This is a genomic window from Lederbergia citrisecunda (assembly GCF_018343695.1).
In the GTDB taxonomy this organism is placed as follows: domain Bacteria; phylum Bacillota; class Bacilli; order Bacillales; family Bacillaceae_C; genus Lederbergia; species Lederbergia citrisecunda.
On sequence record NZ_JAGYPJ010000001.1, the window covers coordinates 2,914,916 to 2,972,586 of the forward strand.

General features: G+C 37.2%; 57 protein-coding genes (1 of these 57 cut by a window edge). 10 read left to right on the forward strand and 47 right to left on the reverse strand.

Features of this window, described 5'->3' with window-relative positions; genetic code table 11:
- The 5 genes from mraY to KHA93_RS14305 form a co-directional block, all read right to left on the reverse strand.
- A protein-coding gene (gene mraY, locus KHA93_RS14285; RefSeq protein ID WP_213112945.1) for a phospho-N-acetylmuramoyl-pentapeptide-transferase crosses the window boundary here: on the reverse strand, window positions 1-234 show its 5' portion. 699 nt of this gene lie to the left of the window's left edge; only the first 234 of its 933 coding nucleotides appear in the window; the start codon lies at window positions 232-234; the stop codon falls past the left edge of the window.
- A 521-nt stretch (window positions 235-755) separates the two neighbouring features.
- Window positions 756-1,301 carry a ribonuclease FAU-1 family protein gene (locus KHA93_RS14290; protein ID WP_213111338.1) on the reverse strand — a complete coding sequence of 182 codons (546 nt, stop codon included), beginning with the start codon at window positions 1,299-1,301 and terminating at the stop codon, window positions 756-758.
- Window positions 1,302-1,479: 178 nt separating this feature from the next.
- Complete coding sequence (locus tag KHA93_RS14295) at window positions 1,480-1,866, reverse strand: HIT family protein (RefSeq protein WP_349772301.1); 387 nt, start codon at window positions 1,864-1,866, stop codon at window positions 1,480-1,482.
- Window positions 1,867-1,960: 94 nt separating this feature from the next.
- Window positions 1,961-2,197, reverse strand: coding sequence for a DUF3977 family protein (locus KHA93_RS14300; RefSeq protein WP_213111340.1), 237 nt, complete (start codon window positions 2,195-2,197; stop codon window positions 1,961-1,963).
- 86 nt (window positions 2,198-2,283) lie between these two features.
- Window positions 2,284-2,991 (reverse strand): class I SAM-dependent methyltransferase, encoded by a 708-nt coding sequence (locus KHA93_RS14305; RefSeq protein WP_213111341.1) that lies wholly within the window; start codon window positions 2,989-2,991, stop codon window positions 2,284-2,286.
- Between the two features lie 79 nt (window positions 2,992-3,070).
- Between KHA93_RS14305 and KHA93_RS14310 the strand changes: the two genes are divergently transcribed.
- Window positions 3,071-4,027, forward strand: coding sequence for an HD domain-containing protein (locus KHA93_RS14310; protein ID WP_213111342.1), 957 nt, complete (start codon window positions 3,071-3,073; stop codon window positions 4,025-4,027).
- A gap of 84 nt (window positions 4,028-4,111) precedes the next feature.
- Here KHA93_RS14310 and KHA93_RS14315 read toward each other — a convergent pair whose 3' ends face one another.
- From KHA93_RS14315 to recQ, 7 genes are all read right to left on the reverse strand, one after another.
- Window positions 4,112-4,567 (reverse strand): GNAT family N-acetyltransferase, encoded by a 456-nt coding sequence (locus KHA93_RS14315; RefSeq protein WP_213111343.1) that lies wholly within the window; start codon window positions 4,565-4,567, stop codon window positions 4,112-4,114.
- A 45-nt stretch (window positions 4,568-4,612) separates the two neighbouring features.
- Complete coding sequence (locus KHA93_RS14320; RefSeq protein WP_213111344.1) at window positions 4,613-5,059, reverse strand: NUDIX domain-containing protein; 447 nt, start codon at window positions 5,057-5,059, stop codon at window positions 4,613-4,615.
- A 323-nt stretch (window positions 5,060-5,382) separates the two neighbouring features.
- Complete coding sequence (locus KHA93_RS14325) at window positions 5,383-5,751, reverse strand: VOC family protein (protein WP_213111345.1); 369 nt, start codon at window positions 5,749-5,751, stop codon at window positions 5,383-5,385.
- A complete protein-coding gene (locus tag KHA93_RS14330; RefSeq protein WP_213111346.1) occupies window positions 5,748-6,782 on the reverse strand; it encodes an S-adenosylmethionine:tRNA ribosyltransferase-isomerase in 1,035 nt (344 codons plus the stop codon). The genes KHA93_RS14325 and KHA93_RS14330 overlap by 4 nt, the downstream gene beginning before the upstream one ends.
- A gap of 9 nt (window positions 6,783-6,791) precedes the next feature.
- Window positions 6,792-7,508 carry an SDR family oxidoreductase gene (locus tag KHA93_RS14335; RefSeq protein ID WP_213111347.1) on the reverse strand — a complete coding sequence of 239 codons (717 nt, stop codon included), beginning with the start codon at window positions 7,506-7,508 and terminating at the stop codon, window positions 6,792-6,794.
- Between the two features lie 215 nt (window positions 7,509-7,723).
- The gene (locus KHA93_RS14340) at window positions 7,724-8,308 is read right to left on the reverse strand and encodes a histidine phosphatase family protein (RefSeq protein WP_213112946.1); all 585 of its coding nucleotides are present in this window, start codon (window positions 8,306-8,308) and stop codon (window positions 7,724-7,726) included.
- A gap of 1 nt (window position 8,309) precedes the next feature.
- On the reverse strand, window positions 8,310-10,457 hold the full coding sequence (gene recQ / locus KHA93_RS14345) for a DNA helicase RecQ (protein WP_213111348.1): 2,148 nt from the start codon (window positions 10,455-10,457) through the stop codon (window positions 8,310-8,312).
- Between the two features lie 210 nt (window positions 10,458-10,667).
- Here recQ and KHA93_RS14350 point away from each other — a divergent pair, with 210 nt between their 5' ends.
- A complete protein-coding gene (locus KHA93_RS14350; protein ID WP_213111349.1) occupies window positions 10,668-11,642 on the forward strand; it encodes a methyltransferase in 975 nt (324 codons plus the stop codon).
- 77 nt (window positions 11,643-11,719) lie between these two features.
- Entirely contained in the window at window positions 11,720-12,472 is a 753-nt protein-coding gene (locus KHA93_RS14355) for a hypothetical protein (protein ID WP_213111350.1), read from the forward strand.
- 110 nt (window positions 12,473-12,582) lie between these two features.
- On the opposite strand, the gene KHA93_RS14360 is transcribed toward KHA93_RS14355, so the two are convergent.
- The 21 genes from KHA93_RS14360 to KHA93_RS14460 form a co-directional block, all read right to left on the reverse strand.
- Window positions 12,583-13,551 (reverse strand): L-threonine 3-dehydrogenase, encoded by a 969-nt coding sequence (locus tag KHA93_RS14360; protein ID WP_213111351.1) that lies wholly within the window; start codon window positions 13,549-13,551, stop codon window positions 12,583-12,585.
- A gap of 22 nt (window positions 13,552-13,573) precedes the next feature.
- Window positions 13,574-14,764, reverse strand: a complete 1,191-nt coding sequence (locus KHA93_RS14365) for a glycine C-acetyltransferase (RefSeq protein ID WP_213111352.1) — start codon at window positions 14,762-14,764, stop codon at window positions 13,574-13,576.
- A gap of 398 nt (window positions 14,765-15,162) precedes the next feature.
- Window positions 15,163-16,014: a tagatose-bisphosphate aldolase subunit GatY gene (gene gatY, locus KHA93_RS14370; RefSeq protein ID WP_213111353.1), complete on the reverse strand. Its 852-nt coding sequence runs from the start codon at window positions 16,012-16,014 to the stop codon at window positions 15,163-15,165.
- 1 nt (window position 16,015) lies between these two features.
- Window positions 16,016-17,161 (reverse strand): SIS domain-containing protein, encoded by a 1,146-nt coding sequence (locus KHA93_RS14375; protein WP_213111354.1) that lies wholly within the window; start codon window positions 17,159-17,161, stop codon window positions 16,016-16,018.
- Window positions 17,162-17,179: 18 nt separating this feature from the next.
- Window positions 17,180-17,899, reverse strand: a complete 720-nt coding sequence (locus tag KHA93_RS14380; protein ID WP_213111355.1) for a GntR family transcriptional regulator — start codon at window positions 17,897-17,899, stop codon at window positions 17,180-17,182.
- A 331-nt stretch (window positions 17,900-18,230) separates the two neighbouring features.
- Entirely contained in the window at window positions 18,231-19,334 is a 1,104-nt protein-coding gene (locus tag KHA93_RS14385) for a hypothetical protein (protein ID WP_213111356.1), read from the reverse strand.
- Between the two features lie 316 nt (window positions 19,335-19,650).
- On the reverse strand, window positions 19,651-20,595 hold the full coding sequence (locus KHA93_RS14390; protein ID WP_213111357.1) for a carbohydrate kinase family protein: 945 nt from the start codon (window positions 20,593-20,595) through the stop codon (window positions 19,651-19,653).
- 299 nt (window positions 20,596-20,894) lie between these two features.
- Complete coding sequence (locus KHA93_RS14395; RefSeq protein WP_213111358.1) at window positions 20,895-21,767, reverse strand: MurR/RpiR family transcriptional regulator; 873 nt, start codon at window positions 21,765-21,767, stop codon at window positions 20,895-20,897.
- 12 nt (window positions 21,768-21,779) lie between these two features.
- Complete coding sequence (locus KHA93_RS14400; protein ID WP_213111359.1) at window positions 21,780-22,733, reverse strand: GNAT family N-acetyltransferase; 954 nt, start codon at window positions 22,731-22,733, stop codon at window positions 21,780-21,782.
- 22 nt (window positions 22,734-22,755) lie between these two features.
- A complete protein-coding gene (locus tag KHA93_RS14405) occupies window positions 22,756-23,904 on the reverse strand; it encodes an exo-beta-N-acetylmuramidase NamZ family protein (protein WP_213111360.1) in 1,149 nt (382 codons plus the stop codon).
- A 71-nt stretch (window positions 23,905-23,975) separates the two neighbouring features.
- Window positions 23,976-24,677 (reverse strand): PIG-L deacetylase family protein, encoded by a 702-nt coding sequence (locus KHA93_RS14410; protein ID WP_213111361.1) that lies wholly within the window; start codon window positions 24,675-24,677, stop codon window positions 23,976-23,978.
- 94 nt (window positions 24,678-24,771) lie between these two features.
- On the reverse strand, window positions 24,772-25,698 hold the full coding sequence (gene murQ, locus KHA93_RS14415) for an N-acetylmuramic acid 6-phosphate etherase (RefSeq protein ID WP_213111362.1): 927 nt from the start codon (window positions 25,696-25,698) through the stop codon (window positions 24,772-24,774).
- A gap of 169 nt (window positions 25,699-25,867) precedes the next feature.
- Complete coding sequence (locus KHA93_RS14420) at window positions 25,868-27,088, reverse strand: MFS transporter (protein ID WP_233711171.1); 1,221 nt, start codon at window positions 27,086-27,088, stop codon at window positions 25,868-25,870.
- An 80-nt stretch (window positions 27,089-27,168) separates the two neighbouring features.
- Window positions 27,169-28,293, reverse strand: a complete 1,125-nt coding sequence (locus tag KHA93_RS14425) for a Gfo/Idh/MocA family protein (protein ID WP_213111363.1) — start codon at window positions 28,291-28,293, stop codon at window positions 27,169-27,171.
- A 191-nt stretch (window positions 28,294-28,484) separates the two neighbouring features.
- Window positions 28,485-29,291 carry a sugar phosphate isomerase/epimerase family protein gene (locus KHA93_RS14430; RefSeq protein ID WP_213111364.1) on the reverse strand — a complete coding sequence of 269 codons (807 nt, stop codon included), beginning with the start codon at window positions 29,289-29,291 and terminating at the stop codon, window positions 28,485-28,487.
- 235 nt (window positions 29,292-29,526) lie between these two features.
- On the reverse strand, window positions 29,527-30,651 hold the full coding sequence (locus tag KHA93_RS14435; RefSeq protein ID WP_213111365.1) for an ROK family transcriptional regulator: 1,125 nt from the start codon (window positions 30,649-30,651) through the stop codon (window positions 29,527-29,529).
- 211 nt (window positions 30,652-30,862) lie between these two features.
- Window positions 30,863-31,906, reverse strand: a complete 1,044-nt coding sequence (locus KHA93_RS14440; RefSeq protein WP_213111366.1) for a serine hydrolase domain-containing protein — start codon at window positions 31,904-31,906, stop codon at window positions 30,863-30,865.
- A 12-nt stretch (window positions 31,907-31,918) separates the two neighbouring features.
- Window positions 31,919-32,872, reverse strand: coding sequence for a GNAT family N-acetyltransferase (locus KHA93_RS14445; RefSeq protein WP_213111367.1), 954 nt, complete (start codon window positions 32,870-32,872; stop codon window positions 31,919-31,921).
- The gene (anmK, locus tag KHA93_RS14450) at window positions 32,869-34,044 is read right to left on the reverse strand and encodes an anhydro-N-acetylmuramic acid kinase AnmK (protein WP_213111368.1); all 1,176 of its coding nucleotides are present in this window, start codon (window positions 34,042-34,044) and stop codon (window positions 32,869-32,871) included. The genes KHA93_RS14445 and anmK overlap by 4 nt, the downstream gene beginning before the upstream one ends.
- Before the next feature lies 1 nt (window position 34,045).
- Window positions 34,046-34,951 carry a BadF/BadG/BcrA/BcrD ATPase family protein gene (locus tag KHA93_RS14455; protein WP_213111369.1) on the reverse strand — a complete coding sequence of 302 codons (906 nt, stop codon included), beginning with the start codon at window positions 34,949-34,951 and terminating at the stop codon, window positions 34,046-34,048.
- A gap of 140 nt (window positions 34,952-35,091) precedes the next feature.
- Window positions 35,092-35,280 carry an SE1832 family protein gene (locus KHA93_RS14460; RefSeq protein WP_213111370.1) on the reverse strand — a complete coding sequence of 63 codons (189 nt, stop codon included), beginning with the start codon at window positions 35,278-35,280 and terminating at the stop codon, window positions 35,092-35,094.
- 64 nt (window positions 35,281-35,344) lie between these two features.
- Between KHA93_RS14460 and KHA93_RS14465 the strand changes: the two genes are divergently transcribed.
- The 3 genes from KHA93_RS14465 to KHA93_RS14475 are packed head-to-tail and all read left to right on the forward strand — an operon-like array spanning window position 35,345 to window position 38,183.
- Window positions 35,345-36,370 carry a phosphotransferase gene (locus tag KHA93_RS14465; RefSeq protein WP_213111371.1) on the forward strand — a complete coding sequence of 342 codons (1,026 nt, stop codon included), beginning with the start codon at window positions 35,345-35,347 and terminating at the stop codon, window positions 36,368-36,370.
- The gene (locus tag KHA93_RS14470; protein ID WP_233711172.1) at window positions 36,367-37,347 is read left to right on the forward strand and encodes an NAD(P)H-quinone oxidoreductase; all 981 of its coding nucleotides are present in this window, start codon (window positions 36,367-36,369) and stop codon (window positions 37,345-37,347) included. Before KHA93_RS14465 ends, KHA93_RS14470 begins: the two co-directional genes overlap by 4 nt.
- Window positions 37,348-37,370: 23 nt before the next feature.
- Window positions 37,371-38,183, forward strand: coding sequence for a YihY/virulence factor BrkB family protein (locus tag KHA93_RS14475; protein WP_213111372.1), 813 nt, complete (start codon window positions 37,371-37,373; stop codon window positions 38,181-38,183).
- Between the two features lie 365 nt (window positions 38,184-38,548).
- On the opposite strand, the gene KHA93_RS14480 is transcribed toward KHA93_RS14475, so the two are convergent.
- Entirely contained in the window at window positions 38,549-39,934 is a 1,386-nt protein-coding gene (locus tag KHA93_RS14480; RefSeq protein ID WP_213111373.1) for an L-cystine transporter, read from the reverse strand.
- A 166-nt stretch (window positions 39,935-40,100) separates the two neighbouring features.
- Here KHA93_RS14480 and KHA93_RS23565 point away from each other — a divergent pair, with 166 nt between their 5' ends.
- Window positions 40,101-40,235 carry a hypothetical protein gene (locus KHA93_RS23565; RefSeq protein ID WP_267917427.1) on the forward strand — a complete coding sequence of 45 codons (135 nt, stop codon included), beginning with the start codon at window positions 40,101-40,103 and terminating at the stop codon, window positions 40,233-40,235.
- A 49-nt stretch (window positions 40,236-40,284) separates the two neighbouring features.
- On the opposite strand, the gene KHA93_RS14485 is transcribed toward KHA93_RS23565, so the two are convergent.
- From KHA93_RS14485 to KHA93_RS14495, 3 genes are all read right to left on the reverse strand, one after another.
- Entirely contained in the window at window positions 40,285-41,961 is a 1,677-nt protein-coding gene (locus tag KHA93_RS14485; protein WP_213111374.1) for a methyl-accepting chemotaxis protein, read from the reverse strand.
- A gap of 118 nt (window positions 41,962-42,079) precedes the next feature.
- Window positions 42,080-43,000 carry a S66 peptidase family protein gene (locus tag KHA93_RS14490; RefSeq protein ID WP_213111375.1) on the reverse strand — a complete coding sequence of 307 codons (921 nt, stop codon included), beginning with the start codon at window positions 42,998-43,000 and terminating at the stop codon, window positions 42,080-42,082.
- A 54-nt stretch (window positions 43,001-43,054) separates the two neighbouring features.
- On the reverse strand, window positions 43,055-44,857 hold the full coding sequence (locus tag KHA93_RS14495) for an ABC transporter substrate-binding protein (protein WP_213111376.1): 1,803 nt from the start codon (window positions 44,855-44,857) through the stop codon (window positions 43,055-43,057).
- Between the two features lie 224 nt (window positions 44,858-45,081).
- On the opposite strand from KHA93_RS14495, the gene KHA93_RS14500 reads away from it, so the two are divergent.
- Together KHA93_RS14500 and KHA93_RS14505 are read left to right on the forward strand one after the other, a co-directional pair.
- Window positions 45,082-45,267: a hypothetical protein gene (locus KHA93_RS14500; RefSeq protein ID WP_213111377.1), complete on the forward strand. Its 186-nt coding sequence runs from the start codon at window positions 45,082-45,084 to the stop codon at window positions 45,265-45,267.
- Between the two features lie 156 nt (window positions 45,268-45,423).
- Window positions 45,424-47,013, forward strand: a complete 1,590-nt coding sequence (locus KHA93_RS14505) for an acetolactate synthase large subunit (protein ID WP_213111378.1) — start codon at window positions 45,424-45,426, stop codon at window positions 47,011-47,013.
- 166 nt (window positions 47,014-47,179) lie between these two features.
- Here the strand turns inward: KHA93_RS14505 and KHA93_RS14510 are convergent, their stop codons facing one another.
- Window positions 47,180-47,740: a YybS family protein gene (locus KHA93_RS14510; RefSeq protein ID WP_213111379.1), complete on the reverse strand. Its 561-nt coding sequence runs from the start codon at window positions 47,738-47,740 to the stop codon at window positions 47,180-47,182.
- 129 nt (window positions 47,741-47,869) lie between these two features.
- On the opposite strand from KHA93_RS14510, the gene KHA93_RS14515 reads away from it, so the two are divergent.
- Window positions 47,870-48,886, forward strand: coding sequence for a DUF1646 family protein (locus KHA93_RS14515; RefSeq protein WP_213112949.1), 1,017 nt, complete (start codon window positions 47,870-47,872; stop codon window positions 48,884-48,886).
- Between the two features lie 78 nt (window positions 48,887-48,964).
- Here KHA93_RS14515 and KHA93_RS14520 read toward each other — a convergent pair whose 3' ends face one another.
- The 9 genes from KHA93_RS14520 to gltC form a co-directional block, all read right to left on the reverse strand.
- The gene (locus tag KHA93_RS14520) at window positions 48,965-49,273 is read right to left on the reverse strand and encodes a hypothetical protein (RefSeq protein ID WP_213111380.1); all 309 of its coding nucleotides are present in this window, start codon (window positions 49,271-49,273) and stop codon (window positions 48,965-48,967) included.
- Window positions 49,274-50,662: a leucyl aminopeptidase family protein gene (locus KHA93_RS14525; protein WP_213111381.1), complete on the reverse strand. Its 1,389-nt coding sequence runs from the start codon at window positions 50,660-50,662 to the stop codon at window positions 49,274-49,276.
- A 19-nt stretch (window positions 50,663-50,681) separates the two neighbouring features.
- A complete protein-coding gene (locus tag KHA93_RS14530) occupies window positions 50,682-51,854 on the reverse strand; it encodes an acyl-CoA dehydrogenase family protein (RefSeq protein WP_213111382.1) in 1,173 nt (390 codons plus the stop codon).
- Window positions 51,855-51,879: 25 nt separating this feature from the next.
- Window positions 51,880-52,959, reverse strand: a complete 1,080-nt coding sequence (locus KHA93_RS14535; RefSeq protein ID WP_213111383.1) for an NAD(P)-dependent alcohol dehydrogenase — start codon at window positions 52,957-52,959, stop codon at window positions 51,880-51,882.
- An 87-nt stretch (window positions 52,960-53,046) separates the two neighbouring features.
- Window positions 53,047-53,958, reverse strand: a complete 912-nt coding sequence (locus KHA93_RS14540) for a DUF1002 domain-containing protein (RefSeq protein ID WP_213111384.1) — start codon at window positions 53,956-53,958, stop codon at window positions 53,047-53,049.
- The gene (locus KHA93_RS14545; protein ID WP_213111385.1) at window positions 53,959-54,996 is read right to left on the reverse strand and encodes a SepM family pheromone-processing serine protease; all 1,038 of its coding nucleotides are present in this window, start codon (window positions 54,994-54,996) and stop codon (window positions 53,959-53,961) included.
- Window positions 54,997-55,304: 308 nt separating this feature from the next.
- Entirely contained in the window at window positions 55,305-55,754 is a 450-nt protein-coding gene (locus KHA93_RS14550) for a nucleoside deaminase (protein WP_213111386.1), read from the reverse strand.
- Window positions 55,755-55,779: 25 nt separating this feature from the next.
- On the reverse strand, window positions 55,780-56,469 hold the full coding sequence (locus KHA93_RS14555) for a phosphoribosylaminoimidazolesuccinocarboxamide synthase (RefSeq protein ID WP_213111387.1): 690 nt from the start codon (window positions 56,467-56,469) through the stop codon (window positions 55,780-55,782).
- 178 nt (window positions 56,470-56,647) lie between these two features.
- Window positions 56,648-57,550 (reverse strand): glutamate biosynthesis transcriptional regulator GltC, encoded by a 903-nt coding sequence (gltC, locus tag KHA93_RS14560; protein WP_213111388.1) that lies wholly within the window; start codon window positions 57,548-57,550, stop codon window positions 56,648-56,650.
- Window positions 57,551-57,671: the final 121 nt, after the last annotated feature.

Genomic DNA, 57,671 nt, shown 5'->3' on the forward strand with positions numbered 1-57,671 from the left:
AACAAAACTAAACAGGATATATGTAATTGCTAAGAAAAACATTAATGGGGTCGGGGAATAAAGAGTGGCCATTATGACACCGACAAAAAGAATCATTCCGAACATTAATGGAGTACCTTTTTTTAACTGATGATCGGAAGGAAGTTCTTTTCTTATCGGTTGAATAAGTCTAAATTTCTTTAAAACAGCAATCAGTATTGGGGATAAAGCCGCGACGACTACAAAAGAAATCATCGCTGGTATTATTTGATCACTCACTATTTAGTAACTCCTTTTCTAGTAATCTTCACGTTTAATTTTTTTATTCATTACTCTTTTTAGCCAAATACAATTATTAATATTACGTATAAAGGATGTTGGTATGCCCCCCAAATAGGAAGGACCAAGAAAAAATCATGTCAGTCTCTAACAACCTTCTGTGAATAATGTGGATAATTCCCTAATTGTTTTGTACAACTAAAAAGAGTACAGTCCTATTTATATTCAACATTTTTAAGAATAGTTACAGTTGATGTTTGATTGCAGCAAGTATGTCTCTCCACCAAGAATGAGTTAAAAGAATAATTTGTAACGATAATTTTAACGCCTCTGTGAAACGTATTTATCCATCATGAATTCACATAATATAAATTCCCTTTAATAAACGACTTATAATAGTGATTAAAAAGTTACAAAATAATGCCTTACATTTGTTAACTATGTATTGCACACTAAATCATTAATAAGAATCTTGAAATCTACAAATAAGATGTTACTTATCGATTTAGTTTATTAAGTAAAATCTCCTTATGAGCTTTAGAAAGTTTCATCAACTCAAAGTGATCATTTGAAATCAACGTATATAATTTATTTGCTTCTCTCCAAGCAATGTTGTATTGTAACGCATCAATAATTCCCCTCGATAATGCCTCTTCCAGTTCATCTGCATCTTTCTTTATTACTTCACCCGTTGGCAATATAATAATATCTAAAAATAGATCGTCCATCCAAGGGACATTATTTTCAATCCCACATTCTAAACATATATCAACATACCATTGGACAATGTTCCCTTGAGAATCAAACATCGTCGTTAAAGAATGATGTGCTTCAATAGGAAAATGCTGAAGCCATATGTACCCATCATCGGCTATACATACTTTTTTTCCGTCATAGTTAACATACAATGGATCTCTAACCTCTTGAATTTCTAGTAAAGTAACATACCCTTTAAACTTATCTGTATCAAGAAATGTATGAATATATCTCCTTTTACGCACTCGCCTCCATTCTGAACGATCACCATATTTCCGTTTTAACAATTCGATCCTCCTTATTGTTTTAAATTAACAATCCATTATTTTATCGGTAAATAATTTATAGTTATCCGTTTATTACTATTCAAAATGTATTATTACGACTTCGATTCAATAAAGTTTGCTTCTATCTTTATGAAAACCTCTATAGAAGTCTTTTAATAAACGAATAACCCAGCATGAATTAGATTACTTCCTGTGTGTATATTCTTTTATGAGGGATTACACCTCTTACACCGCCAGTTGGTTCATCCATATCATTTCTATATCTAGGAATTATATGAATATGACAATGGAAAATGGTTTGCCCTGCCACTTCTCCACAATTAACCCCAATGTTATATCCTTCTGGCCTATATATTGAATCTATCAACATTTTACTCCTCATAATCAGTTCATCTATTGAATGTTTTTCTTCGGACTTTAAACTAAAATAATCATTACAATGTCTCTTTGGAACTATTAATATATGCCCCTGATTAACAGGAAATTTATCATAAAAACATTTTGCTAACTCATTTTCAAAAATCACATTCTCTATTTCGCAAAAAATACACGGCAAATAAAACACCCCAAATCTATTAATTGAAATTACCTAATTTCCGATGATTCTCTTCAATTAATATAACCTACACTCCTAAAAATTGGTATTTAAACCATATTAATCATAGGCTCTTAATTCCAAATACTAATTTGATTTTGATGCGGTTCTTTTTTGCCTTTTTGAACCCATCTTTTGTGTCTAAGATAAAAACAGTTTTTCCTATCCAGACCCTTATATAAAAAGATTGTATTTTAATAGGCCTTACTATTCCTTTTTCTTCTAATTCAGTACCATCACTTAATTCTGTTTCCGTCCTTATTAACCACTTATTTCCCACTCCAAATTCAATAAATTTCAAATCTGTATCCCCTTACAATTAGACCTACACTGTTTATTTTTTTATTTTTGACTAGCTGAAATAAGTAATCAATTGTAGTTATATGTTCATTTAACTTTTTTCACTGCAAATGTAATCGCATTCGTTTTTAATAAGACGGGGCGTTGCTTACGCTTTATTGTATATTTCAATGGTTTTACTAGAACCTTTATGACTTCCCAGCCCTTATATGCTTCGTTTAATTTATTCATCATCTCTTCCGTTGATAAGTTTATTTCCATGAGCGGGAATAAGCTCTCGTTCGTATCTAAATCAATTTCTTCCACCTCTGAATTTACGATAATGCAATTTATCCCCTTGTCCTTTGTTCCTTCTACCATTTGATGGATCACTTTTTCAAAAACAGACTCGGAATCAACATGTTCCAAACTTGATACAGCAACGATGAAATCATAATTATTGGGAGTTATTGAAAAGGTTCCTATATCTGCTTGTTCACTTTGAATCATTTCGTCTACATCATGTTCTTCACTATATTGTTTTAGTTTTTGTAAAGCAGACTCAAGCAAATCCACACAAACTATTTTGCCTCCTTTTTCTTTTAATAACTGGGCGATTGGAATGCTATTTCTTCCAACCTCCGATCCCAAATCAAGGATATTAAGATTGTTTTTTTCCTCTAATAACGGGATCATTTCCATGACTGTCATCACAGGTTTATGCAACCAAGAGCCTTCCTCAAACAATTTATAATTATCATAACAATAGTCATGATATTCTTTTTCCTCTTTTCGTATATAGTCGATTCTGTTCATGACTATCACCTTTCAGCATTTTGAGATCAACCTAGATATCTATGTTATGATTACATAATAGGATATGGAGTTGATAAAAATGGCATTCTTTTATTTAAATGAACCTTTATACCCTCAAATGCAAATGACTGATATAGAATATGAATTATTCCATACAAGTTATGTGCGGAGACTAAAATATCTAGCCCATTTTGGTGCTGCCTTCCTTGTCACTCCTGTTGTCCATTCAAGATTTGAGCATACATTAGGAGTATGGAAGCTGGCTTGTTATTTTTTTCCTGAAGACTACATACTAAGAATTGCTGCTATATTACATGACATCGGGCATCTACCTTTTTCGCATGCAGTGGAAGAAAATCTTGGATTTAACCATCATCATTTTACTGAAAAGTATATTAGCAGCTTTGAAATCAAAAATATCTTATCCAAATATGGATATTATACAGATGAGATTATTGCATACTTAGACAGCTCCTCGCCTTTAACAGGATATGATAATGTACTTGGTCTTGATCATTTAGATAGTTTCTTTCGAGATACTTATATGGCAGGTTTTGCACGCAACTTACCGCGTGATGTATTAGAAAAGTTATCGTGTTGCGAAAAAGGAATTGTAACTGATGAAGAAACGGCTATGTATCTTCTAGAATTAATTACTGTGGATCATGAACTCTTCCTATCTCCTCATTTATTGGCAGTGGATAAGATACTTTCAGAAGCAATCCGACTTCATTCAAAAGAAATGGGAACTCCACTTTCAGATTTTGTTTTGTTAACTGACCATGAGATAATAACCATGCTACGTCAATCATCATCAGAAAGAGCGAAAAAATTAATTGAGCTTCTTTTATTTAGACCACAAAATATAAAAGTTGAAGAAACTTTCTCAGAACATACTGCCCTGAAACTAGAGGTACGAAAGGTTTACCAAAAAAGCCCATTAGTTAATGGAAAACCGATACTTGAATCATCAAAGTGTAATGATATTAGGAAGCGGTTGCAAGCTTTGAAAAAGGTATATTATATTTATGAATAGCTTATTAACATACAATTTTAATACTAGTATAAAATAATGCTATTCATTTTTTTCTACTTATTTACCAATTTCGTGGTTCTACGATCAATCTAAATTTATACAATAATAAAGGTCTGATCCTACTCTTTCTATGAGAGAAAAGCTGTTCTTTTCATAAAGCTTGATCGCCGACTTTTGCTTCACTGTCGTATCTAAAATAACTTTCTTGTATCCTTTCGTTTTTGCGTCCAATATTGCCAAGTCTAATAACCTTTGTCCTAAACCCTTTCCGCGATATTCTGGATATAAGTACATTCTTTTTATTTCTGCCACTTTATCACCCTTTGTTTTCCTAATAGCAATGCACCCTATCACGTTTCTATTATGTAATGCTACCCAAAAACCTCCACCCTCAAGAAAATACTCTTGTTGAATTTCATCTAAATCATAGTCCAATCTTGTATCATATGAAAATCCGAATTCTGTATGTACCGTAAGAACCATTTCTTTTACTGCTGCTGCATGCTCATCCCTAAAGTGTACTATCTCGATTTCCTCCATACAAAAGTCCCCCTGAATTTAAAAAAGCCAAGTCAAAAACGTTCATCATACATAATCAAATATATGGATATCAACTCCATCTATGTAGCCTATTTCTTCCTTATCATCCCATAGCTTTATTTCAGATGTTTCTTCATTGTTTTTAAAAGATTGAAGTTTATCTACCTCCGCGAAGTAGATTGGGTTATATTTTATATGACCGAACTTAGTGTCCTGGACTTTCAATAAACCCTTAAATTCCATATCTCTAACTAGTTGCCCAGTTTCTTCATACAGTTCTCTTATTGCACATTCTTTTGGTGACTCGTTACCCTCTCTTTTACCAGCAGGTACTTCCCATTGTTTTCTCCAAACGTTGTAACAAAGAAGGTGCTTTCCTTCACATTTAATAACGGCAAACGAGCCGGCTAGTGGCTGATACTTATGTACATCATTTTCTTTGGCATGTATAAATTCTAGAAACTGAAAACCATTATTTTTAAGGGATATCACATGAAGCACCTCACAATTTAAGGTCGCTATAAACTATATTTCTGTTTGCTATTGAAGAATACCTTCTATTTTTTGAAAACGTAATATGATTCTCGTTGGAATAGAATATGAATGAGTCGGTAGTTTTTAAAGAAGGCTCGTAGATTGGTATGCCAGTAGGGAAAAACATATGGGGTCGCTCTGATTTGGAAGGAAAGTATTATTATCCTTTTCAACATTGTAAACAAACCCCACCGATTTCAATTTCAACTGTGGGGTTTATGTTTCTCTCCGAAATAGTGTAAATACAATTATTCGCATTGGTGTCAGGCACCATTCCCATTCTAGGTATCATTTGCTATTTCGATTAATTCGATAAGTTCTTGATCTGGGCCTTCATAAAAGACCGTTGACCAGCCATTTTGTAGTTTAATGGGGCCTTCAGTTGGAATAATCCCATATCCTTGAGTATGAATTATCCAATCGTTAAGATCATTAATTTCCCATGACATATGGATGTTATCTTTGTGATATTCTTCTGTCTCTTCCGATAGGATTAATTCTATTCTTATAGAATCTCGTATTAAAAATGTGATCTTTTCACCAACAAGCTCTAAGCGTTGCTCAATTAAAAAACCAAATACCTCTCTGTAAAATTTCTCCGATTTTTTTAAGTCTTGTACTTGTATGCCAACATGGTGCCATTTCATCATTCATTCTCCATTGGCAAGATTAGGTTCATATCCCCAAATTCATGCCATAAATACTCATGTCCGAGTGCTTCATGATAAGATTTTAGTAAATAATCCTTTTTAATGAATGCCGTTAACAAATGCAGATGGCTAGCTTCGGGCTCGTGGAACCCAGTCAATAGACCATCCACCACCTTCAAAGGGTATCCTTCTTTGATGTATAAGTCTGTAAGTCGATCTTGTGGTGTCACTTGACCTTTATGATCCGATGCTGATTCTAGAGCTCGTACGACAGTCGTCCCAACTGCTATTACTCGGCCACCATCCTTTCGCGTCCTGTTCACTATTTCCGTTGTTTGTTCTGATATATGAAATTGTTCTGGATGCTTACTAGGAGTTGGCCAATGATCATCTCCATAATAGCTAAGTCCTGCATGTAGTTGTAAAAAAGTAGTTTGAACTCCCTTTTTCTTTAAATGATTTATAAGACGCCAGGAAAACGCCCTACCCGCAGAAGCCATTTCAACTGAACCTGGGATTGTAGCATACACGGTTTGATATGTTTCTAGTGGCCATGTGGTATCGATATATTCGTAGCGAATTGGTTCGCCAAATTGAAAAATCATGTTAAATAATTCGACTCCGCCCTTTGAGAATAAAAGTCTAACTAATGGACGCTCACTCCCATTACCAATAATTGTAGCTGTAATACCATTTTCAAGTATAAGCATCTCTCCAATTTTACAAAGTCCATTTAACACAAGTGCATCCCATTGTCGATCAGAAAGTTGTCTTGAAAGCCGAATCTCGACGTTACACGTTCCTTGTTTTCCTCTTAGTACCGAAGGAATTGTCCGACTATTGTTCATAACGAGTAAATCGCCGGGTTTTAGATACGAAGCAAGATCTGTAAATTGTCCGTGAATCGTTTTTCCTGTAGTGCGATCCATAACCATAAGTCTTACTCTATCGCGTGAAGCACCTCTTTTTTCAGGTGGAGTTGATGCATTTAAATTCGAAGGAATTTGAAACTCTTTAGCGTCTGCGTTCATCGTCCTCCCTCACTCTTCCTTAAAAGATTGTGCTTCAAAACGCTGTCCATTTATCGATTTGGAATCCTTTGATGCAAGGTAGAGAAAAACATCTACAACATCATCTGGTTTTGCAAGATCATAATCACAGTCGGGAACGGCTTTGTCATGCATGTCGGTATCCATTTCACCAGGATCCACCATGTTTATACGGACCCCTGTTTCCTGTAATTCATCTGCCCATGTTTGTGTTAATCCTTCAAGTGCAAATTTTGATATACCGTAAGCTCCCCATTCAGCAAAACCAGTACAACCCGCTTCAGATGTAACATTTATAATCGATCCTTCATTCCGCTCTAGCATTCCAGGTAACACCCGTTTTGTTAGTAAAAATGGATTCATAATGTTTACTTTTAGCACTTCTGCAAAATCATCATTTGGATAATCAAGCAGCAAAGTTGGTCCTGGTCCAAATATGGATGCATTATTTATTAAAACATCAACCCGTCCGTATACATTTTCAACAATCGAGACAAACCTTTCTACATCTCTGTCTAGTGACACATCAGCAGCCACAGCCAGCACCTCCGCTCCAAGGCTCTCCACTTCTTCTTTTACCTTTAGTAATTCCTCTTCACCTCTAGAACAAATTGCGAGTCTTACTCCAGCTTTTGCAAACGCATGCGTAAGTGCTTTTCCTAACCCCTTTGATGCACCTGTAATCATAACAACTCGTTTATTACCCATTTGATAATCCCCTTTCATAACCTCTGATGACTTTATTATAAGAAGTGAAAGGTTTTTTTTAATCCAGAAAACGAGGTAGATTATTATACAAATATTGAAGGGGAAAAGCATACGACTTACGACCTAGAAAAGAAGAAAAAGGTGGTAGAACTAAATTCCCATAGTTCAACCACCTTAATTACCCACAATATTAACACTGTACAGATTCCAGTCTTTTAAAGCTCCTTATACTTTGAAAGATGCCCCACTTGGTTATATTCACCGATCAACCATTTTTCTTCCTGAAAATTAATATTGCTGATACAAGCATTGATTAACCTTGTCTTACCTGAACCTATTTCACCATCTGACAATATCGATAAAATGGCGTTAATCACTCCTCCATGTGCTACAAGGAGTACTTTTTTATTGACGTATTGTCGATTGATGTTTTCAATCCCTGCCATTACCCGTTCGTTCAATGCAAACTTTTCTTCTTGATTCGGGATATTCCTATTGGGATACATTAATTCATTCTCTTCTCGAGTCTTTCCTTCTGCATCACCAAAGGAACGTTCTACAAATTCTTCCATTTCAATAAGAGGAATTTGCAATCCTTCATTAATTATTTCTGCCGTTCGCTTTGCCCGTTGGAGCGGACTCGTTATGATGGCATCCCAATGATCGTTTTTTAAAAAGTCCCTACATTCCTCTGCTTGACGTATGCCGGTATTATTTAAAGGAATATCCGTTCTTCCTTGGAGTTTTCCTAATGCGTTCCAATCTGTTTCTCCGTGACGAATTAAACAAATGGTCGTAATTTTAAACTTCTCCCTTCGGAACCTTCACTTTATTTTTTTGTAAAAACGCACGAATCATGAAAAAGCTGACCTCATTAGGAAGCAATTCCTTAATTGGTGTTAGTCTTATTGACTCTGCTTCTTCAATGGCTTTTTCAATTAATTCTTCATATTGATTCGGGATAAATTGATCCCAATCAATCATATGTCCCTCTTCATCACATTTGATTAAATGTGATTCAACCGTTCTTTCAGAAAGTTCCCGTTCCTGCGAAATTTCCGCGATTCCCATGCCATCCTGAAGCATTTGATACGTGACAAGATGGCTTGATTCTTTCGTACTCTTAGAAACAGCCTTCTTCTCCACTTTCATTAAGACAATGGGTTTTCTTTCCACACCTTTTTCTTCACAGTAATCGTTAATGACGGACAAGAAATCAGCTCCATAAGCTTCTAGTTTTCTTTCGCCAATTCCTTTTATTTGCAAAAGCTCATCTTCATCTTTCGGTAATGCTGCACTCATCTCTCTCAACGTAACATCAGAAAAAATAACGTATGGAGGGACTTTCTCCTTTGTAGCAAGCTCTCTTCTCAATTCCCGTAGACGTTCGAATAGCTCATTATCCTCCACAATTTGCGAAATGCGTACTTTTTCTTTACGCAACACTGGCTCTTTTCCACGTAGTACATTCCCTGCACTTTCAGTCAACGTTAGTATAGGATATTGTCCATCTGTCGGTTGTAAATACCCTTCAGCAGTTAAAAAATCAATGAATTCACTAACTTCTTTTTGAGTTCGTTCTTTCAAAATGCCGAATGTCGTAAGCTGCTCAAAACCAAAGCTTTTTATTTTTTTGTCCGCTGATCCAGTCAGTACTTTCGTTATCATCGTTTTTCCGAAACGTTCATTCATTCTCCTTATGCATGAAAGAACTTTTTGTGCATCGATCGTCACATCTACTTGTTCCCGGGAATCAGTACAATTTCCGCACTTTCCGCATTCTGGAGGATTTTCTTCCCCGAAATAATGCAATATATATTGTTGAAGGCACGATTCTGTATGCCCATAAGCAATCATTTTTCGCAGCTTCGAATACTCATTCTCTTTTCGCTCATCATCCATTTCTGATTGTTCAATTAAAAAAGATTGAATGTGAGTATCTTGTGGAGCGAATAACAAAAGACACGCGCTTTCTTCGCCATCTCTTCCCGCTCTTCCAGCTTCCTGATAATATGATTCCATATTACGTGGGATATGATAATGGATAACGAATCGTACATTGGATTTATTTATCCCCATGCCAAATGCATTGGTGGCTACCATAATCATAATATTATCGAATAGAAACTGCTCCTGCTGCCGGTTACGTGCCGCCTCTGACATTCCCGCATGATATTTCCCAGCAGAAACCCCTTTTCTTTCTAATAAAAGATGAATTCGATCCACTTCTTTTCTAGTCGCCGCATAAATGATTCCTGCTTGCCCACTATTTTTTTCTATATAATTTAATAAAAAGCGATCTCTATCCTCGCCCTTCACAACCTGGAAATGTAAATTTTCCCGTTCAAAACCTGTCATAACAACATGTTCTTTATGAATATGGAGCAAATCGCAAATATCGTTTTGAACTTGTGGAGTTGCCGTCGCGGTAAGTGCCAAAATCACTGGTTTTGGCTGGATTTGGCTTATTAAATTTTTGATTTGCAAATAACTGGGACGAAAATCATGCCCCCATTGGGAAATACAATGTGCCTCATCAATGGCAAGGAAGGATATATGAATTTGTTTGAGAAGTCGTAAAAAAGAAGGTACTTCCAATCGTTCTGGAGCAATGTAAACAAGCTTATAGTTTCCATTATAAATACCACTAAGACGTTCATTAATTTCTTCGCTCGGAAGGGTGCTGTTAATATACGTAGAGGGTATACCGGTTTTTTCTAATGCATCCACTTGATCCTTCATTAAAGAAATAAGTGGTGAAATCACAATCGTTATTCCTGGAAAAAGCATTGCCGGAATTTGATAACATAGCGATTTTCCGCCGCCAGTTGGCATGATAGCAAGAGTATCTTTTCCTTCCGACACTTTCTGAATGATTTCTTCCTGTCCTTCACGAAATTGATCATAGCCAAAATATGTTTCTAATAAGTTTTTTGCTTTATTTAACAACAGACTGAACCTCCATATAAGAGATAATTACATTATAGCAAATATAATAGGTGAATAAATCGTATTACATTTAGTAATTAATACATTAAATTGATAGACATACATTCAGATATTTTTTTGGAAGATTTATTGGTAAAAAAGCGTTTTCATGATAGCATAAAATTATCTATCTATAAAAATACTAGTTTTACTATAAAGGAGGTAGTTTTTATGTCAGAAATCAATTTTGCTAAGCTTGAAGCTTTAAGTGATCTTTGTACTCCATGGTGTATACATACAGTTGGAACCTTAAGAATCGCAGATCATATTTCTGAAGGAATCGACCATATTGATGATCTTGCTAAAGCCAGTGGAAGCGATGCTTATGTGCTCCATAATGTGATGCGCCATCTTGTCAGCAAAGGTGTTTTTGAAGAAACAGAGCCTGGTCAATTTGCACTTAATGATGTTTCTAGGGGATTGCTCGAACCATCTCACCGCCCTAACCTAATTGGAATTGGCGGTAGAATGGCTTACGCATGGGGGACCCTTCCTACTTACGTTCGAACTGGAACCTCGGGATATCATGAACAGTTCGGTCTCCCTTTTTGGGAAGATCTTGCTGTAAATCCTGATGTTGGACAGAGCTTCGATGATCTAATGGGAAAAGCTGGGCACGGGGTTCCGGATCCTAATTTCCCGATTACAGGAGATTGGGATTTAGTTCAAACTGTCGTAGACGTTGGTGGTGGCACTGGAGCGATGCTCGCGGAAATTCTTAGTGCAAGACCCCACATCCACGGTACGTTGGTCGATCTTCCTGGAACGGTTGCCCGATCAGCTGAGGTTTTCCAAGATGCAGGTGTAAGCGATCGTGTTACAGCAGTTGGCCAAAGTTTCTTTGATCCCCTACCTGCTGGAGCTGATATTTACCTGCTTAAAAAAGTACTTGGGAACTGGCCGGACAAAGATAAAAAAGAAATTTTACTTCGTTGTGCTGAAGCCGCACGTCCATCTGGTCGAATCGTTATAATGGGTGGAGTAACGCCAGATGAAGAAGCACATCATTTAAGTATTGAAATGGTTCTGCTAGGAGGAAAGCCGATTCCCTTGTCTGAATTCAAAGAAATGGCTCGTGAAGTCGGTTTAGAGGTATCCGCTGCCCAAAAGCATGGGGGTTTTTTAGTCGAGTGTCAACCGATCTAAAGGATAAACGAGTATGGTAATAGAAACCATACTCGTTTACTATTAGAATGAAAGCATATGCTAAAGGTGTTTATTTTATGAAAAATACAATCTCTTATTTGATTAAAAAATTAGCTGGTGCAGGTTTCTCATTGTCTATTTTCTTTCTTTTTATGCTATCAACATCCAATATTGATATGTATCGATTCTCCAAGGACATTTCAAATCCTCTTTTATGGCTTGCGTTTTTTGGTTATGGATTTATTTGTTCTATTATTATTGATTTCATTTTAAGTAAGTTCTCCCAAAACAACCTTTCTACCAAAGTAATTTTATATGTGGTGGCAGGATTCTCTATATTTATCATTTTTGGTTTTAATCTATTTACGATAATCGCTGGAACAATTGGTGCTATAGCAGCGCTTCTCTTTTATTTTGGAACAGTTATCGCCAACCAGAAATCCGTAATCAAGTATATATTTGCATTCGTGATGCCGATACTTTTTTTGATTATCATGAATATTGATTTTACGGTTAAAAAACAATGGTCAGAAGTAAAAAAGGAGACATCCTACTCCGCAAGCTTTGATTATTTTAACGGAGAACAACAAATACCTATAAAAGCAAAAGAAGGGCAAACAATTTCTTTTTCAATCGAAATGAACAATGATAATGGAGGTGGGCACGGCCACCACATTTTAAATGAAAAAGGCAAATTGGTTCCGATGATAGAATCAACTGAAAAAAATATGAAGTTCAGCGTTGAGAAAACGGGCGTGTATAGAGTCGTTGTAACAGGTGACGACTTAAAGGGAAGTTTTTCGGTCGATTGGAAAATAGAAGATTTATAGAAAAGCGGAAGTTGCCTGATTAAGCCCTGACAAGCAAATATTCTGAAGTGAAAAAGTAATCCACCCTAGAGTTTTCTTGGGTGGATTTTTTCTAGTAAGTGGAACATTTATTACTGGACCATCTTACGTTTTTGCGCTATTTTCAATTCTATTTTTTCCAACATGTCCTCTGTCATTTTTTCCAAATTATAATCCGGTTTAAATCCCCAATCCTCTCTTGCAGCTGTATCATCGATTGAATTTGGCCAGCTTTCAGCTATCGATTGGCGAACGGGATCGACTGCGTAATCTAATTGAAAATCAGGTATGTGACGTCGGATTTCTCTTGCAATTTCTTCCGGTTCTATACTCATCGCCGTAATATTATAAGCATTACGGTGCTTAAGGAGTCCTGCGTCCGCCTCCATCAGTTGAACGATTGCCTGTAACGCATCAGGCATATACATCATATCCATATATGTTCCTTTATCGATAAAGGAATTGTATCTTCCCTTTTCAACAGCATCGTAATAAATTTCTACTGCGTAGTCGGTCGTTCCTCCCCCTGGAGGTGCCATATACGAAATTAATCCAGGAAAACGGACTCCTCTTGTGTCGACCCCGAATTTTGTAAAATAATAATCACATAAAAGTTCACCCGAAACCTTATTCACTCCATACATCGTTGTGGGGCGCTGAATGGTCACTTGCGGTGTGCCATCCTTCGGGGTAGAAGGACCAAAGGATCCAATTGAGCTAGGCGTAAACATTTGTAGTCCTAATTCTCTTGATGTTTCAAGAGCATTCACTAACCCACCCATATTGATATTCCAAGCTACCAGTGGTTTAGCTTCAGCAACAGCAGATAGCATCGCAGCCAAATGCATAATCGTATCTATTTTATATTTCTTCGCTATTTCAAACATTCTTTTTCCATCGGTTACATCTAAAATTTCAAAGGGACCAGATGTCACGGCAACAGATTCGTTCTTACGGATATCCGTTGCGACCACATTTTCCGCTCCATATAAACCACGAAGTTTTATCACTAATTCCGTTCCAATCTGACCTAGTGCTCCCGTAACCATAATCTTTTTCATATTGCTTCCTCCAGATGTCGGGTTAGATAATGCTTAATTCCTTTCCAACTTTCTCATATATAGAAATAGCCTCATCTAGCATTTCTTTCGTATGAGCAGCAGTCGGCATATTACGGACACGTCCCGTTCCTTTTGGTACAGTCGGAAATACGATGGATTTTGCGTACACACCTTCTTCATATAGGCGTTTACTAAATACTTGAGTTGTTTTTTCGTCTCCAATGATAACAGGTGTAATAGGTGTTTCACTGTGGCCAATATTAAATCCAAGGTTCTTTAAACCCTTTTTCAAATAGTCGCCATTCTCCCATAAACGTTCATTAAGTTCTGTGCTTTCCATTAATATTTCAATTGCCTTCGTTGCAGCCGCTGCATCAGCTGGGGTAACAGCTGTTGAAAATAAGAACGGACGAGATCTGACTTTCAACCAGTCGATTAATTCCTTTTTCCCTGCAACATATCCCCCAATAACACCAATCGCTTTCGACAATGTACCAATTTGGAAATCAACCTTATCTTGAAGGCCGAAATGCTTTACCGTTCCTGCTCCTTTTCCAAGGACACCTGAACCATGAGCATCATCTACATACGTAATCAAGTCAAATTCTTCTGCAATTTCAATGATTTCTGGGAGCTTTGCAATATCGCCATCCATCGAAAAAACTCCGTCAGTAATGACCATAATTTTATTAAATTGGCCAGATTCTTTTGCTTCTTTAGCTTTTTTCCTTAGATCATCCATGTCTGAATGATTGACGCGAATAATTTTTGCTTTTGATAAACGGCAGCCATCTATGATTGAAGCATGGTTTAATTCATCTGATAAAATCGCATCGTTTTTATCCATAACAGCTGAAATTGCCGCCATATTACAATTAAAACCTGATTGATAGGAAATGGCTGCTTCCGTTCCTTTAAATTCAGCTAATTTTTCTTCCAGTTTATCGTGAAGCTTTAATGTCCCATTAATTGTTCTAACAGCACCCGCTCCAACGCCCCATTCTTCTACTGCATCGATGGCTGCTTTTTTTAAGCGTTCATCTGTTGCGAGACCTAAATAATTGTTCGAAGATAAATTGATTTGTTTTTTTCCATTCAATGTAATGATGGGACCATTCGCACTTTCGACGGTTTCGATTTCATTGTAAAGACCTTGATCTCGTAATTGATTCAAATTCTCTGTTAAAAATTGATCCAATGTTTGACTCGACATTTTCATCCCTCCATTATAAATCCGTGACGCGTTGTTGGAATTGCGTCTAAATTTTTATCGAGCTAGCTCCATATATTTTGTTTAAAATCTATAGTATCCGCCCGAAGCTTTAACATAATTTAGCCAAAGTATGAACTTCAGTATTAGATGAAGTTCACTTACATATTGCTAACCAATTACTGAGTTGTAGACGCAATTAATGTTAGTTAAAGTGTTTCCATGTAAGCGCCTTATATACATGTGTCCACAACAGAAATACACACGCACACCAACAACATTGTTGTTATATATAATATACCACATAATAAAAAATATGTTCATATGAAAAGGACAAAAAATAAACAAAAAAACAAACGGAACTTAACACAATGTTAAGTTCCGTTTGTTAAAAGTTTTTATCAAGCTTTTCCAGCACTTTGACACATATTAATTTTATCTGCAGCTACTTTTTTAAGATTTGTGATGGCATCACTGAAATATTTACGAGGATCGTTCTGATCAGGATAATCAATCAAGTATTTACTGAGACCTGCGACAAAAGCATTCTTTAATTCTGTAGCAATATTTACTTTGCAAATTCCCATCCGAATTGTTTCCTGAACTAAAGCATCTGGAAGACCAGAGCCACCGTGGAGTACTAGTGGAACATCCACTACTTGACGAATTTCTTGCAAACGATCCAAATCAAGTTTTGGTTCACCTTTGTATAATCCATGCGCCGTGCCAATCGCAACAGCTAGTGAGTGGATTCCAGTCCGCTCTACAAACTCCTTCGCCTGGGCCGGATTCGTGTAAATGGCATCTTTTTCATCGACACTCATATCGTCTTCGATTCCGCTAAGACGTCCCAACTCCGCTTCAACAAACACTCCATAATTTGAAGCATAGTCGACTACTTCCTTCACAATGGCGATATTCTCTTCAAACGGATGATGGCTAGCATCAATCATGACAGAACCTACGCCCATATCAATCAACCGCTTAATGTCATCAATATTTTCATGATGATCTAAATGAACTTCAAATGGAATACTATATGTTTTTCTAGCAGCTTCCATAATACCAATTAGAAATTCTTCTCCCATATATTTAACCGTTCCTGGTGTTGCAGCAAGAAGAACAGGGGACTGCATTTCTTCAGACGTTTCAAGAACAGCTTTTGCGATTTCTAAATTATGAATATTGAATGCTGGAACTGCGTAATTTCCAGCTTGAGCTAGCTGTAAGAGATTCTTTGAAGCATTTGCCATTTTAGTTTTCCCCCTGGAAAGGATAGATTTTTACACCTTGAACTACTCGATTGATTACACCGGTTGGTGATGGATTATCTGGTGATAGACCACTAGAAAGAGATTTTTCATACGCCCAAAGTTGCGCAAAAATAATATTAGGGAATGCGAGCAGCATATCTTCTTCCTTAGATAAAGGAATATTTATTTGATAATCACTATATTTTTCCACTTCAGGATCTTCAACACCTGAAATCGCAAGAAGTGCTCCACGATCCTGTTCTGCATGTAATTCTTTTAGCATGTCGAGGTCATACTTTCTTGTGTATTCGTGGTTGGATACATAAACAACGACCATCGTGTTCGGATCAAGAATCGATTTTGGACCGTGACGGAATCCTAGCGTTGTATCGAACATCGTAGGAAACTTTCCAGAAGTTAATTCAAGAAATTTTAAAGCTGATTCCCTTGATAAACCTTCAAATACGCCAGAACCTAAATACACTAATTTACCGAGCGGTAATTTTACAAGTTCAGGAATTAAATTTTTGCTTTTATTAAGCATTTCTTCGCCAGCTTTAGCTATCTCCTGAACTTTTTGTGCAAATTCATCTTTATTTTTACTGAACAAATACAAAGCTGTAAGCATCATTGTCGAGTAACTACTCGTCATCGCAAGACCTTTGTCATTCGCTTCTTCAGGAAGAATTAACACAAGTTGTTCGTCTTTTTCACGCTTCCGTTTTGCAAGTGCCCCTTCGCGATTGCATGTAATGGTTATTTCATAGAAATCATTAACAAGCTTTTCCGCTAGTTCAACGGCCGCTACACTTTCAGGACTGTTTCCGGAACGCGCAAAGGATACCATGATGGTTGGAATATTTTTATCTAAAAAAGAATAAGGTGAGGACGTGAGATTAGTCGTCGAAATGGTTTCCACTTCCCAACCTCTATCTCGAATTTCGCGGCGAATATAAGGATAAATCGTTTCACCAATAAATGCACTTGTTCCTGCGCCAGTAAAAATAACACGAGCATGCTCATGCTTTGAATTAATCGCCTGTAAAAATTGTTCCATGTTTTCTTTTTCTGAGGAAAATTGCTCAACTGCTTTAACCCATAAAGATGGTTGTTGCTCAATTTCTCTCATCGTGTGTGATTTCTCCACTTTCATCCAACCTTTCCTTTAATTTAATTCAACTGAATAGGTGAACTTATCTCCCCTTGCAATAGTGACCGTATACTCAATCACTGTATCGCCTTCAAAACTTGTTCGGTTAATTAAGAGGCTGGGCTCTCCTTCTTGTATGTTTAGAAGTGCAGCTTCTTTTTTTGAAGTTGGAATTGCGGCAAATCGTTCGGTAGCCTTTGTGATAATCGCTTGATATTTATCGCGAAAAAGAGTATACATCGGCACCTTTTCTAAATCATCTCCATGTAAATCAGGAAATCTGCTTAGAGGAAGATAAGATATTTCATACATCATCGGTTCATCATCAGCGAATCGAAGTCTTGTTATTTTGTAAATCTTCGTCCCTTCACTGATTTCCATTTTCTTCGCAGTTTTAGCATCACTTTCGATTTCTTCAAAAGCTAATACTTGTGAAGACGGAATTTTATTAATCTTTTTCATTTCCTCTGTAAAACTATAAAATTTAAGAAGACTCTGATTGATGACTTTCGGTGAAACAAACGTACCTTTCCCGTGTTGTTTGTAAATCAACTTTTCTTTTTCAAGCTCATGCATCGTCTGTCTTACAGTCGTGCGGCTCACATTATACATTTCACATAATTCCCGCTCGGAAGGAAGCTTATCATGATCCTTAAGTTCCCCCGATTCAATTTTGCCGATAATTACATCCATTAATTGATAATAAAGCGGCAAACGGTTGTCTTTTTCAACCATCTTTATTTCTCCTTAAAAAGAAATCTTTATCCTTGTCATGTTGTCATGACCAGTTGTGTTTATTATATCATGAGTGTGAAAAAATTGAAGGATTTTTGTTAATGAATTTAGTTGAAATTTTCGATTTGAAAATAGATGTTGTACGTAGCTTCTGGTGGAAACTTGAGTTACCTTGTTTCACTTTTTTAACGTCAAAGGGTACGCGAGCGATAATCGCTTTACCACTTCTCTTCTTTTTCCACTTTAAAGTGAAGTCAAATCCTTTTGGTAAGGTTAATACCCTCAGTCACATAAAAAGCAAAACCTTCTTGCAATTGCAAGAAGGCCTTAACTAAGAATGACTTGATTGATTCACCATTAAGTGTTCCAGTTCCTCGATCATAAGATTTGTTTGGGCATGGTCAGAAACTTTGCTATAGATCGCTTCTAATTCATCTTCATATTTTTTTGCTTCAGCTAAATAAAACTTCCCTAATTTCATTTGTTCACGATATCTAGCTTCAACATTGGCAATTTCTTCAGCAAATGCTTCATCCGTGCCAGGAGCTACAGTCAGCTCATACATATCTACAATTTCATCGCCAGGTCTCGTTGGAAAATACTCATGTGGCAGCGTGCTGTCAAATATAGCCCAGCCTAATTCTCTTACTACCACCATATCAAGGCTCTTAGGGTCAAATCCACAATGGTATATTTCAATATCGAAGCCGTTTTTCTCAGCTTCCGCGGCTATCTTTTTTAATAATGTTGATTTCCCTGTACCTGCCCTACCTTTTATAAAATATCTTGCACTCAAACCTTCAGTAAGATTATCAACAAAATCGACTGGTCCAATAGGAGTAGCCGCGCCTAGGAAACGACGTTTAATATTAGAATCTTTATTAGCTGCAGCACCAGGCTTTTTAAATAAAGTAGATATTAAAGACTTTGCGACATTATCCGCAAGATCGAAGTTCATGTGGTCTATATAAATACGCTCCCACTCATCATGAACCTTGAGTCCAGTTTCATAAGCCTTATATGCATGGAGACACGATTGTTCAATTTTCACCTTAAGATCGATGACCTCGTTGATTTCATCATTCAAATCAGCCGTTCTATCCGATTGATCCAAGTCAATTGTTTCCCATTGTGCAACGATATGTTCTTTCCCCATTTCACGAGGATGATCACCATCCACGATAGCGAAGCTCAACTTTCTAATGATCAATCCCTCAGCTTCATCTGGATTACTGGCTCTATGAATAATTTCCATTGGATAGTCAAAATCATTCCATTTTTTTATTAAATGATTAATAATATTAGATTTTTCTTTTTTGGACTTTCCTGATAAAACAAAGACTCTTTCCAGTTCTGCTAAGTTGGTATCGTATAAACTATAAAATCCTTTAGCTGTATTTCCTCCTGCAAAATACCTTAAAATTTTTTCGCTCATCTATTGTCAACTCCTGTTGAAGAATGATTCCCATTTAGCCTATGCAGAGTGGCTTGGCAAAGTCCATTCATTATGAATACCTATTTTTATCTTCTACATTATGTGAAACTTGGGGAGAAGTATACAGGGATATATCTATTTCACTTTATAATCAAGCGTTACGATAGTGAGGCATACCATACTAAAGTTAGTACAATTCATATCGCCCCTTAGCTTTCCCAAACCATTACGAGGTTATTGCACATGCTTTCTAAAATAAAAAAAACGTTTGATTAAGGCACTTTCTCTTTAATCAAACGTTCGTTTTTACATTCACTTAAATCATAATCTTATGACCCGCTTGAAACGCTATGACATCCTCTACACTTGGAACGGTGCTAGCTCCCCCGATTCTTAATGTAGCCAAAGCTCCACATGCATTAGCAAATACTAATAAATCGTTATTTTTCATTCCATGTAAATATCCATAGATAAGACCTGCATTGAAGGAATCCCCTGCACCTGTTGTATCAATTGGAGTAATTGAATATCCGCTCGCTCTTGTAGAATTTCCTTGTGGATCAATCATCATAGACCCCTTTGCACCAAGCTTCACGACAACATTTTCATGTTGTTCAGGTAAAATCCCTTCAACCTGACTCACGTCTTCTAATCCAAAAATATTATTTATTTCTACTTCACTAGGAATAAATAAACTTACATCCTCCATTAATGAGAGGATTACATCTCTATCCCATTTTTCGTTCGGATCCCATCCTGTATCAAATGAAGTAGTCACATTTTGAGAGCGTGCTTTTATTAAGACATCTTTCCAATGCTTTTTCATGTTTGTCTGTAAAAAATAGGATCCAAAATGGATGTGGTCTGCTAAATCATATATTTCTTCCGGAATATCTTCAGGTCCCAGCTCAGAAATGGTCCCCATGTATGTAAGTAGCGCCCTGTCCTTAGACGTTGATAGCGATAAAGTAACCCCTGTTTGGATATGGGGAACTAGTTTTACGTAGGTTGTGTTAATTCCTTTTTTATTTAATTCCTCTACACAAAAATGTCCGAATACATCGTCGCCGACAAGACCAACAAAATAAACATCCATCCCTAACCCGGCTAACCCAGCAGCTGTGATGCAGGATGATGATCCTAAAACTAAATCAAAGGAATCCACTAACTTTTCTTGATTCCATTGCGGCTCAACATTTTCACCTGTCATGATCAAATCTACGTTAATTTCACCGATAATAAATATTTTCTTTTTTGTCATGATTAATTCCACCTTCTGTTTTATTAAAAAACCATCGCCTGATTTAGTGACTTCTTCACTAGTTAAATAACATTATCTTTACCACTTAATCTTTTAACTTCTTCTTCCAAATAATTAAGCCGTCTATGGATTCTGTAAAACATCGGAAGATAAGCAATAATGATTATAATTAACCACTCCATCCGCACTCACCCCTTTATACTTTCGCTTATTTTAAAAAAGACCTCCAATTTGGAGGACCTTGAATTAATCAAACGTTTGATTACATATATGTTCGCCTTTTACATGAAGTAATCCTTCTACTTTTTAGGTCGTTCTGATTTCCCGATAAAATCAATCGCTTCTCTCGTTTCATCAATGTGCTTCACGGTTTCTTCGTATTGCTGGGCAGCTACACACATAAAAAGAATATCAATGGCATGGAGCTGGGCAATTCGAGATGACGTTGCGCCACTTCTAAATGTAGGCTCTCGAGTAGCGGATGTGTAGAGGCGAATGTCAGCCTGCTCCGACACGATGGATGAACCATACTTTGTCAAACTGATTGTATTGGCTCCTACCTTATTTGCTAATTCAAGAATTGTGGCAACTTCAACTGTGTTGCCAGAAAAAGAAATGCCTACTAATACATCGTCTTTCCCAAAATTCGCAACTACGGTTGCAGCCATATGAATATCATTAAAAGCTGTGGCATGTTTACTAATACGCAAAAATTTTTGTTGGGCATCTTGGGCAATAATATACGATGCACCTACTCCAAAAAAGTGAATAGAACTGGCATTTTCTATAGCATGAATGGCTTTAGTTAGTTCTTCCTCGCTTAGTAATTCTGCAGTTTCTTTAATTGTTTGTATACTGTTTGTCGTCATTTTTTCAATTATTGTATATTTTGATTCGTTTGGTTCAATATCTCGAACTTCTTGCTGTACAGTTTTCTGCAAGTCTCCTGCAATTCTAAACTTCAGATCTTGTAAACCCTTTAAATCAAGCGATTTGCATAAACGAATGACAGCAGCGCCACTTGTCGAACTTCTTTTACCTAACTCACTTGCAGTAAGAGATATTGCATCTCTAGGGTTTTCCAAAATATATGCAGCAATTTTCTTTTCTGAAGGAGGCAATTTCGACAACATTTCAGAAAGCATAACTAAGCCGCCTGTTGCAATAGCCATTCATTACTCAACTCACTTATCAACCGTTTTTTTCATTACATGAAACTGGCGAGTAATCGTAAATCCCGTCTTTTTATAAAGATATCCAGCAGACGTTTTCTCTCCTGTCCATAGGAACCAAGCGCCGTGCAGACCTTCTGCTCTCATACTTTGAAGAGCTTCATGCAACAGAATTTTTCCTAATCCTTTTCCTTGTTGATCAGGATCAACACCAAATGGACCAAAACGTTCAGGGATTCCTTCATATCCGCCATATAAACAAAAGCCTACCATTTTTTCTTCTTCTCTAGCAACAAAAATTCGTTCCATCGGCAGCCCTTGTATAATCCCTTCTCGTATAGCCCTCCCCCAATCAGGATTGAATACCTCATTGGCAAAGCGAATGACCTCATATAAATCCTTATCTTTAGCTTTTGAAAACGAATATCCTTCTTCGATTCTTTGTTTCTTTAAAGCTTTCACTTCTTCAGGAACTTGATAGCCAACTAGACTGCGATCCATTGCAACGGGTGAATATAATTTTTCAAATCCTTGCTTTTGTAAAAATTCATATGCACCAGGATACGCTTCTTCGTCAATACCAGGCAAAATATAGTTAGGTGCATATGACGAAAAGAAAATATTAGTTCTTCCTTCTGATTGTAAAAACCGGACGGCTTCTTTCATCAATTGAGTTCCAATACTAGACATTCGATAGTCTGGGTGAACAAAAAAGAATGGGATCCACCCGTTATCCGGTTCTAAATCTGTACCATACATCGGCAATAATCTTCTTACTGCATATACACAGCCGACTAATTTATCGTTTTTAAAAGCTAATCGCATTCCTTCTGGGTCAAAATTGGCGTCTAGTAATACGAGATTCCGAAATCTTTTTTGATTGATTGGATCCTTGAGGAGAGATTCATTCCATAAGCAAACGATTTCAATTTCATCCCCTGATTGGTAATAACGATATGTAATCATTACATTCACACTCCTTACCCTTTTACTTGTATAACAAATATGGTTCTCTCTGTTTTTCAAATTGAACAATTTGTTCTTCGCAAGATTCCAAAAAGATATTTGATCTTCCATTTAAAATTTCGTTACGGAGTCTTGTTGTCCCGGCCAATAAATCGAAGAAGTACTTCCCATTAGGGTATTCATTAAAGTGAAAATCATTTGGATACATTTCAGCTACAGTTTCTAATAGTATTAACCCTGTTTTTAAAGCCTGAACTTTGCGGCGATCGACAACATGGATTTGAATCCCTTCACAAATCGAATCCTTATGCTTTTGATAAGTAGGGACAAATGAAACGGGTCTCGCCAAGACACCAGGTAGATCATTTTGATTAAAGGCTTTAGCTAACTTATATCCATCAATATACGGTGCTCCCACATATTCAAATGGTTTTGTTGTACCTCTACCTTCTGATAAATTCGTTCCCTCTACTAGACATGTTCCGGGATATAAAATACTCATATCAAGGCCTGTTGTATTAGGAGAAGGAGGAACCCAGAAAAGATTCGTTTCATCATAATACATATGGCGTTCCCAGCCTTCCATCGGAATTACCGACAAGTCACAATCTATTCCAAATTCATGTTTATACAACTGAGCAATCTCCCCTACTGTCAAACCGTGGCGATTTGGAATTGGAAAAAGTCCTACAAAGGAACGTACATCCTCTTCAACCAAATTCCCTTCAATTGAAACTCCCGAAATTGGATTCGGACGATCTAATACAACAAACTCTTTTCCATATTCGGCACACGCCTCCATTACATAAGCCATCGAGTAAATGAATGTGTAGTACCTTGCCCCAATGTCTTGTAAGTCAAAAACGATTACATCAACTGGATCCAACATATCCTTCGAAGGTTTTTTTGAAGCCCCGTATAAACTGAAAACAGGAACCCCCGTATAAGGGTCAATCGACGATTCCACTGCTTCTCCTTCTTTCGCGTCCCCTCTTATTCCATGTTCGGGACCGTAAAGTGCGACCAAATTAATATGTGGATGCTCAAAAAACAAGTCAATCGTTGGGAACAGCTTTTCATTGACACCAGTCATATTCGTCAGAAGTCCAATTCGTTTTCCTTTAAACTGCTCATAATACTTTTCTAAAAAAAGATCCAGACCTAAACGCAATATAACACCTCATTTCTTCTAAAGATAAGAAGAACAGCCCGGATTTTTCAGGCTGTTATTAATACTTAAAATTACAGTTCATACCCAGGCAATGCTCCACCTTTTCTTACATTCGTTCCTCTAGGGAATTTCAATGTTTGGGCATACTTTGTACGATTAACGCATCCTCTTACTGTTCCAAGCGCTTTATAGTAATCATAATATCGAAACGAGGTAGAGTTCATGATGAACCAATAATGAGATAAAGCCTCTAAATATGTATCGAACTCATCTGATACATCAATGAATAGATCTGGATCATAGCCTTCCATGTCTTCCCAGTTTTCACTATGATAAAAACTATAGTAATGAGCAGGTAATCCATCTAAATCAAAGCCTGGAAGTCCAGCTTTCAATTGTGCGGCTTGGACGATTCTATACGTCATAATATGATCTGAATGAATGCTATTTTCCCAGTGAGTGATGACCACATTAGGTCTTAGCTTTCTCATCAACGTGGCTACATGAGTAATGATTTCATCGTTAAATGTTAGTTCTGCATCTTTGTAATCTAGTGTGATTGTCTTAACACCGAGTATTTCGGCAACTTTTTCAGATTCTCTAATTTTTTGTACACGATAATCTTCTACCGAAACATTAGGAGGGTTTCCTTTCTCGCCAGCAGTTAAATGTAAAAATGTGACATTATGTCCTGCCTTAGCATACTTATGGGCGATTGCCCCCGCTTGAATTTCTGCATCTCCACAGTGCGCTCCAACTACGACTAAATTCATCTCTTATCCTCCTCATATTCTCTTTTTATATTAATCTAGTAAGATCAAAAACATGTCAACGCTTACAAATTATTAAAAAGTATTTGCTCAGTCATTACTCCGTGCCAAGCTGACTCTCTGTAGCTTTTAATATAGCCTCTCTTAAAAATCCACCAGTTTCTTCAAGCAATTGATTTGCTTCTGTAAAGGATACACCACTTAAAATCATTAAAATGGCCGGTTTCACTTTTTGATTCGTAAGCTTTAAAGTTTTTTCTGCTTCTTCAAGTGAAACGCCCGTAATGTTCATTACCATGTGGCAAGCTCTTTCCGTCAATTTTTTATTACTTGCATGGAGATCGACCATTAGATTGTTGTAGACTTTTCCCATTTTGATCATCGAAGCAGTGGACAGCATATTTAACACCATTTTTTGGGCAGTTGCCGCCTTTAGTCTAGTTGAACCTGTTAATACTTCTGGACCTACAATCACTTCAATTTTATGATTAGCGTATTGACTGATTTCTGCATCTTCATTACAAGAAAGAGCCACTGTTTCAGCACCTACGCGACGAGCATATTCTAGGGCGCCAATTACATAAGGCGTTCTGCCACTTGCTGCAATCCCAACGACAATATCAGATGGACGGAGAACTCTTGCTTTTAAATCACTTGTCCCTTCTTCTCTACGATCTTCAGCTCCCTCGATAGCTGTTCTAATTGCTTCATCACCACCCGCAATAATACCTTGAACCATTTCAGGAGGGGTGCAAAAAGTTGGAGGACATTCAGATGCATCAAGGACTCCAAGTCTCCCACTCGTTCCAGCACCAATATAAAAGAGACGACCTCCATTTTTAAATGAATGATGAATCGCATCAATTACAGCTGCTATACGTGGTAATTCCAGATTGACAGCTTTCGCAACTGCTTGATCCTCAGAATTCATAAGATTAATAATTTCTAATGAAGACATTTGATCAATATTAACAGTACTTTGATTCATTTGTTCAGTGGTTAAATTTGATAGGTTTTCCTGCATGAATACCAGCCTTTCTCATGTTGGCTTGTGATTTCATTATACATAAAACCGCACAGTACTGAAATATTAATTCTAAATTTATATAAATTTGTTGAATCTATATTTCACCACTTTAAAAACTGATCCCAATATTGAATCCTTTCCAAGTATCAATATTGGGATCATTTATCTAGGAAGGCAAATTCTTTTCGCCTTCTAAAGCCATATTCTGTTTGGAAGCCTCTCTAATGCGCAGCCATAAAGCAGTAAAACCTATAACTCCTAATAAAGAAATCAAGGTAGTAATCTGATACATCATATTAGGACCTAGTTCTTGGAACATCCATCCTCCAATCATTCCAGCCATAATTCCTGAAATGCCTCCCCATGTCAATCCATAAATGGCTTGGCCACTTGCTCTTAGTTCAACAGGAACCAATTTTGCCGTTAATGTAGTACCAATATAGAAATAACCACCAAACGTGATACTATGCAACATTTGCAAAAATATCACCTGCATCGGGTCTGTGGCAATGGACATTAAAAACCAGCGAATGACAAATAGAACACTGACAATAACTAAACACCCGATCATCGTAGAAGTATTTCTTTTTAAATAACGATCAAACAGCAAAAAGACCGGCACTTCAAAAATAGCCGTTAAAAATGCAGACCACCCAATCATCACGACTGATCCGCCAAGCTGTTTTATATAAAGCGAAATAAATGTTAGATTAATCGAATTTGGAACAGAGATTAATACTCCTAAAATAACGAATACCAAAAAATACTTATTTCCAAAAAGCGCTTTAGCATAGCCGCCTTTTACAATTTTCTTTGTTCCTTCAACTTTCCCTTGCGGCAACTTAAAACCGAATAGAATCGTCAAGATAAGCATAAAGCTATACACGATCCACAAATTTTTAATACCTATCAAATCAATAAACGGGCCAGCTCCAACTGCCATGATAGCCCATCCTAAAGATCCCCAAAGACGGAAGGTCCCAAATTTATACGGCGTCCCTTCAATCGTATTCAAAATTAAGCTATTGCTTTGTGAAAATAATGGAGTTTGGAAGTTAAAAAATAGTAACATTGCAATAAAAACGAGCGGAAGGGAATTTAATTGAAAAACAATTTGTATGATAATAAGATTCCCTATTAACATAATTAGTAGGATTTTTTTAATGTTTTGAAGGCGGTCGCTCCAATATCCCCAAAATGGATTTGCAAAAATAGATACGAATGGGCCACCTGCCATCAGCATCCCTATTGCCACAGTAGTAAACCCTACTTCTTGAAAATACAAAGGAATAAAAGACATTAAAACTGAAAGAGCACCATATAGAAAAAAGTTAAATAGTTTTACGGTCAGTAATCCTCGTTTGTAATCATCAGATGTATTTATCAAACTTATTTTCCTTTCTACTGTTAAAAAATACGGTACGACTAATCCTTATGAATCTGATTAATCGTACCTAAAATAATGTATTATATTGTAACTGATGTAGACGTTTTCAAATTAGCTAGTTCTTCTGCTGAAACCTCTTCCCCACGTTTATCAGAAAGATAGATTCCATCACTAATCAGCATCGTTTGCAGAGCAATGTCTGCAGTTGGCAATAACTCTACCCTGCCTTGAAGGGCAGCAATCCAATGATGTTGAGATGAGTCGTAAGCGTCCTCATTTTCTCTTAGATTATGCCAACGGTAATCCGTTAAATCTAGATTAACTGTGCTATCCATATCCATATCGCCAATCGTGGAATGGAAACTAAATTGATTTTGAGTACCTTCGCCAAATACAGGTAAACGTATACCACCTTTTGAACCTAATATACTGGGACCTTCGAACCCGCCTAAGTGAACAGACCAAGATTCAATAATATCGAGCGTAAGGTTATTTTTGAATTTAACGAAACCTAATGCCAACTCCTCAACATCAAAGCCGCTCTCTTCACGTCTTCTTGGATCCATATCCATTTCTTGATACACTTTTCCGGAGATGCGGGTTGGAGTCGGTAAGTCTAGTAGGTAAAGCATTTGCGCAATATGGTACACTCCCATATCAATGAGTGCGCCACCGGTAGCGGTTTCTTTTTTCGTGAAAAATTTCGTACCATAGCCATCGACAAATGGACGATTTCTTCTTCTAAATCCGGTTGAACGAGCGTGATAAATGTTACCTAGTTTTCCTCCATCAATTAACGCTTTTGCAGCCTTCGTTTCTTTGCGATAAAGCGTTGCCAATTGAATATGAAGCATTTTTCCAGTTTCTTTTGCCGCTTCTACCATTCTTTTTCCATCAAAGTAAGTTCCTGCAATTGGCTTTTCACAATACACATGTTTCCCAGCTTCTAAAGCAGCAATCGTCATTGGGGCATGGAAATTATTATGTAAGCATACATCCACAGCCTCAATATCATCTCGACTCAACATTTCACGATAATCAGTGTACACACTCGGAATATTATATTGCTCAGCCACTCTTCGCGCTTCTTGTTCATTAACATCACAGACAGCCACAATTTCTGCATCTGGGATGCTCGCATAGTTTTGCAAATGTGATTTTCCGATCTGCCCGACGCCAATAACACCAATTCGTATCTTTCTCATCATATCCCTCCAATTCTATAAATCAATGAATCTTATAATGTAGCTAAAAGAGGATGTTCAAAAGTTCGGTAAAAATGACACAGCGAATTTCTTCGTTGGCTTGTGTCTTCGCTACTCATGTATTTAAAGGCATACATTCCGCTACTCGAAACTGCGCCGCCTCGAAATTCTTGGTCCTTTTTATCCTCCTTTTAAACACGCTTTAAAATACGTTTTACTGTTCCTAAAAGCCACTCAATTTCAATATATTGATTTTTATCGGCATTATACTCAATGCCCCAATAGCCATCAAAGCCGTTTTCCTGCAGCATACGGATTTTATCTTGTGCATCTTCGGCTACTGCCGTTCCAGCATCAAAATGTGTGTGACATACCCAAGGCGCCACCATTTCATCGCCTTTTTCAGCCTCTTCTTTCCATCTTCCAATATGTAAGAGTATACCGAAGTTTGGATGATCAACTGCCTCAGCGATTTTTCTCAATTGGACAGGGCTCAATGAAGGTCCAATATGATTTTCAGGTCCGACCATATAACCATTTTGTGCCCCACGCTCACAATACTCACGATAGCGTTTTACAATATATTCGAACTGCTCATCACTCATATTCATATCAAATTCAGGGTTGTTGCCAAATACTCCGCCAGTATCGATACGTACTGTTTTGGCTCCAAGGATTTCTGCAGCCTTCAGATGACCTAAAGCATTTTGATATAGTTGTTCACGCTTGTCCGAGTCGGCGTCCCAAATATGCGCGCCATCTATCGCATAGTTGATTAATGTAAGGCCCTTTTCGTCCATGGCTTCACGTACTTTTTTCAAAAACTCCTCATCAGGCACTCTTGAAAAATCAGGTTCACCAATCGTAAACTGACCGTTCCAAATATCCACTGTGTCTAATCCATAACGATATTTTACCGACTCTAAATACCCAAAAATGTCCATTTTCCCTTCCAAAAACGTGTTAAAGAATGAAAAACCACCAATTGAAATCTTCACTTCTAAAAGCCTCCTTTTGGATAAATAAATTGTCCCTTTGGCAGAGCTGCGTCCTGAAATACTACAATTTCTCGCTGAAGCAACTCGCCACATCATTCAGCTCTCCAACTAAATCCTCTGAAGAAGTACTTGCTGAATTAATTATTCCAGTGGATGAAATAATTAATAATATTATATCATTATGGTCTGTTTAATCAATATATTACGAGTTTTTCCACAACTTTTTTTAAAAAAATTAACGTACTATTTTGGTTCTAAACATTTGGTGAAGGCCAATTGTTGCAGCTCCAATTGCTGGGCCATCACTTTTCCAATGAGATGTATTAACTGGTGTGGGATTTTCAGGAGTATCTTCATATGTATGAATCAATTCTGTTAGTCGCTGGGCTAACTTCTCGTTCGAAGCAATCCATCCACTTAATATTAATTGCTCAGGATTTAAAAATTGAATAACATTCCCACAATATTTAGCGATTTCATGAATCATTTTATTTAAATCTTGCTCATATGGATGAATGCCTTCTAAAGCGAGCCCGATAAATTTTTGAATGACCACTTCTTTATCAGCTTCAAAAAATTCCTCATGATATTCAGATTTGAGCCTTTCATACAATGTATCAATTCCATAGGAGTAGAAATCTCCTATTTTTCCAGCCTGACTCGTTGCCCCTCGATAAATTTGATTATTAATAACAAAGCCAGCCCCTATACCATAATCAATTAAAATATACACGATTGTACTTTTCCCTTTCGCTGCACCACTGAATCTCTCAGCAAACCCAGCCGCTTCAATATCATTTACGATGTGAATCGGAATAGGATACGCCTCGCTAAGATACGTTTGTAAAGGAAAATTTCGAACTTGCAAGTATTTTGAACCTATGATTGTTTTCTGTTCCTCATCAATAATTCCAGGGACTGCAATACCAATCCATTTGATTAACTCGTGATTGATGTTTTGTTTATTAATAAAACGTTCAATTGCAATCGGCAAATTTTCCCGGAGAGATTGTTCCCCAATAAAGCAATCCATTTTTTCTGCTCGAATCACTTCTCCTCGTAAATTTAGCAAAATAAAAAGCGAAGATTCCCTTGATAAATCAATGCCGATAACATAGCCATTTTCAGCATTGATTTCCAGCATTGTCATCTTTCGGCCAACTCCTGATCCAGTTGTACCAGTTTCATGTATAAGGCCCTCTTTGATAATTTCTTCTACCAACACTGAGACCGTAGTTGGACTTAGTTTCGTACGCCTTGCAAGCTCTACCCTTGAAATGGGTGCGTGGAGATAGATTAAATTTAATAAAAGGGACTTATTAATTTCCCTAAGCATTTGTTGATTTCCTCTAATTTTCATATTACACACCTTCTACATCTTCGTTTTTATTCATGTATTTATATTCTTGTACACAAGGTAAAATTTCATTTATATATTTTCTATTATACATGAATCGGGATATGTTAACTTTTTCAGCTGGGTTGATAATTAGTTGAGATTCGAAACAGAACGAATACAATTGATGAAATCCAGACCTTTAATAAAAAAAACAGACTCGCTTGAGTCTGCGTTAAAACTGCGATCGTATTAAGTTATGTAGCCTCGGTCTTAACCTTAAGATCCCTTGCTGATTTTTAGCATGTACTCGATTCGTCAATAAAATGACATGAAGTTGGATTTGTGGATCAAACCACATACTTGTTCCTGTAAAACCTGTATGTCCGTATGATGAATTGGAGAATAGGTCTCCGCAAGATAATCTGGGACTATTAATCTGCCAACCTAGGCCTCTTCCTTCTTCATCAAATGGTGTAAAGTTTCGTTTAGACAGTTCCAAAGCTACTGTTGAGATAATCTTTCTTCCTTTAAAGCTTCCACTATTTTCTATCATAAGTGCGAAATTAGATAAATCATTTAACGTTGAAAATAAACCAGCGTGCCCACTCACTCCGCCCATTGCTTCCGCAGTTTCATCATGAACGACGCCATATTTGTAATCATTTAGTGTTTCACTGAATTCTGTCGCAGCAAATCGCTCACGACCTAATGGAAGATTAAATCCTGTTTCATACATCTCTAATGGAGATAGGATCTCCCTTGAAACATATTCCGCAAATGGCTCCTCAACTACCTTTTCAATTAATGAAGCGAGTAAAATAAAGCCCAAATCACTGTATACTACTTTTTGGCCAACTGGATTTTCAAGTTCCTCGGCACAAATTTTTTCAATGATTTGTTCCGTATTTAATCCATCCTTGTAAAAAGGACGAAGCGCAGTCAACCCCGAAGTGTGTGTAAGCAAATGACGAATCCGTATTTCCTCTTTTCCGTTTTCACTGAATGAAGGAAAAAAGTAGGAAATCGAGTCATCCAGTCTTATTTCACCCTTGTCCAATAATTGTAAGGATGCAGTCATCGTCGTCAAAATTTTCGTCAGTGAGGCAAGATCAAATACCGTGTCCAGTTGCATTGGTTCTCTCGATGGATAGAGGGTTCGATAGCCTACAGCTTCTTCCAAAACAGGAGTACCTTTATGTGAAATATAAATTGCAGCACCAGGAATATTTTCTACATCAATTTCTTTTTGTAAAAAATGGATGACTTTTTCTTTCATTCTCAACACCCCCTATAGTTGCTTTCGATATTTCCGATATTCTTTCCAAATTTGGTATCCCATTTGTCCATAAAAATCAACGATGGTTGTCCAATCTATAACGATCTTATTAATTCCGCGGCTCCGTAATATTGAAATACCGGCCAATACGGCTGCTAATCCATATCCTTTTCCACGCTCCTCTGAATCTATCCCTACTGACCCGATTCCACCTAGTGGTTCAGGAAACAAAGGCGACCAGTACACATTGTTGTAAATAACAGGAGATTGTTCATCACTAATTCTACAAGAACCAATGATTTTACCCTCTTTCTTTAAAACAACAAATTCTCTTCCTTTACCGCCCTTTTGAAAATAGCGAATCGTTTCATATTCCCATCTTCCAGGAAAGGCTTTATTCATAAATCTCAACAATTCATCTTTATCTTCTAATGTTAAAATCTCTATTTCTACACCATCGAGGACAGGGAATTCTGATTCCAAGCTCGGATCATGATGAGCGAGCAAATCGAATTCATTCCCTAAATACTCATAACCTTTATGTTCAAACCATTGAGCGCTTTTTTCATAATCAGCTGGAACACTCGGAAAATAGTGCAATGGATCTCCACCAAGTTGGATTTCCGCCGCTCCATCTGCCTTCAATGCAGTTTCAGCTTTTTCGAGGAGTAAAGAGCCGATTCCTTTGTTACGTTCCTTTTTACTGACCACTAGAACCTGAATCCAACCGATATCTCTTGGCATAGGTACAGACATTGGGTCTTGCCAGCGCTTACTAATGATAAAGCCGATCACATGATCTTCATTATTTACTGCTATACACGAACCTGGAAGAAACATATTTTCATCTTCGAAGCTGTTTTGTATAAACAACTCTTTCCTCATTGGAAATTCCGCTGAAAATTCATTATTCCATAACTCTACTAATTCATTGATTCTATTAATATCTAGTGGAATGATCCTCATATTCTACCTCCAATTATATTTCTATCATTAGGTGGAATGGTAATGGAACCAAGAATGACCGCACTTCCAGCTCCTGTTGCCTTCGGGACGTTGGACGGCATCCCGTTCATTGTTTCATTGCCCAATATAGCAAATGCAACCGCTTCCTTCGCTTCCGAGGAAAATCCAATGTCTTCTTGTGTCAATACGGTGATATTGGGCAATAATTCCTTAATCATGCGTAGTAAAGTTTCGTTATATCCGCCTCCACCGCCAATAATCATCTCATCGATATAAGTTTTTGGAAAAATAAATTGCGTATACGAATCAGCAATCGAGAGTGCAGTAAAATAAGTAGCTGTTGCAATCAGATCATCATCACGTAAATGTCTCCAGTTTTGAAGTAGTTGCTTTGTAAATTGTGAGCCAAATAATTCACGGCCTGTTGATTTCGGTGGTGACGTCTTGAAAAAATTCATTTCCAGCCATGATTCGGCTATTTCTTTATGGACAATCCCTTGAGAAGCCCATTTTCCATCTTGATCAAAAGGTACACCCTTCAACATTTTACATAGCTCATCGATCACCATATTACCCGGACCCGTGTCAAACGCGACAACATCATCCAATGTCCCTTGTTTCGGTAAGACCGTTACATTTCCGATTCCACCGATATTTTGCAGTGCCCTACCCTTCAAGTTGCTTCGATATAGCAAAAAATCAGCATAAGGTACAAGAGGAGCTCCTTCGCCACCGGCAGCCATATCCATCGAGCGAAAATTTGATATGACTGTAACACCCGTTTCATAAGCAATAACAGCGGGCTCGCCTATTTGTAAAGTAGATTTTACGAAACGACCTTCTTGCTGTGGAAAATGATAGATTGTCTGCCCATGGGAAGCGATAAAATCTATTTTACTTAATGGTATACTCGCTTTCTCGCACACCTTTTTTGCGGCATTCGCAAATAAATAGCCGAGTTTAAAATTTAAGCTACATATAAGAGCTGAATTCGATTCATTGATATTCATACATTGTAATATTTCTTCTGAAACATTAGAGGCAAAGGGTAATGTAATAAAATCAATTAAATCGACTTTTGTATGTACTCCAAAACCGTTCAATCTCACTAATGCTGCATCAATTCCGTCAACAGAAGTCCCTGACATTAAACCGATAGCGAGTTTCTCCATACTATGACCCCTTTTTTTCATATAAAACCGCAACAGACAGACTGCCAATGGCTGGGGTGATTTCATTTCTAATGAATTCTACATCTCCTACAAGTTTTTGCAGAGTTGATTCAAATTCTTTTTTTGCGTATGGATTTTTTTCTAATAAAGAGCCTTTGCACCCAACTTTTAACGGCAGCTTTATATCCAATTTCTTAAATAGAGAAAACGTTTGGTTTGCTAGTTCAACTCCAGCATCTAGGAAAAATCTTTTGGCTTCTTCATCTCCCTTCTGAGCCTCTGCAAATACAAAGGACGATACAGAAGCAATCTCCCCTTTAAGAGCATTATAAATAAAACCTTTTAAACCATCTGCTGAGCTTATTTCCAAGTCGTTCAGCAACGCCTGCGAAAGTGGAGAATGCGGCAATCCTTGATCTGCTTCTTTCGTTATTTGGCGAAATACTTTAATGGCAATATCGTAAGCACTTCCAAAATCACCTAAAATATGGCCCCAGCCACCCGAGTAACCATCTTTTTCTCCATTCCTTCCATAGGAAATGGAGCCCGTTCCTGCAATCGTTAAAATACCATTTTGATCGTCAAATAATGCGTGATAAGCAAGAACTGCATCATTCACAAAAATCGTAGGGATATTCGTTCTCGTAGAAAAAAATTGTTCAAAACGTTCACGATTACCTTCTGCTTCAATGCCTGCCACTCCAGCGACAATTGTTTTGCAACCTTTTCCGAATGGACTATTCAAACAAGCTGAAACCGCTTCCCAAACATTGTGTAATGCTTCATTAAAATTCACGTTGGGATTGCCAAACCCCGTCTTAGTCTGGAATAATATATTTTTTTCGGAATCTATAATTAATCCCGTTGTCTTTGTCCCACCAGCATCAATTCCAATAGTATAGGTCATCCCCATCCCCCTAACTTAATATTATTTCTCTATAGGAAATCCCAATATGAAACTAAATTTCATCAATAATTTTATCTGCGAATGTTATCCTATTCAATACAAAATTAAAATAAGGCACAAATAATGCGCCTTACATATTGTCACTTATTACTTTCTAATTCAGTTAGCCGTCGATTGAGATCTTGTAATTGACGTTCGATGTCTTCTAACTGCCTCTCTAATGGATGAAGATTGCCTTTTACATATTCAAGTTTTTCCAAGTCATGCTGCAGTCTCACATAATCGGCTTTTAAATCTTCAATCTTATATTGAATCTCCTTCTTAGTCATGGTTATCACCTTCTTATATAAAATGATATCATACATTTAATAAGTTAAAAACTGGAGGAATTTCATGAAACAACCACATCCTATTTCTAGCAATGAAATCATTCAATTGATCCATTCTTATTATGGATTGCATGCCCAGTCCATAACCTTTATTCCACTCGGAGATAAATCATTTAGTTATAACATTCGCTGTCAAAATGGAGATACCTTTTATTTAAAGCTATTAGATAAAAAAACTCAGGAAGAAGCAATTAAACAAACGGAATACTATTTACCATTATTGACGGAATTACATGAAAAAAGTTTATTTCCGTCAGCCATTTATCCAATATTAACGAAAGATAAACGAAATAAAATAGAGTTTGACGATATTGTTTTTATATTATTCCCATGGATTGACGGCCCTACGCTAGCTGATTCGTATCCTTTGGAAGAAAGCTATATACGTCAAATTGCAAAGTTATTAGCAGCGCTTCATACGACGACAACAATAATCGGAAACAATATTTATCTTCCTACCGAAACATTTAATGCTGATTTTTTGAACGAGCTGCATACTTATGTAATGACACTTCAACAAAGATCCACACCACTAGAACTTATAGACATTATAACCCCAAAACAAAAAGAAATAATATCACTCATTGAGCAAGTAAAAGAATTATCCAAATCCTTTAAATACAACCAATTCCCTTTAGTCATATGTCATGGTGATTTATGGGGAGGGAATCTCATCCAATCTCCAGCTGGTCTTCGCGTCATTGATTGGGAATCAGTTATTTTAGCTCCTATGGAACGGGAATTAGTAGGATATATTACGCAAATGCCATTTGTTTTTATTAAAGCATATGAAGAAGAATTCGGGACTAGAATCATACCAAACATAGATTTACTACGCTTCTTTTCTTATCGAACCCAGCTGCACAACTTGTATAGTTGGTTAAAAAACATACTTATTTATCAATTGGATGAGGATCAACAAATGAATGACATCGAAATGATTAAGTACCATTGCTTAAATCGCTGGGACGGTATTGAAGAAGCTCTGAGAAAACTAGAAATACATTTTATGAAGAAAGTGGGAGAATGATGAAAGCAATTTTAGTGGAAGAAACGACACAAAATCTTTTTATCGGGAAAACAGAAATGCCTCAAATGAGTAAAAACGACCTTCTCATCAAAGTAAAAGCCTCTGCTTTAAATAGGGCAGATCTCCTTCAAAAGCGGGGTCTGTATCCACCTCCCCCAGGTGCATCTCCCATACTCGGCCTTGAAATGAGTGGAATCGTTGAAGATATTGGAGAGAATGTTATAGGGTGGAAAAAGGGAGATTTCGTGTGTGCACTACTTCCCGGTGGGGGTTACGCTGAATATGCAGTTATTCCTGCTGCAATGGCAATGAGAATCCCACAAAACTTATCCTTTGAAGAAGCAGCAGCTATTCCTGAAGTATTTTTAACTGCCTTTTTAAATATGGTTTGGTTGGGAAAACTTAAGAAAGGAGAAACAATTTTAATCCATGCTGGAGCAAGCGGAGTCGGAACCTCGGCCATTCAACTGGCGCGTGAAATTGGCGCTAGGGCTATTGTGACAGCTGGAACAGACGAAAAAAGATCATTATGCCTTTCTTTAGGAGCAGAAGTAGCCATTGATTATAAAGAAGGGCCCTTTCTGCAAAAGGTGATGGATGCAACTTCAGGGAAAGGTGTCAATTTAATTTTTGATTTTATAGGTGCTCCTTACTGGGAACAAAATATCGGATCCCTTGCAGTTGATGGAAAGCTAATATTGATTGGAACAATGGGTGGCTCTAAGCTTCATGAAGTCAACCTTGGAAAATTGCTTTTTAAAAGAATCCAAGTCATCGGAACCGCCCTTCGTTCTCAGCCTATCGAGAAAAAAATGGCCTTGACGAAAGATTTTACTGAATTCGCTTTACCAAAATTTGAAAATGGTCATTTGAAGCCTATCGTTGATTCTATTTGGAATTGGGATAAAGTGAATGAAGCTCACTCCTATATGGAGCAGAATAAAAATGCAGGGAAAATAGTGTTACGGATTTCTTAAAAACTTTCTAAAGGGATGGAACCATGGACAGTATAAAAACAATCATTAAACGTTTTTTTATCGATCGTTTTCATGATCAGTCCGCACAAATGGCGTATTATTTTATGCTGTCCATTTTTCCCTTCCTTATTTTTGCTTTATCGCTCGTCAGTTTCTTGCCGATTCGGGTTGAAGATGTCCTTAGCGCGATTGAACCTTTTGCTCCAAAAGGAAGCTATCATTTAATAAAATCCAATATCATGAGCATTTTGGGGCAACAACAGACGAAGATTGCATCATTTAGTTTACTAGCGGCTTTTTGGATTGCTTCTATGGCGGTCCAATCACTCGTGCGGGCCATGAACGATGCATTTAATATCGTCCGAAGAGAAGGGTTTTTTCTTGCTTTAGGCAAAGATTTAATTTTAACATTAAGCCTAATGGTAACCCTAACATTTTCTTTACTCGTACCAATCGCTGAAGAAATTGGTCGATTATTGCTAGCAACACATGTTCAGCTACCATCTTCTTTTCATAAATGGTGGTTGTTGTCTAAATGGGTCATCGGTTCTATCTATTTGTTTTTCTTTTTTTTATTCCTATATAAAGTGGTTCCAAGTACAAAAGTCAGCTTACTGAATGTTATACCTGGCGCTATTTTCGCAACAGTCGGATGGCAAAGTGTATCTTTCGCCTTTTCCTTTTACGTTTCGTATGCTGCAAGCTATACAAAACTATATGGACAATTAGGGAATATTATTGTCTTGATGATTTGGTTTTATTTTACAGCTGCCGTCCTTCTTATTGGAGGACTATTGAATGCAACTTGGATGGAAAATAAATTAAAAAGCCGCTAGTACCTTACTATTTTTAGTCTACCTTATTATGCTCAATTGACTGAGATAACGAACACATAATGATTCTGACGTATCGCTCATGACATATCACTGAAAAAGGGCAAGAAATGATTAACAAAAGATAAGAACAAATGCGCAAGCGCCTGTTAAGCGACATACAAACTTTTTAGGGTTCTGACGAGATAAAGGAAACACGGTGAGTCTTGGCGAACCGATGTTGACTTATCGTAGGAAGAAACCGAAAGTTTGCTAGTCGCTAGGCGCTGAAGCTAGACGGGAACTACCTTCATAAAAGTTATACACAAAGTCCCAATCTATAATTACCTATATAACAAAAAAGACCGAGTATCCCTCGGCCTAATGAATTATACACGTAAGTTTTGTTTTGGCTGCTTATAAACCTCTTCATCCAATTCACCAGTTATTTTTCCGGTTAGCACACCAGCTGTCATGCTCCCACTTACATTTAAAGCCGTTCTTCCCATATCAATTAAAGGTTCGACGGAGATTAATAATCCGACAATCGCAATTGGTAAATTAAGTGCGGACAAAACGATTAAGGCAGCAAATGTGGCTCCCCCACCAACTCCAGCAACTCCAAACGAACTTATTGCAACGATCAAAATTAACGTGAATATAAATGAAGGATCAAAGGGATTTATGCCTGCCGTTGGTGCAACCATGATAGCAAGCATGGCTGGATAGATCCCCGCACATCCATTTTGCCCAATAGATAGTCCAAATGAACCTGCAAAATTGGCGATTCCTTCAGACACACCGAACTCTTGATGCTGAGTTTTGATATTAAGAGGTAAAGTACCTGCACTAGAACGTGATGTAAAGGCAAATACAAGTACCGGCATGGCTTTTTTCACGTACGTAACTGGATTTTTCCTTACAAGAACTAATAGAAGCAGATGAATAAGAAACATGATAATTATCGCAACATAAGAAGCAACTACAAATTTTCCAAGCTTCACTATTGCCGAGTAGTCACTGGTTGCTGTCACTTTGGCCATTAAAGCAAGTACTCCATACGGAGTCAATCTTAAAATAAGCGTTACAACCCGCATTACTACGGTATAAATGGTCTCAATCATCTTCGCAAAAAAATCAGCATGCTCCGGCTCTTTCCTACGGACCCCTAAGTAAGCAATCCCGATAATCGCTGCAAAAATAACGACAGCAATCGTAGAAGTTGGACGAGCTCCTGTTAGTTCCATAAATGGATTTTGTGGAAATAGGGATACAATTTGTTGAGGAATCGTCATATCCTTAACATCGCCAACTGTTTCTTGAAGCTGAGTATTTCGTGTTATCTCTGCTGCTCCTTCTTCAAGCTGGATTCCTTCTAAATGAAATCCCAATGCAGTGGCAATACCTATCGAAGCTGCAATGGCTGTTGTCCCAATTAAGATTCCTATGACAAGAGCACTAATTTTCCCAAGATTACTCGTTAATTTCAATTTTGTAAAAGCCGAAACAATGGATATAAAAACCAACGGCATGACAATCATTTTTAAGAATGAAATATAGCCACTCCCGACAATATTTAACCAATCCAAGGACCCTTTTGTAACAGTGGAATCTGTTCCATATACTAAGTGCATCGCGAGACCCAAAACGATCCCAATTCCTAATGCTGTAAACACACGTTTTGAAAAGGATATATGCTTCTTCTGCATTCTAAACAATAAAAATAGGAGCAATAAAAATATGGCGATATTAATAATGATCAACAGCGTATTCAACAATACTCCCCCCACTTTAAGATTTTGTCCGTTTTCATAAAAACACTTCTACATTGATATTCCCTTAATATGGTTATCATAACCTGCCTATTGTAAAACTATGTTATTGGTTTAGTACTAAATAGATATGGGGAAAGTATAGAAAATAATGAAAGGATGTCATATTATGCGTATTTCAAAATTATTACGCTTTGCAATCAAGGCTGCTCCAGTTGTATATCCATTCGCTAAAGAATTTTTAAAGAAAAGGAAGAAGCAAAAAAGAAACGGCAATGTAACTACAAAAAAAGAGACCACGTAGTGTAGAAATAATGTATTTCCTCTACACTATGGTCTCATTATTTGTATTCTTATACTTTAAACTGTCTAATCAATTTATCCAGATCAACAGCGATAGCAGAAAGTGATTCAGCGTTTGCTGCAATTTCCTGCATCGAGCTTGTCGTTTGTTCGGCGGATGCTGCTGTTTCTTCAATACCCGCTGACGCTTCCTCTGAAATAGATGCGATATTAGAAATAGAAGCATTCATTACATCCGTACTGCTCGCGATATTGTCCAAATCCTGTGAAATAATTTGGATTTGATTCACGACTTGCTTAACGGATTCAGTAATCGTTTCAAACGTGCTACCCGTTGATCTTATTTGTTCGGTACCGAGTTCTACTTGCTCAAAGCTCTCATTCAACGAACGGACAACCTCACCAGTTTCCTTTTGGATCGTAGAAACAATCCCAGTAATATCTGAAACCGAACTTGTCACTTGTTCAGCGAGCTTTTTCACTTCTCCTGCAACTACTGCAAACCCTTTCCCGTGCTCACCTGCACGTGCTGCTTCGATAGCTGCATTTAATGCTAATAAGTTTGTTTGTTCAGCTATATCCGAAATAACTTTTACAAGCTGTGAAATTTCTTTCGAATGGCCATCCAGACTTTGGACCTTTCCAACTGCATCTTTTACGTTTTCATCAATCAATTTCATTTTAGAAATCGACTCTGTCATTGCTTCATTACCTTTTTCCGTTAAGACCAACACTTGACTAGAAACTTGACTTGCTCTTTGCCCACTCTCATTAGCATTATGTATATTTGAAGTAAGCGTACCCATTGATTCAACTAAATCAGAAGCGGATTGTGCTTGCGTTTCAGAAGCAATAGACAACTCCTCCATTGTTGTCGCCACTTGTTGACTACCGGAATTAACTTCCATTGCAGAATGACTAAGCTCTTCACTTCGTCTCGTGACTGTTTGTGAAACATTACCAATATCCTGTGCCATCCCACGAATTTGGCGATTCATATCATTCACAGAATTAATTAAATCTCCAACCTCATCCTTTGATCTCGTCAATAAATCGTCATGGGTCAAATCACCTTCAGCTATTAAACGCATACGATTTGCAACTCTAACGATAGGTCTAGATATAGAATTTGCAGTCAAGATAGCGATAACAATTCCTAATATGAGGGCAACAACACCAATACCCGCGCTGCTTAATGAATTTCTTTCCCCAACACTAATTACTTCCTCAGCATTGGCTGTTATGTTCTTTTCTTGTTTATTTGATAGTTCTTGGAAGGAATCTCTTAATATTTGGCTTAATGGATCGATTGTGTTTCTAAAATTATCTCGCGCTTTTTCACGGTCAGCTAAAAATTCCTTGAAAACCATATCATTAATAGCAATTTCCCAATTATGAAGTTTGTCCAAAAGCTCTTTTGTTTCTTTCGTTGAAGATTTTGCTAATAGTTGTTTTTCTAACTCCTTACTCTCAGCTGTTGAATTTTCGAATGCATGCATATATGGAGTTTGTCCAAATAAAAGATAAATACTTAAATGTGATGTCCGCTCCGCAATATTCACACTCATTTTTTCTGCCAATACGAGTACAGGTAATTGTTCTTCAACTACTTGAGTCGTTTGCTTATTCGTCTGGGTTGCAAAAAAATAATTGGAACCGCTTATAATTAATACAATAGCATTAATAATTAAAAATCCTCTTAATATTTTTCCCTTTATACTCCTCATAACCCCACCATCTTTCTTCTGTATCTTCTGTCCTGTATATAATCTATGTATCGGCAATATTTTTAATATTTTAATACTATTTTCCTAATTCACCATCTTTTTCCCTTTTTCCCTTCCTTTATCCAATTAATAAACGGCCATTTTCAGCATCAATATAAGCAGAAAGACCTAAAGGCAAAGTTAAGGTCGGCTTGCAATGACCAGCTTTTACATTAAAAATGGTCGGTTTTCCAATTGGAGCAATAATTTTTTTAAAAAGATCTTCTACTTGAAATCCATCCGCATAACGCTCCGATGTACATTCCGTCCAAGTACCTAAAACGATTCCCACAGCATCCGAAAATTTACCTGCCAAGACAAGCTGAGTTAGCATTCTATCAATTCGATACGGTTCTTCCCCAATATCCTCTAAAAATAGTATTTTACCCTTCGTCTCTATTTCATAAGGAGTTCCAAGCGTGCTCACTATTACAGAAAGGTTCCCTCCTATTATCATTCCCTTTGCGGTACCTGGGACTAGAGTGCAAATCGGTGAATTTTCGGGATTTTCTACTTTCCCTTTAAATGGATAATTTGTCAAAATAGAAATCAGTGAATGAATCGTAAAATTATCTGCATCTACTAAATCGGATGCGGGCATAGGCCCGTGAATAGTCGGCAAATCGCATTTTTGTTGGAAAGCAACATGCAGAGCGGTAATGTCGCTGTATCCAACAAATAATTTAGGATTATTTGTGATAGCTTCATAGTCTAATAGTGGGAGCAAATGCAGGGAACCATATCCACCACGAAGACAAAAAATGGCCGATATCCCCTGATTAGCAAACATTGAATTTAATTCATTTGCTCGTTGTTCAGGTCTTCCCGCCAAGTATCCTCCGTATTTTTCGTTGCACGTCTCTCCCACCTCAACATTAAAACCCATTTCAATGATTTTAGAAATCGCTTTTTCCAACCGTTCCTTATTCACAGGCCCTGCTGGTGCAGTAAGTCCGATAGTATCTCCTTTTTTTAGAGCTTGGATCCTTTGTGTTACCAATTATCATCACTCCTTTGTCATAGAGAAAGAAGCCATATGTTGGCTTCTTTTATCTTATTCGAGCAATGAGGCTTTTACTCCCTCTGGCTTGAACCATATGTCTTTAAAGTCAACCCATCCTCTTGAATTCATATGTACCCCTTGTACGGAGGGATGAAAAGCAGTTCCAAGTTTCTTATGAACAAGAAAGAGGATTGCATAATGTTCTTTTAATATATTCTCTATTTCCAACAACTTATTTTCTCTCAAGCTTATATCTGGCTCTTGTAATACCTCATCAATTTTTCGATCTACTTTATCAGCCAATTCATCATCTAAGTGAATACGCAAAAATCCATGGGAATACTGGTAATCTTGAATTTGTGAAATCTCTTTATCGCCCAAAAGAACTTCAAATAATATACAATCTGCTTGTTTGATCAACTCAGTCTGAGCCATTTCCTCCCAATTCACTATGTTCACTATTACGTTAATACCATATTTCAAGCACTCGTCCCTAAACCAATACGCATCAGGTCCATGCCTTTCATAGCAATACAAATGAATGGGCTCGCCATCATAGCCTGACTTTTGAAGCAGTGAGCCAACTTCTGCAGGATTATGTTCCCGATCTATTACAGATGGAAGTCCCCTTAAATGAAATCCATTCGATGGATACAATCGAGGTTCGCCCAATGTCGAAACCATTTTGGACCGATCAATTAATCGATGTAAAGCTTTTCGAAAATAAAGATTATTTTGCGGGCCATTTTTCCATAAATTCATTGTTAAAACACTGCTGCCTGCATATATTTCTTCTTGTACCTTCCACGAATTATCATCGTAATTAGCGCCTTCATCATGATTAACTAACAGTCGTTCATAATTTTGTTTTTCTAGATTCAATATTTTTTCATCGTTAGGAAGCCGCGAAATTTCTATACGGTCCAATTGAGGCCTACCTAAAAAGTGAGAAGAAAAGGCTTCAAGAATACTAGTTTTTGATGAATTTTTTATTACTTTAAATGGACCTGTGCCATTTGGGCATATAGGAAAATCTTCATTCGACGTATCCGCAGGAAGAATAGACACTGGGGTATAAGCCAAATAATTCAAAAACAGATAATTTGGACTATTTAAGTTAAACTGTATCGTATATTTATTATGAATGATCATTTCTTTTATTTGCTTAACTAACCATTTATGCGGCGAATTTCGTAAACGCTCAAAAGTATGAAGGACATCTTCAGCTGAAAGCTCTTTTCCATGATGAAATAGGACGCCTTTTCTTAGATAAAACACCCATTTAGTTTGATTTTTATTTGACTCCCAATAATGTGCAAGCACCCCTTTTAATTGATGAGAAGAACGATCATAATCAACCAGAGTATTATATATTTGACTCGCTATATGGGCATCTAATTCATAATAAATACGTGCTGGATCGAGTGTTGTAATCGGGCGGAAAATCGGAAAACGGAGAATTTCAATTCGGTCATCATCTTCTTCCTCAACGTTATAGCCAAAATAATCGGACAACCATGCCATAATCCGTTCTTTTACATTTGTCCCTTCTCCATATTGTTGAATATGTTCAAGGGCTTCCTTTAGCTCACCCTGTTTGACAAGTTGGACCGATTTATCAAAGAGCACGTCCTCCAACGTTTTTTTAAAGATTAATGTAGAACGATTACCTCTACCTCTCCCAGGGACAAACTCTACCCAACCTAACTGAACCATCTTTGTCACAATTAATTTGGCATTTCGAGTTGTGCAGAACCATAACTCAGCAAGAGTATCCATCGAAACTGGGTATGCCTCATTTTCTTTCGTTTTCGTAAATGATCTCCATAATGCAATAAAATCATCCGCTAACATATGTACACCCCTTTTTACGGGATAATAAGTTGAAAAATAATCCCTTTCGTTTTCATCTTTTCTATGTTTAGTTCAATATACCATGGAAAATGAATCGAGGAACAGGTATTTAAAGCTAAATTTACAGCTTTAAGTGGAAAAATCATTCAAAAGGAATGCCATTTTTAACCTCCTCCATCCTTATTACAATAAATATAACGATAAAGCCATGGAGGAGATTATTAATGATTAACCTATATGTTGTAGAAAAAAGAATAGAGCAAGAAGAAAGGGAAAGACGGAGAATTGCTAATCAAGCGTGGATGACGCCTAAGCCCAACAAGAAAAATACATTAATGGAATTATTGGAAGCTGCGTTTCGAAAATCTGTTAATTTCAAAAAACATACACGAAAAATGTATGATTTCTAGCGAACCGTGGGAAAATTCATCGAATATTTCCGGGGAAATATGACGAACGAAGATTAAATATTGCCTTTGTACTGAAATTGCTTCTAACATTAGAAGCATTTTTTTTATTAAATATCAAAAACTATTAGGCAATATCATATTTTCAGGAGGAAATAAATGAAAGCGACAGATGTAATCGTACAAAGTTTAGAAAACGAAGGAGTCGAATACATTTTTGGCATTGTTGGAAAAGAAACATTAGACATCATAGAATCTATTTCAAAATCTAAGCAGATCACCTTCATTCCAGTCCGACATGAACAAGGAGCAGCATTTATGGCAAGTGCATATGGAAAATTTTTCGGTAAACCAGGAGTATGCACCTCCACTTTAGGTCCTGGAGCAACGAATTTAATAACTGGAATAGCTAGTGCATTCTTAGACTATTCCCCAATCGTTGTTATCACTGGACAAGCTGGACTTGATAAACAGCATAAGCCATACCACCAATGTATTGATCTCGTAAAAATATTTGAACCGATCACCAAATGTGCGGTACAAGTCCTAGACAATCAATCCATTTCGGAAATGATCCGAAATGCATTTCGCACTTCACAAATGGAAAAACCAGGTCCTTCGCTTCTTGTCATACCTGAAAATTTGGCTATGGAACCAGCTCCACCTAAAAATCTCCCTGTACTTTCACTGCCAATTACTATTCCTGATTCCAAAACTATTATAGAAGCTTGTGACATTATGAATGAAAGCCAAAAGCCTTTTGTAATCCTTGGAAATGGATTAATACGCCAAAATGGAGTTGAAGAATTCAGTTCCTTTATTGAAAAATTACAGGCACCTGTTACCCATTCCTTTACGGCGAAAGGGATCTTGCCGAAAAACCACCCTCATAATTACTTTACTTTTGGATTCGAGGAGAATGATCTTATTTTATCTGGGGTGGATGAAGCGGACCTATTAATCCTAATTGGCTTTGACATTGTAGAAAAACTCCCGAAGGATTGGAATCGAAAAAAATTACCTATTCTGCATATTGATGCACACGTCGCCCTTGTGGATGAATATTATCCAGTTCAAGTGGAATTAATAGGCAATATTCAAAAGACTTTAAAGGAAATAAATACACAACAAATCCTCTCGAAAAATTGGACGCCTTCAAGTAATGTAAAAAAGAACATTGAGCAATCGTATCACATCAGTCATAATCAAAAAGAAACATCCCATTTGCCATTAAGTACCGAAAACATTCTACACATTATAGAAAATGTTTCGACTAACCAAACGATTTTGATTTCCGATGTTGGCGCACACAAAATATCGATTGCACGCACTTACCAACCAAAGCAAGCTGGTGGTGTTCTGATTTCTAACGGATATGCTTCAATGGGAACGGCCATCCCCAGTTCAATCGGCGCAAAATTAGCTCGTCCAAATGGCGTAATCATTTGTATCACAGGTGACGGCGGAGCGATGATGAATTTTGCAGAAATTGAAACGGCAAAACGACTTGGCATATCATTTATAATGATTGTACTTAACGATTATGTTTTAAAACTGGAAGAGCAAATGATGAATAAGAAATTTGGTAATAGCTTTGGAGTTAATTTTGGAAATCCCGATTTTGTTCAATTAGCAATGAGTTTCGGAATAAAAGGTGTAAGACCGCAAACACTTAGTGAATTCGAGGAATTATTGAAATCTGCAATATCATCAGAGGAACTCATATTATTCGAGATTCCCCTTCCATAATGGTGAAAAAGTGGAAAGAGGAACGAAAGAAAGATATTTAACCCCAGATGATATCGCCTTGTCATCGACGTAGTATTTGAATGCAGAAATGAAATGTATATAGCAGATTTGGGCGTTTATAAACCTACAGGCGGTTATTATCCAAACACAGGTGTCATTTGGAAAATTACGAAGCCAACTTCTTTTTAATACGCTTAAAGCTTGTCACACTAATTTCAATCCAAAACCAACTATATAATAAAGAAAATAACAGAATGCTGCCCGTCGTATATAGGTTAAACGACGTTGAGGCTACAGGACCAAGTAATGGGAATTTGAAAATATACAATACAGACAATATCCCAAGAAATAAAGAAGTACTTCCTCCAAAAAGAATGCTGAACCTTCTTTTGAAGACGAAAAATGAGCATCCAATCCCTAAGCCCAACAAACCCGTTGTAAACGGAAAGACGATAAGCTCACTGGGTTGTAATATGAATAATAAAAGTATCGTTGTGAAATATGAGAGTACGCCATAGCGTATTGAAATAATTGTACAAACAATTATAGGTGCAGTTGCGAGTGGACTAATAAAAAATCCAAGTACTGGTATAACTCCTCCCGCAGCTTGAAAAATTGTAGACAAGCAGCTTAGTAAAGAAACTAAAATCAATTTCATTGTGGTCGTATGCTGAAGGAAAGCTTTATGAATTGTTTGTGCATCACTAGAAATTATGTTAGAAAACAACTTGATTCTCTCCCTCTATTTTTTGGGGATAACCTTTAATATTGTATGAACTTCATCTCGTATAGTTGCTTTAAGACTGAAATGAAAATAAATCGTGGTATAATGAGAAAAAAAGTAAAGGAAGAGAATATGATACTTGGATTAACGATTATCTTAATACTTGTTTTATTTTTACCTTTTACTGTTAAAAAGGTTGAGCACAATTTAGAAGCCTTCTTGTTTGTCATGGGACTAGCAGCGGCTTTCATTAGCAAAGTATTAGATGGAAAATTGTTTATGAAAGCATTGGAAGACCCCATACATATTACATTAGCAGTACTTATCGCAGGCTTATTATTCAAATGGTTACAAAAACCTATTGAAAACGGGATATTGGGTGTAAGCAAAGCAATTCCATTTCGATTGTTCGTTGCATTAACAGTCATTTTTCTCGGACTCATTTCAAGTGTCATAACGGCGATTATTGCTGCCATCGTGTTAGTAGTGATCGTCAGTGTACTAAAGCTTGACCGTCAATCTGAATTGCGTCTCGTTGTTTTAGCATGTTTTTCAATTGGTCTAGGTGCGGCACTAACACCAATTGGCGAGCCATTATCCACGATTGCAATCAGTAAATTAAATGAGGATTTCTTTTATTTGCTTGAATTAATTGGAATCGACGTGATTCCAGCTGTAACGATATTCGGAATCCTTGCCGCTATTCTTGTCAGCCCCAAACAATCGGACGTTGGGTTGTCGGCTCAACAAAATGCAGAAAACTATTCAGAAATTATCATTCGAGCTGTAAAAATCTATTTATTCGTTATGGGGTTAACATTACTCGGGGCAGGTTTTGAACCATTTATTGAAAAATATTTACTTGGCCTTAGTCCACTATTGTTATACTGGATCAACATGATTTCCGCTATTTTAGATAATGCAACACTAGCTGCAGCAGAAATTAGTCCTTCAATGGACGAGCCTACGATTAAAGCAATCTTACTAGGTCTTTTAATCAGTGGTGGAATGCTCATACCTGGAAATATCCCTAACATTATTGCAGCAGGCAAACTAAACATTACAAGCCGTGAATGGGCACGTTTCGGAGTACCTGTAGGATTAATTGCAATGGTTGTTTATTTTATTGTTATTTTGATATTTGGGTAAACACTTTTTCGAGTGAATTCTGAACACTTCTAATTAAAAATATCGAATACGTTTTACGAATGCATACTCCTTTTTGACTTATTGAGAAATCATTAGTAAGCGTAAGAGTCTAGCAGAAAAAAACATTAAGACTAGTAGTAAAAAAGCAGATGCGACAACAAGTCTCATCTGCTTTTGCATTTTTTCCAGATTTGAAAGGAACCCGGTTACTCGTATGCTCTTTTGAAGGAATGCAAGTAAGACTTGCGTTACTTTACCTTGATTTTTTCGGGCATAAGGACACGCGAGATTTCCTTGCGTTACCTCCACCCTACTTTTTTCAAGCTCAAGGGCACGCAAGCGACTAGAATCCCTTTTTCCAACTTCCTTTTCGTAATTCTTATTCATTTACTTAGAAACATGAGTTGTAAAATCTGCTAAAAGCCTCGCACCGAATCCGGTTGCTGATTTCGAATAGTATCCTGTTGCACGATTGCTTGCCATTACACCTGCCATATCGACATGTAGCCATTTGCTTGATTTTGGTACGAATCGGCGCAAAAATAATCCTGCAGTGATGGAGCCTGCTTCGGCTCTTGAACTGATGTTGCAAAGATCTGCATAATCGCTGTTCAAATATGAATCATATGCATCTACAAGCGGCATTGGCCATACGTAATCGCCATTTTCTCGACCGATTTTTTTCATTTCATCTGCAAGCTCTTCATCGCCAAATACACCTGCCATTTTTGATCCGAGTGCATTTCCAATTGCTCCTGTTAAAGTAGCGATATCCACAATATAGTCAGCATTTAGTTCACCTGCACGAATCAATCCATCGGCTAAAATAAGTCTTCCTTCAGCATCTGTATTCCCTACATGTACTGTTAACCCATTTTTATAATGAATCACTTCAGAAGGTAGGAAAGAATGGCTATCAGGCATATTTTCTACGATAGGGATAAGCGCCGTTACGTTTACGCTTGCCTTCATATCTACTAGGAGCTTCATCGCACCAGCGACAGCAGCAGATCCGCCCATATCCATTTTCATATCACTAATATCCGCGCCTCTTTTTAAGCTAATACCGCCTGTATCAAAGGTGACTCCTTTTCCTACAAGTACGACGTGAGGCTTTGTTTTATCTGTACAATAAGAGATTTCTACAAAAGATGGTTCATACTTGCTTCCTCTGCAAACAGCTAGAACACCATTCATTTGTCCTTCTTCCAGTTGCTTCTTACGTAAAATTTGAACCTTGGCATCAGTATTTTTAAATTCTTTTTCAAGTACTTCAGGATATGTTTCCGGATTTAAGGTACTCGGTATTTCATTCATCAAATCTCTTGAATAAGCTACTGCCTTGGCTCGGGCTTCCCCCTCTTTAACAGAAGCCTGAACGTCTTCACAATCTATTAATTCTAATTTTGTTTTAAATGAATTTTTATCAGATTTGTAGTTTAAAAATTGATAAGAACCTAATTCCCATCCTTCAATAAAGGCACAAACCGACTTTCCTTTGTCTAATTTTGAAAAACCATTTTCTAAAACTGCGCCTTCCAATACGGCAGATGGAATCTTTCTTCCACTCAATTCTCTAGCAATCGAACCCGCAATATTTCTCACATTTTCATATGAAATGTCTTTGTTTTGATTTTCTTTAATAATTGCATAAACGTTTCCGTCCAATAATAAAGTAATGAATTTACCTTGGTGATTTTGAATAAATTCTTTTAATTGAGGGTTATTCTCCACAAGTGAATTATTTGAAAAAGTAATATATGCCTTAGATGTCATAGAATTTGTCTCTCCTAACTTATTTTTTTGGCCATAGTGCGGTCATTGCTAGTCCTTTTAATACTACATCATCCATTGGTGGATTATGTAAGCCTGCACGAACATCGCGATACATTCTTTCTAACGGAAGTTTTCTAGATAGACTTGCCCCTCCAACAATGCGCATCGCTTGATCAACGATTGATAAAGCAGAATTTGTCGCCACATATTTGGCAAGGCCAAGTTCGGATTTAAGCTCAAGGCGCTCTTCTGGATTTTGGTCCCATCGATCAGCTACAGAATAAAGCAGCATTCTAGCTGTTTTTAACTCTGCTTCTATTTTTCCAATCTTTTGCTGAATATGGTCCACTTCAGCTATTGGGCCAGGCAAGCTATTAGGACGATAGTTTAGAGCGTATTGAACAGCAAAATCTCGTGCAGCATGGGCAATTCCAATATAGCAAGCAGGAATATGCAACATCCAGCCAGAGTCACTTTGATGATGCGTTTTCCCGCCCGGAATTTCTATTTCAATCAATCCCGAATCAGGCACAAACACGTTTTCTAAAATAACATCGTGGCTCCCAGTCGCTCTCATGCTCATCGTATTCCATGTTTCTTCGATTTTTACATTCTCAGATTTTTGAACTAAAAAACGGCCAATTTTATTTTCATCTTTGATGCCCGCACTAACAGTAAAATAATTTAATATTGGGCTTAATGTACTGAACGTTTTTCTACCGGTTATTACCCACCCGTCTGCTGTTTTCTCAGCAGTCGTTTCCGGCCTACCGCCTCTTGCTGGACTTCCAGTGGCGCGTTCACTTGCAAATGAGTTGATCAATTCACCGTCTTCAACTACTTTATTGCAAAAATCTTTAAACAACTCTTCTGGCCATTCCCGACTTTCTCTTAAACTAAGCATCATTCCTAAATGCCAGCCAACGCCAAGTGCAGTGGAGCCATCTCCTTTAGCAATCCTCTCTTGCATTAAGATCATTTCATATAAAGAAGCCTCATCCCCACCGTATTCTTTCGGAACGGTCGTTTTTAAATACCCTGCTTCTTTCATATCTTCGAAGTTTTCAAATGGAAATGATCCTTCCACGTCATGAACTGACGCTCTTTTGGCAAAATTAACTGCTAACTCGTCAGCCATGTCAGCAAATTTCTGCTCTCTTTCATTTCGGATAAAATAGTCTTGGTATTTCATAGTAACACCTCACTTATGATTTGTTTTAAGGGTATATCATCACTTTTACGCTTGTATCTTTTTGAGTACGAGCAATATCGACGGCTTCTTTAATGTCATTTAAAGAAAATTTGTGTGTAATGATTTTTTCAATATTGACCTTCGAATTACTTAGTGCCTGAATCGCAATAGGATATGTATTTGCATAACGAAATACGCCGTGAACATCGATTTCCCCATCAATTATTTGGTTTATATCTAGTGGAATAGACTCTGACGTTGGTAGTCCAATAAAAACAATACGTCCTCCTCTATTTACTATTTTAACCGTATCTGAAATAGCTTTACTATTACCAGATGTCTCTACTATTAAATTTACACCTTTTTGTTCCGTCAATGTTGAAATGCGCTCATTTATATCTTCATGAATAGGATCAAAAACAGCCGTAACACCTGATTCCTTGGCCAATTCTCTTCTAAAAGGGACGACATCACTCGCATAGATTTCGGTAATTCCAAACATTTTTGCAGCTTGAATGGCTAGCAGTCCAATCGGCCCTAACCCACTGACAAAAAGTCGATCTGCCATCGTTGCTTTTCCGCGCTTCATCGCATGAATCCCTACAGAGAGCGGTTCTAGTAATGCCCCTTCTTCATACGACATCGAATCTGGGATTTTGAATAGGAAATCGCAACGGATCACGACATAATCGGCCCATGCCCCGTCAACAGGAGGAGTTGCCATAAAAACAACATCCGGACATAAGTTGTACCTTCCGGATTTGCAGTAATCACATCTTCCACAAGTAACCCCTGGCTCCACAGCAACACGATCTCCGATTGAAACATTCGTCACATCTTCGCCGATCCCCACTACTTCGCCAGCCAATTCATGGCCTAAAATGAGTGGTTCCTTTACTTCGTATCTACCGATTTTCCCATGCTCATAATAATGGACATCAGAACCGCAGACACCGATGCAGTAAACTTTTACTAAAGCCTCATCCTTTTTCGGTACTGGAATAGCAACTTGTTTTACCTCAATATCTAGTGGTTTGTTTAAGATTGCTGCGTTCATAACAGCCGACAATTTCGTCTCCTCCTTACCATTAGAAAACCTTTTCATTATTATAACTCTTTTAAGCTTTAAAATTATATAAAAAAGGACAGTGAAACATTTTTAAAATGTTCATACTGTCCTCTAGCTTCTATACTATTTAAATAGATTTGCAATAGATTCAAAAAGCTTTTTAAAGAAATTGCTGACACTGTCCCAAAAGCCCTCGTCACCAATCACATTTTCTAATTTTTTCTTAATGTCTTTAGAAATGTCTTCCAGTTGATTTTTTACATTTCCAAAGTCAATATTAATCGAACGCATTTTTTCGAATAAATCGATTAGTAATTGTCTGTCTTCAGGACTCAGTTCAATCTTCATCTTTTTCAATTGTTCTTCCACTATCTTTTCTACGTCTTCTTTCGTGGCTGGGTTTTGATCAGCGATCGCCTTTTTAATTTCTGTTAACAATTCACTAACTTTTTCATCGTCGAGACCGTCTTTTCCCGCTAAGTCTGTTGCTAAGTCAAGCTCTTCATTCGCCACTTCCATCCTATCTTTATCCAATGTTTCTCCGCGGCTCTCATACGCTTTATATATTCCAACAAGTGCGGAATGACCCGTTACTTTTACAGGAGATGCAACATCGACTGTCGCATTTTCAATACCGGCAGTCAGCATAGCGTTGGCATACATTTCTTCCGTTACTTCCGTAATATTATCAGGTGTTACTCGTGTTACAACGAGGCCATTACCTTTTTCTTTCAAAGTGATTTTCGCCGAAGAAAACATCCTTGAATTTGGATTTCCGTCGATTAGTCTTGCTAAGTCCTTTGCAGTAACAGTAATTTCTTCTACCTTGGATGGATCAGTTACTTTTAAAAGTTTTCTCACTTCATCTTTTTGTTCTGCCGTTAATGTCTCTCCATATACGACGATAGGGAGACCAAATTTTTCATTAATCGCATCATCATCCGTGTTTTGATCCGCTGCAGCTGATCCAATTCCATTTAGGATAAAGCTTATGCTGACCAAAAATGCTATGAAGATTTTGCTCCAATGTTTCAACTATTTCTCCTCCTTAGGTGGCAGCTTTTCTAAGTAATCAATCGCCTCTTGTATTGTTTTAACAGGAACAAGTTTAACTTTGTATCCTTCTTTTTGTACTTCGTCTTTTACATCTTTTTCATTTGTATCTCCATCTAATATATCTGCAGGGCAAAAGAAAATATCCATTCCTGCTTTTTCTACTGCTGTTATTTTTTCACGGATTCCACCAATTTGGCCTACATTCCCGTCCATGTCAATCGTACCAGTACCTGCTATTTCATAACCTTTCGTTAAGTCACCAGGGGTCAACTGATTATAAACCTCCAGCGAAAACATGAGTCCAGCGGATGGCCCACCAATATCTTCGGCATTAATTTTAATAGTACGGTCTGTTTCAACTTTATATTGATCCTCAGGTCCAATCCCAACTCCTGCTCGATTCGGACTATTTGTAATCGGAATAAGCTCTACATTTGCTGTTTTTACAGTACTGTCGCGATTAAACATCAATTTTACTGTATCGCCAGCTTTTTTGTTTGAAAGATAATCGAGAAAATCAGTTGATTTAGCAACAGGTTGATCATCGACTTGTGTAATAATATCACCAATTTTAAGCTTTCCTTTTGCAGTTGATGTGGCAAGAATACTCGTGACAAAAATGCCATTTGACTGCACATTTACATTTTCACCTGCAGCACGCAGGCCTGCGACAAGAGCATGCTGTTGAGATGTTGTCATCATATGTTCCAAGATTTTACTATACTCTTCGTCAGTCATGTCACCCCTAACTTCCTTCACTTTCCGTAAATCTGTGTGCGGAGCAACCATTCCATATGCTAAATAATAAATATTACTTGCCCTTAATGAAAGAACCGTTGTTAAATACAGATTGCCCTTAGATGTTTTATCGCCGCCCTCGACTGTTACTTTAGAGCCGAGTTCTTCCACTGATCCAGGTTGAAAGAGGTAATATGGCGTTGGAATAAAAAAGGTGACAACAAGCAAAACGCAAATCACTGCAAAAACTTTATTTTTTCGTTGCTTTAAAATTGCCATATCTGTTCCCTTTCTTTCTTAAATATCTATTTAAGATATTTTCAATTTTTATAGACGTACAAAGTTGGTAATAAGTTTCGCTATTGTTACTTTTAATAAATTTACACATTCATATTTAATATGAGACTTTCTTTTTACAATGAATTATGCTGATTTCCGCTTCAATCATCGTAGTGGCGATATCAAAAAAGCTTTAAAAAGCCTCTACAATAGTATACATAGATTCCATGTAAATTTAAAATCATAGTTGTACTATAAAATAAAAAGTCAGCCCTTACCCGAAGTCTGGATAAGGACTGACCATATGATTACTTTTTAACCCATTCTGACAACGGATCAACCATTCCGGACTCTAGCGGCATATGTATAATATCAATCGATCGTTGTTCTCTTGATAATGACAAATCTTTGTATATGAAAGAGGAAGCACCCAGTCCTGCTTCATTGGCAACTTCAATTGACGCGCAGTAGTATACCTTTTTAATGCCTGAGAAATAAATGACCGTCATACACATTGGACATGGCTCTCCACTTGCATACATCGTATAGCCGTTTAAGTCCAACGTTTGTAATTTCCCCTGTGCTTTACGGATTGCAATAAGTTCTGCATGTCCACTTATATCATTCTTTAAGTGAAGTTCATTCACACCTTCGGAAATCACTTCATCATCTTTTACGAGCACCGCACCAAACGGCTGCCCACCTTCTTTTACGTTGTTAACGGCAAGTTCAACAGCTCTCTCCATAAATCGATCCATTTTATCGCCTCCAAACGTAGAATGATTAAATTTGTGCGACTAACAGTTTTTCCAATTCTAAAGGTTCAATATAGACACCATCTTTATAAGCGCGCATATTTCCACCGGAGATTTCATCTATTAACATAATATCATTGCTATTTTCTGTTCTACCGAATTCTAGTTTAATATCATATAATTCGATATTCCTTTTTTGCAGTTCGTCTTTTACTATGCCACTAATTTGTTGGGTCAAATTTTTCAACTCTTCATATTCTGAGAGGGATAATATCCCCAACATATTGAGCGCATCTGCACTGATTGGCGGGTCCTGGCGTTCATCGTCTTTCAAAGTCACTTCAACAAATGCGTCTAGTTCTTGTCCCTCTACAGCATACTTGCCATACCTGCGCAAAAAACTTCCTACCGCACGATAACGACAAATGACCTCAAGCCCATGACCAAAAATTTTCGCTGGCTTTACAATCATTTCGGCTGCGTCTACATTTGCACTCACGTAATGAGTTGGTATTCCTTTTTCTCGTAAAATTTCAAAAAAGAATTTAGTTAAGCGCAAGCCTGCCTTCCCAGCACCTTCAATTTGTAAGCCAACTGTATTGGCTCCAGGATCAAAAACCCCATCTTCACCTGTAACATCATCTTTAAATTTTAATAAATAATTTCCATCATCTAGAGAATATACATCCTTTGTCTTTCCCTGATAAACAAATTTCATACGGCATTCCTTCTCTCTATGAAGTGATGTTGCATTAACAGTATAGCAAAAAATATTTAACCATTGTGGCATCTACTAAAAAGAAGTTTGATTTCTATACTATTTAGGTAGGAGACTCTTCACCACTACTAAAAATAATGATTTTTGTACTCAGCCTTAATTGGTAATATGCTTAAATTTATTGATAACCTGTTAATGTGTTGAAGAAGTTTTTTAGAAACTCGTAAAAAAGTAATTCCGTCGGCATAAGTTCGCGGTCTCTTGGAATAATGACTCCAACTGCCCGTGTAACTCGAGGATCTACAATTTGAATTTTTACAGTAGAACGGGGCAAACTGTCAACTAAGGTTATTTCTGGAAGCAATGTTACACCTAGACCTGCTGACACAAGCCCTTTAATAGCGTCGATATCTTTTCCTTCGAAGGATACAACTGGTTCAAATCCGCGTTGTTTACATGCCTTTATGACAATATCTCTAAGAACATACCCTCTTGGAGACAAAACAAAAGAATCGCTGCGTAAGTCATCTAAGGTGATAGATGCTTTCTTTGCTAAGGGGTGATTGGAAGACAATAGCGCAACGAGATTTTCCATAAATAATATGTCACTTTTTACCCGACGTTCCTCCGTTGGCAGAGGCCCTAAAAGTGCCATATCGATTTCACCTTTTATAACGGAATCAACTAAATTATGATAGGAATCTTGATGGAGCTGAAATTTTACATAGGGGTATTGTTTTCGAAATGCTGATACGACCGTAGGAAGTAAATGAGCGGCAAGGCTACTTGGAAATCCAATTCGGACCGTGCCTTTTTCTGGGTCAAGACATTCTTCTATTTCTCTCCTAGCCTGTTCAATTACATCCATCGCTTGATGCATTTTTTCTAAAAACATGTGTCCAATTGGTGTCAATCGGATATTCCTTCCTTCCCTAATGAAAAGATCAACACCGAGCTCTGCCTCTAAATTTACAATTTGCCTACTAACAGCAGATTGTGCGACATGTAAGGCTTCAGCCGCATCTGTCATATGTTCTCGTTTGGCAACTTCAATGAAATATTGTATTTGTCTTAATTCCAAAATAACCACCTTCTTCGCATTCATCTCATAACGGCATTAATATTATCTAATATCCGTATTGTTTAGATTAATTGTAGAAGATAAAATATTTTTTAACAAGAATAATTCGTTGTGGTGTTTA

What these genes read in the sequence shown, in the direction of transcription:
- KHA93_RS14305 (WP_213111341.1), bottom strand. Translation starts at nt 2,991, where the DNA reads ATGAACAGAATCGACTATATACGAAAAGAGGAAAAAGAATATCATGAC.
- KHA93_RS14310 (WP_213111342.1), top strand. Translation starts at nt 3,071, where the DNA reads ATGGCATTCTTTTATTTAAATGAACCTTTATACCCTCAAATGCAAATG.
- KHA93_RS14315 (WP_213111343.1), bottom strand. Translation starts at nt 4,567, where the DNA reads ATGGAGGAAATCGAGATAGTACACTTTAGGGATGAGCATGCAGCAGCA.
- KHA93_RS14325 (WP_213111345.1), bottom strand. Translation starts at nt 5,751, where the DNA reads ATGATGAAATGGCACCATGTTGGCATACAAGTACAAGACTTAAAAAAA.
- KHA93_RS14330 (WP_213111346.1), bottom strand. Translation starts at nt 6,782, where the DNA reads ATGAACGCAGACGCTAAAGAGTTTCAAATTCCTTCGAATTTAAATGCA.
- KHA93_RS14335 (WP_213111347.1), bottom strand. Translation starts at nt 7,508, where the DNA reads ATGGGTAATAAACGAGTTGTTATGATTACAGGTGCATCAAAGGGGTTA.
- KHA93_RS14350 (WP_213111349.1), top strand. Translation starts at nt 10,668, where the DNA reads ATGTCAGAAATCAATTTTGCTAAGCTTGAAGCTTTAAGTGATCTTTGT.
- KHA93_RS14355 (WP_213111350.1), top strand. Translation starts at nt 11,720, where the DNA reads ATGAAAAATACAATCTCTTATTTGATTAAAAAATTAGCTGGTGCAGGT.
- KHA93_RS14360 (WP_213111351.1), bottom strand. Translation starts at nt 13,551, where the DNA reads ATGAAAAAGATTATGGTTACGGGAGCACTAGGTCAGATTGGAACGGAA.
- KHA93_RS14365 (WP_213111352.1), bottom strand. Translation starts at nt 14,764, where the DNA reads ATGTCGAGTCAAACATTGGATCAATTTTTAACAGAGAATTTGAATCAA.
- gatY (WP_213111353.1), bottom strand. Translation starts at nt 16,014, where the DNA reads ATGGCAAATGCTTCAAAGAATCTCTTACAGCTAGCTCAAGCTGGAAAT.
- KHA93_RS14380 (WP_213111355.1), bottom strand. Translation starts at nt 17,899, where the DNA reads ATGGTTGAAAAAGACAACCGTTTGCCGCTTTATTATCAATTAATGGAT.
- KHA93_RS14385 (WP_213111356.1), bottom strand. Translation starts at nt 19,334, where the DNA reads ATGAGCGAAAAAATTTTAAGGTATTTTGCAGGAGGAAATACAGCTAAA.
- KHA93_RS14390 (WP_213111357.1), bottom strand. Translation starts at nt 20,595, where the DNA reads ATGACAAAAAAGAAAATATTTATTATCGGTGAAATTAACGTAGATTTG.
- KHA93_RS14395 (WP_213111358.1), bottom strand. Translation starts at nt 21,767, where the DNA reads ATGGCTATTGCAACAGGCGGCTTAGTTATGCTTTCTGAAATGTTGTCG.
- KHA93_RS14400 (WP_213111359.1), bottom strand. Translation starts at nt 22,733, where the DNA reads ATGATTACATATCGTTATTACCAATCAGGGGATGAAATTGAAATCGTT.
- KHA93_RS14410 (WP_213111361.1), bottom strand. Translation starts at nt 24,677, where the DNA reads ATGAATTTAGTCGTAGTTGGAGCGCACTGTGGAGATGCAGAAATTCAA.
- murQ (WP_213111362.1), bottom strand. Translation starts at nt 25,698, where the DNA reads ATGCAGGAAAACCTATCAAATTTAACCACTGAACAAATGAATCAAAGT.
- KHA93_RS14425 (WP_213111363.1), bottom strand. Translation starts at nt 28,293, where the DNA reads ATGAGAAAGATACGAATTGGTGTTATTGGCGTCGGGCAGATCGGAAAA.
- KHA93_RS14435 (WP_213111365.1), bottom strand. Translation starts at nt 30,651, where the DNA reads ATGAAAATTAGAGGAAATCAACAAATGCTTAGGGAAATTAATAAGTCC.
- KHA93_RS14440 (WP_213111366.1), bottom strand. Translation starts at nt 31,906, where the DNA reads ATGAAAGAAAAAGTCATCCATTTTTTACAAAAAGAAATTGATGTAGAA.
- KHA93_RS14445 (WP_213111367.1), bottom strand. Translation starts at nt 32,872, where the DNA reads ATGAGGATCATTCCACTAGATATTAATAGAATCAATGAATTAGTAGAG.
- anmK (WP_213111368.1), bottom strand. Translation starts at nt 34,044, where the DNA reads ATGGAGAAACTCGCTATCGGTTTAATGTCAGGGACTTCTGTTGACGGA.
- KHA93_RS14455 (WP_213111369.1), bottom strand. Translation starts at nt 34,951, where the DNA reads ATGACCTATACTATTGGAATTGATGCTGGTGGGACAAAGACAACGGGA.
- KHA93_RS14460 (WP_213111370.1), bottom strand. Translation starts at nt 35,280, where the DNA reads ATGACTAAGAAGGAGATTCAATATAAGATTGAAGATTTAAAAGCCGAT.
- KHA93_RS14465 (WP_213111371.1), top strand. Translation starts at nt 35,345, where the DNA reads ATGAAACAACCACATCCTATTTCTAGCAATGAAATCATTCAATTGATC.
- KHA93_RS14470 (WP_233711172.1), top strand. Translation starts at nt 36,367, where the DNA reads ATGATGAAAGCAATTTTAGTGGAAGAAACGACACAAAATCTTTTTATC.
- KHA93_RS14475 (WP_213111372.1), top strand. Translation starts at nt 37,371, where the DNA reads ATGGACAGTATAAAAACAATCATTAAACGTTTTTTTATCGATCGTTTT.
- KHA93_RS23565 (WP_267917427.1), top strand. Translation starts at nt 40,101, where the DNA reads ATGCGTATTTCAAAATTATTACGCTTTGCAATCAAGGCTGCTCCAGTT.
- KHA93_RS14485 (WP_213111374.1), bottom strand. Translation starts at nt 41,961, where the DNA reads ATGAGGAGTATAAAGGGAAAAATATTAAGAGGATTTTTAATTATTAAT.
- KHA93_RS14495 (WP_213111376.1), bottom strand. Translation starts at nt 44,857, where the DNA reads ATGTTAGCGGATGATTTTATTGCATTATGGAGATCATTTACGAAAACG.
- KHA93_RS14500 (WP_213111377.1), top strand. Translation starts at nt 45,082, where the DNA reads ATGATTAACCTATATGTTGTAGAAAAAAGAATAGAGCAAGAAGAAAGG.
- KHA93_RS14505 (WP_213111378.1), top strand. Translation starts at nt 45,424, where the DNA reads ATGAAAGCGACAGATGTAATCGTACAAAGTTTAGAAAACGAAGGAGTC.
- KHA93_RS14515 (WP_213112949.1), top strand. Translation starts at nt 47,870, where the DNA reads ATGATACTTGGATTAACGATTATCTTAATACTTGTTTTATTTTTACCT.
- KHA93_RS14520 (WP_213111380.1), bottom strand. Translation starts at nt 49,273, where the DNA reads ATGAATAAGAATTACGAAAAGGAAGTTGGAAAAAGGGATTCTAGTCGC.
- KHA93_RS14525 (WP_213111381.1), bottom strand. Translation starts at nt 50,662, where the DNA reads ATGACATCTAAGGCATATATTACTTTTTCAAATAATTCACTTGTGGAG.
- KHA93_RS14530 (WP_213111382.1), bottom strand. Translation starts at nt 51,854, where the DNA reads ATGAAATACCAAGACTATTTTATCCGAAATGAAAGAGAGCAGAAATTT.
- KHA93_RS14535 (WP_213111383.1), bottom strand. Translation starts at nt 52,959, where the DNA reads ATGAAAAGGTTTTCTAATGGTAAGGAGGAGACGAAATTGTCGGCTGTT.
- KHA93_RS14545 (WP_213111385.1), bottom strand. Translation starts at nt 54,996, where the DNA reads ATGGCAATTTTAAAGCAACGAAAAAATAAAGTTTTTGCAGTGATTTGC.
- KHA93_RS14550 (WP_213111386.1), bottom strand. Translation starts at nt 55,754, where the DNA reads ATGGATCGATTTATGGAGAGAGCTGTTGAACTTGCCGTTAACAACGTA.
- KHA93_RS14555 (WP_213111387.1), bottom strand. Translation starts at nt 56,469, where the DNA reads ATGAAATTTGTTTATCAGGGAAAGACAAAGGATGTATATTCTCTAGAT.